The following is a 55,346-nucleotide window of genomic DNA, read 5'->3' on the forward strand; positions in this document are numbered from 1 at the left end:
CGGCTGCGCGAGGGCCAGCCGGCGTTCGCGGACCTGCGCCTGGTCAAGTCCGACACCGACGGGTACGACGTGGCGCTGGTCCCGGTCATCGCCGAGGCGTGGGCGGACTCGCGACCGGTCCTGTTCTTCGAGTACGACCCCTACCTGATCCGCATCGCCGGCTACGACCCGCTGGAGGTGTGGGACCGGCTCGCCGGCCTCGGTTACCGCCGGGCGGCCGTGTGGGACAACGGGGGCGCGCCCGTGGGCCGGATGACCGGCGACCAGGCCGCGGCGCGCAGCGTCGAGCTCGACGACTTCGATCCGCGTCGGCCCGGACGCCGCGCCTACTGGGACGTCGCGCTCGCCCACGACGACGACGCGGCCGGGCAGCAGGCACTCGACCGCGTCCTGCCCCGCTAGGGTGCGACGCGTGCGTGCCGGTGCCGTGTTCGTGCTGTACAGCCCGAACGAGGCGTACCTGGCGAACCTCGCGACGGCGGCCGCCGGGTGCCCCGACCTGGTCGCGGTGGACAACACGCCGGAGCCCGATCCGGCGCTGCACGCGCGGTTGCGGGAATCCGGCGTACGCGTCGTGGCGCAGCGCAACCAGGGCGGCCTCGCGGGGGCGCTCAACGTCGGAGCAGAGCTGCTCTTCGCCGACGGCGCCGACGTCGTCTTCTTCCTGGACCAGGACTCCGCGGTCGACGAGGACTTCTTCACCGCCATGCTCGACGTGTGCGCCACGATCCCCGGCGACTCGTTCCTGCTCGGTCCGCGGATCTACGAGACCACGATGGACGTGTACATGTCCGTCGCGCCTCCCGACGGCGGCGCGCCGGTGTCGGTCGCGGAGGTCACGGACGGGCTCCTCCCCGCCAGCATGGTCATCTCGTCCGGGTCGCTGATCACGGCGGCCGCGTGGCACACGTTGGGGCCGCTGCGCGAGGACTACTTCATCGAGTTCCTCGACGCCGAGTACGGCATGCGCGCCCACGCCCTCGGCGTGCCGGTCTACGTCACGCCGGCGGTCACGTTGCGGCAGACCTGGGCGAACACCAAGCGGCACGGCGGCGTGCACACCTCGCACGCCGACCCGCGCCGGCGCTACTACATGGTCCGCAACGGGCTCGACGCGAGCGCCCGGTACGACCTGCCGCGGCGCAGCTACCTGCGGCTCGCCGTGCGCGAGGCGCTCGCCGTCCTCGCGCTCGAGCGGGGCAAGGCCGGCAAGCTGGCCGCCATCGCCGCCGGTGTCGCCGACGGCTACCGTGGCCGCCTCGGTAGGTTCGAGGACCGTCAACCCCACCTGGCACGTCGATTGGGAAAGCATGACTGAGCCCGGCGCCACCACGTTCGCCCGCCTCCTGAGGGACCACATCGCCAACGGCGTGATCCGCCCCGACGACTCGGTGCTCGTCCAGTTCGCGGGCACGTTCGACGAGATGGTGTGCAAGGAGGTCGGTCTCACCAACGTCACGTTGGTCAACATCGCGCCCGACAGCCCTAGCAGCGCGATCGGCGGTACGGCGTTCGACGCCCACCGCATGCCGCAGGAGTCCGGCTCCTACGACCACGTGATGGGCCACTCCGGCCTGCACCACTGCTCGCGCCCGCACGAGGCCCTCCACGAGATGTACCGGATCGCCCGCAAGACGGTGCTGTTCGTGGAGAACCAGGACTCCGCCTTCATGCGCGCCGCGACCAAGGCCGGGGTCGTCGGCTGGTACGAGCTGGCCGCCGTCATCGCAGACGGCTACGACACCGGCGGCGTGGACGGCACCGGCGTACCCAACTTCGTGTACCGGTGGACCCGCCGCGACCTCTACAAGGCCGTGGCGGCGTTCGACCCGGCGTACGACATCCCCGTCGAGGTGCACACCGAGTGGAACCTCGGCACCGGCAGGGTCGCCTCCGAGGTGCTCAAGCGCAAGCTCAAGCTGAGTGACGCGAGTGCGGAGAAGGCGTTCACCAACGGCCAGAAGGTGCTCAACCGGCTGGCATCCCGCCAGGGCAACATCTTCGCCGCGACGATCCGCAAGGATCTCGCCACCCTGCACCCCTGGATGGCGTCGCCCGAGCGGATGCGTCGCGACGGGTGACCCGGCGGGACCGCGTGCCGCGCCGGCGGCTCGGCCGCCACTCGGCGCCGAGGCGGAGGCTGATTTCCGACCCGATGTTCGTCGTCGGCGGCGGGATGGCGAACCAGGCGCTGACCTTCATCTCGGGTCCGCTGATCGCCCGCATCCTCGGACCGACAGGTCGAGGTGAGGTCGTCAGTGTCCTCGCGGTGTCGCTCATCGCCTCCCAGGTCGTGCTGGCCAGCCTGCCCGGCGCGATCTCGCGCGCCGTGGCGGCATCGCACGCGCCGGCGCTCGACGCCGTCGGCTCCTACCTGCGCGGCTGGATCGCCTGGGCGGGGCTGTGCGCGTTCCTGGCGGCCATCGGCACCGCGGTCGTGCTGCGCGACTCCGGACACGTCCTGGCGCTCTCCGGGATGGCGTTCCTGCTGACCCTGGCAGGTGGTGTCACGTCGCTCCTGCGGGCGATGGCGTACGGCGAGCACGGCCTCCGACGGGCCATCTGGGCCGACCTCGCGTTCACGGCGGCGTACGTCGCGGTGGTGGCGGCCCTGTTCGTCTTCTCCGGCCCCACCTCGCCGCTGGTCACTCTCGTCGGGTACTGCGGTGCGCAGGTCTTCGGGTTGGTCATGATGCGACGAGCGCTGCAGCCGCTCGGCCACCGCCCGGAGGCGCGCGCGTCGCGCCAGGAGATCCACCGCTTCGCCCGTGCGTCCTACTTCAGCTCGCTCGGTGCGCTGGACCGGCTCGGGTTCGACTCGGTGATCGTCGGTCAGCTGCTCGGCGCCGCTGCCCTCGGTCTCTACTCGGTTGCCTCGTCGATCGGCACCCTGCCGGCCGTGATGGTCGGCCTGCTGGCGGCGCCGCTGCTGCCCAAGATGGTCGCGATCACGCCGCAGGCCGGCGCCGCCCTGATGCGCCGGTGGCTGCTGTACGTCCTCGGCATGTGCGCGCTCGTGGTGCCCGTGCTGTGGGTGCTCATCCCGCCGGCGCTGAGGATCTTCTTCGGCTCGGACTTCGTCGGTGCGGGCACCTGCGCCCGGCTGCTGCTCCTGGCGAACGCCGCGTTCGGTCTGCGGCTGGTCCTCGGTGCGGCGGCGCTGGCGCAGGACCGGGAGAAGGCGGTGTCGATGATCTCGCTGCTCGCGATGCCGACGATGCTCGGTGCGCTCGCCCTGGGCGCCCACTACGACGGCCTGACGGGCGCGGCTCTCGGGATGATTGCGGTGTCGGTGGCGACGTGCGCAGCGATCGGGCTGCTCGTCTCGTGGAACGGTGCGGGCGTCGTACGGCGTACCGACGTAGCTGCCGACGCTGCCGCACCGTCGGCATCATGAGGTCCGCGCCCCGGCGTCCCTGAGGCACTCTTATACGCTCCTGCTCGTGCGCAACTTGCTGACGACGATCGCGTTCCTCCTCCCGTTCCGGAACCTGAAGATCCGACTGCTCAACCGGCTCGGGCACGACATCCACCCCGGGGCGCACATCGGCGTCAACCTGGTGCGCAACGTGGAGCGCTTCGAGCTGGCCGAGGGCGCGATCATCGGCTCGTTCAACATCTTCGGTCGCATCAAGCGCGTCTCGCTGGAGCGCGACGCGTCCATCGCGTACTTCAACCTGGTCATGGTGGGGGTCAGCGGTGACGACGTCGAGCCCACCGACGACGCGGCGCTCGAGGAGCTGCGCGGATCACTGATCATGGGGGAGCGGGCGCGCATCATCAGCTTCCACATGCTCGACTGCAGCGGCGGCCTGATCATCCGGAAGAACGGCTGGCTCACCGGCTTCCGGAGCACCCTGCTCTCCCACGCCTTCGACCCGACGGGCGACGGTCTGATCATCGAGCCGATCGAGATCGAGGAGGGCGCCATCGTCGGTACGTCGTGCACCCTGCTCCCGGGCTCCGTCGTCGGCACGGGCGACGTGCTCGCGGCCGGCTCGACCCTGTGGACCCGCCAGAAGCTGGCGTCGGAGTGCCTGCACGGCGGAGTCCCGGCGCGCCGCCTCGGCCCGATCAAGATCTCCGACTGGGTGTACGAGGCGTAGGAGCTGCCCGATCCGGGTCCACGGTGCTCGTGGTCGACGACGGACATCGTGGCGACGATCGCGTCCGGATCCTCGTCGACGCGATGACGGACGCCGCCAACATCCGGCTCCCGTCAGGGTTCGTCGACGCGCTGCTCGCTGGGCTGGTCGCAAGCCAGGCGGCCGGACACCCGACGTGGGTCGCGTGCACTGAACTGATGGGCGGTGTCGCGGTTCCGTTGATCCACGAGCACTCGGGTGTGCCGTGCTCGGTCCTCCCGGTGCAGTCCGGCCTGTTGTTCGACGTGTCCGGTCAGGAACACCCTGTGGATCGTGAGGGAGTATGGCTCCGACGAACCGGAGGCGATCGCCCTCATCCGTCGCATCCTCAGGACCGGCGTGATCGTCGCGGCCGAACCGGGCCCCTTTGACAGGTAGTGGCCTTGCGTCCGGTCAGCGCTTCTTCTTGAACAGGTAGAACTCGTCGTGGAGGCCGACCATGTCGCACATCTCCTGGCTGGAGTAGATCTGCCGGTGGTCGGCCAGCTCGTAGCCCGCGCCCAGCACCGTCGGCATGAAGTCCTGCCGGCTCCCGTCGGCCTCGGTCGACAGCAGCACGCCCTGCGTGTTCGGAACGATGAGGACCCACTCGATGTCGCGCTTGCCGATCTGGTCGAACCACCACTTGATCGAGGCGTGCGTCTGCTCGGAGAACGAGTGCACGTTGACCGCGACGGTGTAGGAGTCGCGCAGCGTGTCGATCTCCGACAGCGGCACGACGCGCACGGCGTCGGAGAGGCCGCGGAACCTCGTGTAGTACTCGCACAGGAACGTCGAGATCGGTACGCCGTCGGTGCAGTCGTACGCCGCGATGTTGTCCAGGCCCTCGTCCATGCGGTGGGCGAGCCGCCCGTAGCCGGCGCCGATGTCGAGCACGGTGGCGTTCTCGATCGAGCCCAGCCCCATGTGCTCGTCGAGGTAGTTGATCTCGTTGATGCTGTCGAGCAGGTCGCGGCTCACGACGCGCTCCCCGAAGGAGAACGTGAAGGCCCCGAACAGCCCGTCCTCCTTGAGCTTCTTGAACAGCCCGAGCTTGTCGCGCGACTCGATGTCGGTCATCGCGATGTAGTTGCGGGTCTTGGCTTCACCGGTGAACAGCCGCAGCTGCCACACGTAGGCGTTGTCGCCGCGGAACCAGGCCAGCGACAGGTTCTTGGCGAGGAAGTCGTCGCTCCACTGGCTGGGGACCGCGGACGGGTAGTCGAGCGCGGCGTACGCCGCCCGCAGCTCGGTCAGGCGCGGGTTGTCGGCACGCAGCTCGGCCTCGGCGCCCGCGGGGAGCGGGACGTCGGAGTCGTGCCCCACCTCGAAGTGGCGGCGTCCCTCCGCGTCGATGCGGGTGATGAGGATGCCGCGGCGGGCGAGGCCCATGCGGACGCGACGCTGCACGGCGTCCATCACGAGAGCAGCGTTGGCGCGCTTGGCCTTGGCGATGAGGTTCTTCGACGTAGTGGGGGCCACGTGCGCAGACTGTACAAGGGCCGGTGTTCGGTGTGACCGGTGTCTGCGACGTGTCCGTACGTCGATCTGGTGGAATGTGCCTGCCCGCCCGGCCCGTCGCACCCCCAGCGTCCTAGGAGGACCGTGCCGCTCCCTCCCGCCCTTCGTCGTTGGTGGCCGCTCTTCAAGCGGCTGCACCGCGCCCTCACGCGCGTGAGCGGCACCGTCTACCGGTTGCTCGCGCTGGTCCTCCCGGCCGGTGTGCCGCGGCGCGCCACGGAGCGGTCGGCCGCGACCGCGCAGCAGGAGCCGTCCGCGGTGGTCCTGCACCCCGCGGCCGCCGCGGTGGAGCTCGCCCGGGCACCGGTCGGCGGGACACCCGCGTACCACTGGGTCTTCGCCCAGGAGCGGTCGGCTGCGATCCCGGACACCTTCGTGCTCGAGGTGGCCGACGGCCGCCTGGTCGGTGACTTCGGTGCCACCGTCACGCCCCGCGGCACCCTGGACCACGAGACCAGCCGCTACTTCGGCGTCAGCGACTGGCGCGAGCACCCGGTGTTCCTCCGCCCGACGCTCGGCCAGGTGCAGCACGTCCCCGGGACCGTCCTCAGCCTCACGACCCGTGGCACGGCCGGGAACTACTACCACTTCCTCTACGACGCGATCGCGCGGTACGGCGTCCTCGAGGCAGCCCTGCCGGGGGAGCGGGTCGACGCCGTCGTCGTACCGCACGCCACGGGCTACCAGCGCCAGCTGCTCGAGCTGGCCAGGATCCCCGGCCCGTACCTGCAGCCGCGCCGCGGGCTCACCTACCGGGCCGACCGGCTGCTCGTGCCCAGCAACCCGAACTGGGCGCTGCAGGCACCGCCCTCGATGGTGTCTTGGCTGCGGGCCCGGCTGCGACCGGTCGACCCGCCCGCCGGCCGGGCGCGGCTCTACCTCACCCGCGGCCAGGCGCCGCAGACCCGCCGCTACGTCCAGGAGGACGAGCTGATGGCGGCGCTCGGGCCGCGCGGCTTCACCCGGCTCGACCCCGGCTCGTTGACGGTGCAGCAGCAGATCGACGTGTTCAGCACGGCCGAGATCATCGTGGCCCCGCACGGCGCGGGGCTCACCAACGTGACGTTCAGCCCGGCCGACGTGCAGGTCCTGGAGCTGTTCCCGTCGACGTACGTCCACCGCGGCCTGTGGGCGATCTGCCAGGCGCTGGGCGCGGAGTACCGCTACCTCGTGGCGGACGGCCCCGGCGGCCCGGAGGGCCCGAACGCGGGGATCGCCGACGACGTCTCGATCCGGGCCGAGCGCGTGGTCGCCGCGGTGGAGGAGATGCTCGCCCGGTAGTCAGTCGCCGATCGTCCGGCCCACGCCCGGAGCCGCGGTGGAGGAGTCGCCCATGGCGACGTACTGCTGCCCCTCGAGCGCCGCTCCGTGCCCCTTGCCGACGTGCTCGGCGCCGTTCCCGCAGGCCGTGAGCGTCACGGCCAGCAGCAGGATGCCGGTGAGGCGGTGGAGCACTACTTCTTGGAGCGGCCGGCCGAGCGCTTGCCGCCGGCGGGGCCCGTCTCCTCGTAGTAGTAGTAGTAATATGAGCCGACCGCGCGCTTGGCCACCATGTTCACGACGACGCCGTACATCCGGCCACCCACCTGGGCGACGCGGTTGACGGCCTCGGTCACCTGGTCGCGCGTGGTCTTGGCGTGGCGGATCACGAGGATCACGCCGTCGGCGAGCGTGGCCAGGACCGACGCGTCGGCGACCGGGAGCAGCGGGGGAGCGTCGATGATGACGGTGTCGTACGACGCGCGCAGCCGACGGATCAGGTCGTGGGTGACCCGCGACTGCAGGATCTCCGTGGGGTTCGGCGGCTTGGCACCGCTCGCGAGCACGTGCAGCCCGCTGGGGCCGTGCACCTGGATCGCGTCGGCGATCTCGGTCTTGCCGACCAGGGCGGTGGTGAGACCCACCGCGGGGTCGAGGCCGAGCGTGCTGGCCACCCGGGGGCGACGCAGGTCGGCGTCGATGATGAGCGTGCGCCGGCCCGTCTGGGCGAGGGCGACGGCGAGGTTGGTCGAGGTCATCGTCTTGCCCTCGCCGGGGACGGCGGAGGTGATGACCAGGCAGCGCGGCTGGTTGTCCAGGTCGATGAACTGCAGGTTGGTGCGCAGCAGGCGGAACGCCTCGGTGCGGGCCGCGAAGCCGCCGAGGTCGGTGAGCAGCGGCGCGCGCCGGATGTCGCCGTCGAAGCCGATGCTGGCGAGCACCGGCGACTCGGTGATGTCGGCGACGTGATCGGCGGTGCGGATGGTGCGGTCCAGCAGCTCGCGCGCCACGGCCAGGGCCACACCGAGCAGCAGGCCGACCAGCCCGGCGACCACGAGGTTCAGGGCGATCTTCGGGCTGACCGGCGAGGGGTCGTACGTCGCCTTGTTCGTCACGCGGGCGGTGATCTGCGAGCCGCCGCTGGAGCCGGTGGGCGTCTCGAGCTCGGCGATGTACTTGGTGAACAGGTCGGTGGTGGTGTCGGCGATCTTCTGCGCGTCACGGGCGTTCGTGTCCGTGATCGTGAGCGTGATCAGCGAGGTGGACTCCACGACCTTCGCGCTGATGTCGCCCGCCAGCTCCTCGGGCGTCATGTCCAGGTTGAGCTGGTTGATGACGCGCTGGGCGAGCTCGGTGCTCTGGGCGAGGTCCGCATAGGCGCTCGCCCGGTTCTGGGCGAACAGCGAGGCGGCGTACGCGTCGGTGATGTTGCTGACGTCGACCTGGAGGAAGACCTCCGACGTCGACTGGTACTTCGGCGTGATCAGGGCGGACACGCCACCGGCGGCGAGGAGCGCCACGACCAGGACGACGACGACGCTGACCCACCGACGGCGCATGACACCGAGAAACTGCTTGAAGTCCACGAAACTCGCCCTAGGTCGATGGAGTCGGTACGGCGGCCAGCGACCGCCTTGGGCATCTTAGGGGGTCGGTCGTCACGCCTGGATAGGCTGCCTCCGTGTCGCCCGAGGTCCGTCGCCGCCGCAGTCGACGCTCCCGGGCCGTTCGGCGGCTCAAGGCGTGGGTGCGGGATCGCCCCCGTCAGGCCGCCGCCCTGGGTGCCCTCGGCGTCGTGCTCCTCGTCGTCGTCTGGGGCGCGTGGCGCGCGTGGACGATCGCCCACGACCTCGACCAGGCGGCCCGGAACGCCGAGATCCTTGAGGCCGCGCTGGAGCGTGGCGACGTACCGGGCGCGCGGCTGGCGCTGCACCACTTCCAGTCCGCGGCGTACGACGCCGAGTCGAAGTCGTCGGGACCCACCTGGGGCCTGGCCGAGCACCTGCCCTTCTTCGGGGATGACGCATCGGGTGTCGCCACGATGTCCTCGGTGCTGGCCGACATCGGTCGGCACGGCGTGCCGCCGGTGGTCGGTGCCGCCGACCAGGTCACCGGCGACGCGTTCCAGCCGAAGGGGCACCGGTTCCCGCTGGACCGCCTCGTCGCGATGCAGCGGCCCGCCAAGGAGAGCGAGCAGGCCTTCGCCGCCGCCGACGAGCGGCTCGGCACGGTGGACAGCAGCGGCTTCGTCGGATCCCTGCGCGTGCGCTTCGACTCGCTGCGGTCGATCGTGTCGGCCGCGCACTCGATGCTCGGATCGACGTACCGGGCGGCCCGGATGATGCCGGACCTGCTCGGTGCCGACGGTCCCCGCAACTACGTGCTGGTGATGGAGAACAACGCCGAGCTCCGCTCGCTCGGCGGCCTGGCCGGCTCGCTGTCCCTCGTCCATGCCGACCACGGCGTGGTCCACATCGTGAGCCAGGACGACATGGCGAACCTGGCGCGCAACCCCCGCATCCGGCTGAGCCCCGAGGAGAAGCAGCTCTTCGGGGACCTGCTCCGCATCACCGGTGTCAACGCGACGATGACCCCGGACGTGCCGCGCGCCGCCGACCTGGTGCGCACGCGCTGGGTCGCCGACCACGGCGGTCGGGTGGACGGGGTGTTCTTCGTCGACCCGGTGGCCGTGTCCTACCTGCTGCAGGGCCTCGGCACGGTGCCCGTCGCCGGCTACCCGTCGGTGACGTGGACGAACGTGGTGCAGCAGGTCGAGAACCAGATCTACCTCGAGACCTCCGACCGGCACCGGCAGAGCGACTACCAGAACGCCGTCGCGCGGGCGGTCTTCAACACCTTCGCCGACGGTCGTGGCGACCCGCTCACGGCGATCCGCGGGCTCGTCCGTGCCGTGGCCGAGGGCCGGGTGCGGATGCACTCCTTCGTGCCGAGGGACCAGGCACAGATCGACGGTACGGCGATGGCGGGCGAGTTCCCGACGCGACCGACCGTCCAGCCCCAGGCCGGCGTCTACCTCAACGACTCGACCGAGTCGAAGATGTCCTACTACCTGCAGTACCAGGCGAACCTCGTCGCCCGCTCGTGCGGCGCCGGCATCCAGGACGCCGTCGGCACGCTCTCCCTCACCAACGCCGCGCCGCCCGACATCGCGCGCTACCCGGCCAGCGTCACCGGCCTGCCGGACCCGGTGCGCCAGATCGGCAAGGGCCAGCAGTTCGTCGTCGTCTACCTGACCTCGCCGATCGACGGTGCGATCGCCAGCCTGACGATCGACGGACGCGAGGTCAGCGACCCGGCCCTGGTCCCCTTCGACCGCCGGCAGGTCGCCGGCGTGGGCATCCACCTCGCGCCCGGATCCACCCACACGCTGTCCTGGGTGATGCGCTCCGGCGTCCGGCAGAGCGGCGGCTGGCAGTTGTCCGTGACGCCCGGATCCGCGCCGGGCACCCAGTCCGCGACCGAGCCCTCCGCCTGCTGATCTCAGAATATGGTCTGTCGTCTCACGATGCGGAACCATGGCTGGGGCCGACGTCCATCTCGCCCTAGGGTTGCCGTCATGCCCGCCACCTTGCTGACCAAGCGCCGCGCAGTGGACAACTGCCGCGTCAGCTCGGCGCTGTGTCGAATGCACTGAGCGGGGTCTCTCTGCGGCTCGTCCGCACCGACTGACCGGGGCGCTCCTTCTGATCCACCTCGCGTGGATTGTTGCGCCCGGCGACCTCCCCGCGTTGTTCACGACGGTCAGTCACGACGGTATTGCACTAAGTCAACCAACTAAGGATACTTTCACCATGAGCCGCGAGAACTCGCTCGTCTCCGCCCAGTGGGTGGCCGACAACCTCGACAACGACAAGGTCGTGCTGATCGAGGTCGACGAGGACACCACCGCCTACAACAAGGGCCACATCAAGGGCGCCATCAAGCTCGACTGGACCACCGACCTGCAGGACCAGGTCCGCCGGGACTTCGTGAACAAGGAGCAGTTCGAGGCGCTGCTGTCCGAGCGTGGCGTCGCCAACGACGACACCGTCGTCCTCTACGGCGGCAACAACAACTGGTTCGCCGCCTACGCGTACTGGTACTTCAAGCTCTACGGCCACCAGGACGTCAAGCTGCTCGACGGCGGTCGCAAGAAGTGGGAGCTCGACAGCCGTGAGCTGACCGACGAGCTGCCCGACCGCGCGAAGACCAGCTACACCGCGCAGGAGCAGGACCACACCATCCGCGCCTTCCGCGACGAGGTCGTCGAGGCCATCGGCGTGAAGAACCTGGTCGACGTCCGCAGCCCCGACGAGTTCGCCGGTCGCCTGCTGGCCCCGGCCCACCTGCCGCAGGAGCAGTCGCAGCGCGCGGGTCACATCCCGACCGCGGTGAACGTCCCGTGGAGCAAGGCGGCCAACGACGACGGCACCTTCCGGTCCGACGACGAGCTGCGCGAGATCTACGGCGAGGCCGGCTTCGACACCTCCAAGGACACGATCGCCTACTGCCGGATCGGTGAGCGCTCCTCGCACACCTGGTTCGTGCTCAAGGAGATCCTCGGCCACGAGAACGTCAAGAACTACGACGGCTCCTGGACCGAGTACGGCAGCCTGGTCGGCGTCCCGGTGGCGCTCGGCGACGAGCCGGGGACCCTCTGATGTGCGGCGCGAAGGCGGGCGGCGTCTCGCTCGGTGACGTGGTCGCGGCGAAGGAGGCCGTGATCCAGGGCCAGGTCCTCAAGGGCGAGGAGCCGGTGGGCAACGCCTACGTGCGCCTGCTCGACAGCACCGGCGAGTTCACCGCCGAGGTCCCGACCTCGGCGACCGGCCACTTCCGGTTCTTCGCCGGCAACGGCCAGTGGACCCTGCGCACCCTCGCTCCGGGCGCCGAGACGGTGGACCGCACCGTCCAGGCCCAGGTCGGCGAGGTCGCCGAGGTCACCATCAACATCTGATCCACCCGGATCGACCCAGCACCAGGAGCAGCCATGACCGGTATCGCGATCCTCGCGGTGGCGGTCTTGGCTGCCCTGGTGGTCGGCTTCTACCGCAAGCACGCCGACGGCCGCTTCGCCCACCGCGAGTTCGGGCTCGTGGTCGACCGAAACCCTGGATTGGGTCGACCACAAGCCCGAACTCGCGAAGGGTGGGGGGCGATCTCGGCGGCCCTCCCGGAGGCGGAGCTGGGGGAGCGGGCGACCTTCGTCCAGTTCTCGTCGGCGTTCTGCGCGCCGTGCCGCACGACCCGCACCCTGCTCATCGACATCGCCGCGCACGAGCGCGGGGTGGCCCACCTGGAGGTCGACGCCGAGCAGCACCTGGACCTGGTCCGCGCTCTCGACGTACGCCGCACCCCGACCACCCTCGTGCTCGACGGCGACGGTGTCGAGCTGGCCCGTGCCGCGGGCGCGCCTCGGCGCGACCAGGTGCTGGCCGTCCTCCCCGCGGTGGCGCGATGAGCGCGCCGGCCGGCATCGACCCGCGCGGGCCCCGGTTCACGGCGACCGTGACGCTCGTCCTGCTCGCCGCCGCGCTCGTGCTGCCGAACCACACCGCGTCGGCGGTCCTCGTCGGCATCCAGGCCGTCTTCTTCGCGATCGGCGTGCTGTTCGGGGTGCAGCGCACCCCCACCGGCACCGTCTTCCGCACCCTGATCCGTCCGCGGCTCACGCCGCCCACTGAGCTCGAGGACCCCGCCCCGCCCCGGTTCGCCCAGGGGGTGGGCCTGGTGTTCGCCGTGGTGGGGGTCCTCGGCTACGCGACCGGCGCGACCCTGCTCGGCCAGGTCGCCGTGGGCTTCGCCGTCGTGGCGGCCCTGCTCAACGCCGCCTTCGGCTTCTGCCTCGGCTGCGAGATGTACCTGCTCGGCCTCCGGCTGACCCGTCGCCCTGCGTGACGCCGGACACCTCCTACTCTGGACGGATGCCGTGACCGCGCCGCGCGAACGGCGTTGATCCGCCGAGAGCCTGTGCAGGAGAGACGAATGAGCGACGACACCGAGGCGATCGAGGCGGAGGCCCCGACCGACGGCGTGACCCGGACCCGGGTCCGCCGCTCGCGACCCTCGGGCTCGTCGCGATCGGGCAGCCACGGCGGCCACGGTGACTCCAGCCGCCGACGCAGCAGCGGCAGCAGGCCGCTGTTCCTCCTCGGCGTCGGGCTGATCCTCGCCGGGCTCGCCATCCTGACCTGGGTGGCCTGGGAGTTCTGGGGCACGAACTGGGTCTCGCACCAGCGTCAGGAGCAGGTCACCTCGCAGCTGGACAAGGGCTGGCAGACGGGTGAGGACACGGTCCGCACCAAGTTCGGCGACGCGATCGGGATCCTGCACGTGCCGCGGTTCGGGTCGACGTACGGCGTCCCGATCCTCGAGGGCGACTCCGAGAGCGTCCTGGCGGCCGGCATCGGGCACGTCCCGAACACCGCGGAGCCCGGGCAGGTCGGCAACGTCGTCCTCGCCGGGCACCGGGTGACGCACGGCGAGCCGTTCGCCAAGTTCCCGTCGCTGCGCAAGGGCGACGAGGTGTACGTCGAGACGCGCACCACCACCTACATCTACAAGCTCGACAACAGCGGCACCGATCTCATCGTGCCGTTCACCGACACCTGGGTCACGGCGCCATCGCCGGTGAACCCGTCCGTCGGCGGCGTGCAGCCGGTGCCGGGGAGCAACCACCTGATCACCCTGTTCTCGTGCTCGGAGATCTTCCACACCGACAACCGCAGCGTCGTGTTCGGCCACCTCGTCGCCGCGAAGCCGCGCACGAGCAAGGACGCGCCCGTCGCCGTACCCAGCCAGCCGGCGCCCGTGGACGGCGGCACCTCGCCCTGGTGGTACGTCGCCGGGGGCCTCGTCCTCGCCGCCATCGCGTGGTTCTTCTACCGCCGGAGGGCCTTGCAATGACCTCCTCCGCCGCGTCCGTTGTGGTCCCCGCCACGTCCCGATCGGGCCAAAAGTCCCGCGTCCGGGTGACCGCCCGGCGGGGGCAGCCCTACACTGAGCCGATGCCACGCCCACGGGGGTCGGGTGCGCCTATGTCTGGAGGAAGTTCGTGATCAGGAAAATCGCCGCACTGATGGTGGTCGCTCTCGCGACCCTCATGGTGCCGTTCACGTCTCCGGCCCACGCCTACGGCAACAAGCTGCCGACCGCGGTCCACATCAAGGTGGTCGTGGCGAAGAAGGGTGAGCCGCTCAAGGTGAAGTTCACAGTCACCGCCTCGGACGGGTCCACCCCGGCCGGCGACCTGGCGTACACCATCACCCGCGCCTCCGGTGCGACCCGCTCGGCTCGCGTCGTGCTGCGTGCCGCCAACGGCAGTGTCCCGATCAACGGCTCGACCACCGTGTCCGGCCAGGTCGCGCAGGCCGGCAGCTACGTGATCACCGGTCGGTTCAGCCCGAGCAACACCGCGCAGTACCTGCCGTCCAGCAACGCCACCCGCGCCGCGGTCAGCGGCCAGAAGGGCGAGCACCACGACAACGGTGGTGGTGGCGGTCTGCCGAACACGGGTGGTCCCGACCTCGGCTGGCTGATCGCCGGCCTGGTGCTCGCGGGCGCCGGCGTCGGCACGGTCGCCTACGCCCGTCGCCGTACCCCCACGGCTGCCTGAGCCGACCGACTCAGTAGACCAGCGCCTGGACCCCGTCCAGGAGCGCCTCCTCGACGAAGCCGGCGGCGCCCGCGATGCGGGCGCCGCCGGCGATGTCGTTCTCGGAGATGTTGCGGCGCGCGGCGCACTGGCCGCACACCGTGACACGGCCGAGCTCGAGGATGGCCGCCATCAGCTCGGGGACGGGCGTGGCGAGCGGCAGGTCGAGCGTGGTCGCCCCGTCACGGAGCGCGAACCCGGTCGCGTCGCCCGCGAGCCACAGCGACACCGGTACGCCGGAGGCGGCGGCCGTCGCAGCGACGGTGAGCCCCTGGTTCGCCCGCTCGGCGGCCTCGGTGGCGCAGGTGATCTTGACCAGGAGGGAGCGAGCCATGGCGGCACCCTACGCTGGGCCCGTGGGCGGCAGACGGGGCGTGTGGGCACACCGCGCCCGGGTCGTCGAGGCGCTCCTTCTGCTCGGCTTCGCGCACGTCGTCCGGCTGCGCGTGCCGATGCGCCGCTGGGCCCGGCTGCTCGGCCCGAACGGCTCGACCACCGTCGCGATCCAGACCGGCCCGTTGGCCGGCCGCGAGGCCGAGGTCGCGGGCGCGATCGGCGCGGCGGTCCGGCGTACCGGTGCCAACTGCCTGGAGCAGGCGGTGGCCGCGAGCCTGATGCTGCGCCGGCGCCGGCTTCCCGGCCTGGTCGTGATCGGCCTGGACGTCGCCGACCCCTCACAGGTGCCGCACGCCTGGTTCGTGGGCGCGTCGGGGCTGGTCGTCGTCGGTGGGGAGCAGGGCGGGCACCGGCCGGTGAACCAGTTCGGCCACTAGGATCGGCGCATGCAGATCAGCCGGACCGCCGGCGTCGTGGAGGCGCAGTTCGACGACGTACGCGTGCTGCTCAACGACGACCTGGAGTACCTCGGCCTCGACGAGGTGGGCCAGCGGATCTGGGCGCTGCTCGAGCAGCCGCAGTCGCTGGACGCCCTGGTCGGCACCCTCACCGAGGAGTACGACGTGTCGGCGGCCGACTGCACCCGCGACGTGCGGGCCTTCGTCGAGGCGCTCGAGCGGCACCACCTGGTCGCGCTCAGCTGACTCGATGACCATCCAGCTGGGGACGCCGGAGCTCACCCGCGTCGTGCTCGACGTCCCTGTCGAGGAGGGACCGGTCCCGGAGCCCTGGGACGCCGCGGTCGTGGTCGAGCCGTGGTGGTGCGCGGACGCGGACCGGATCCGGTTCGCCGCCCACGGCGCGGTCGTGTACGTCGAGCCCGGGCGCGTGCTGCTCTCCGCCCCGGACCCGGCCACCCGCGCGAGCGCCGACTGGCTGCTCTACGCCACGGCGACCCGCGCCCTGCTCACCTTCCGCGGGGACTTCAACCTGCACGCCAGCCTCGTGGTCAGCCCGACCGGTGCCGCCGTCGCGCTGGTCGGGGACTCGGGCGCCGGCAAGTCCACGACGACGCTCCAGCTGCTGCAGCGCGGCTGGAGCCTGGCCGGCGACGACATCGTCGCGGTGCGGCCGGGCCCCGATGGGGCGATCGCCCATCCGGTCGACCGGCCGATCCACCTCAGCGACGCGGCGGCCCGCGCGATCGGTGCGGATCCCGCGGTGGGCCGGCTGCTCCCGTCGACCGGCAAGCGCGCCTACCGCCTCGACGCCGACCTCGGCCCGCGCCCGTTGGCGGCCGTCGTGGTCCTGAGCCGGCAGGCTCAGGACGGGCAGGTCGCGCTGCGCCGGGTCGACGGCCTCGCCGCCGTGCCGACGATCGCCCTCTCGGCGGACCGCTACCGGATCTGCCGGCTGCCCGAGCACCGCGCCGCGTTCCTGGACTGGACGGTGTCGGTGTGCCGCCAGGTCTCGATCTGGGACCTGCGGCGGCCGCCGGTGGGCGACACCGTGGCGGCCGTGGTGGACGCGGTCGAGAAGCTCAGCTCGGAGGTCGGCTGAGGACCTCGTCCTCGTACCAGCAGATGAACTGGCCGAAGGAGAACGCCCGGCCGAAGACGCCCTGCCAGTGGAGGACCGCCTCGGGGTCGGCGAACTCCGGCCCCAGCGACGCCTCGAGCCGGGCGGTGTCGATCACCGCGGACGCGGTCGGCGAGGCCTGGATGCGCTCGAGCAGCTCCCGGTACGGCGCGGTGCGGCCGCCGACGATCCGGCCGGTGTCGGCGCCCTGCGCCCCCAGGGTGCGACGCAGCCGCACCACGTCGGGCAGGAGCCCGGCGGTGGCGGTGCGGGCCAGGCCGCGGTCGAGGCCGCCCACGAGCCACGCCTCCTCGGGCAGCCGCAGCGCCAGGCTGATCACCGCCGGGTCGGAGAGCGGGTCGCTCCACCAGACCGCGTCGGACAGGTTCTGGACGAACCCCACACGGGCGTTGTCCAGCAGCGCGGACTCGACGAAGTCGCGGCGGCCCGGGCGGTAGGTGCGCGACATCGCGGCGAGCTCGGCGCGGGCGCCGTCGCTGATCAGCTCGGGCCGGAACGGCAGGTCCCGTACGCCGGGCAGCGATCCGTCCACGTCGATGCCGCGCAGCCGTCGGTAGCGGCGGAGCAGCGGGTCGGGAGCCACCTCGCGCAGCAGCTCGCGCGTCGCCGGCCGCCAGCCCAGGCCCCCCGCGTGGCGTGCCCGTACGTCGGCGACCACGGCCCGCCAGCGACCGGCGTACGCGAGGTCGCGCACGATCCCGGCACGGCCGCGCGAGAACGTGAAGTTCCCGGACGCGCCGGTCAGCAGGATCGGGCTGCCGATCGCCTCGGCGCGGTGCACGGCGTCGTTGCACCAGCCCTGGTTGCTCGGGTTGAACGCCGGCTGCCAGGTCGCGCGGATGGCTGCCTCGGAGGCGACCAGCGGGGTCGTCGTACCGTCGTTGACGAGCGGGGTGACGCGGATGCCGCCGACGTGGGCCGCCGTCGCCGCGGCGTACGGGCCGTCGTCGGCCTCCCAGCCCGGCGACGGGTCGCTGGTGCCGCGGATCGGGACGTGGGTGTAGGCCTCGATCGTGCGTCCGGACCCGCGCACCAGGCGGGCGGCGGTGGCGACCACGGTCGAGGAGTCCAGGCCGCCGGAGAGCGTGGCGGCGATCGGGCCGGACTCGGGCAGCGAGGCCGCCACCGCCTCCTCGATCGCCCGGAGCACGAGGCGCGGGGCCTCAGCCACGCTGATTCCCCGGTCCGGCTCGGTCTCCGGCCGGAACCACTGCTCGACGGTGGTGGGGCGCCCGGGGGTGATCCGGAGCAGGTGGCCGAGCGGCAGCCGGCGGATGCCCTCGAAGACGGTGCTGACCGGGTCGTCGTGCAGGGCGAGGAGGTCGGCGAGCTTGGTCCGGTCCAGCGCCGGCGGTGCCGGCAGTGCCGCGATCACGTCGCGGGGGTGGGTGCCGACGATCGTGCCCTGGGGGGAGTCCGCGTGGAGCAGCGAGAGCTCCCAGCGGTTGGTGACCGCGACGAGGGCGGAGCCGTCAGGGCGCAGCAGCGCGGCCGCGAATCCCTGCCGGACGGGCGGCAGGCCGCGGCATCCGTCGGTGAGCCAGGAGCGGAGGAGGTCGGTGGGGATCCTCGCCGGGCCACTGACCACGGCGAGATCGGGAGCGGGCCGGTCCCAGTGACCGGCCAGCCGCAACGTCAGGAGGCGTTCTGCTTGCCGGTCGCGCCGTCGCTGGTGGTGCCGGTCAGCAGCTGAGCGTCCTTGGCCGCGGCGAGCGGCGTCACCGTCGGCTTCACCCAGGTCTTCTTCGTCATTCTCGGCCTCCCCACAGGCGCGCTGCGAGCGCTTGGTTCACATGGTCTCGGCCGTCGTCGCGTCGGCGTGCGACGGGCCATCACACGATGTTAACGGGCCACTCGCGGAGGCGTCACGGCAGCAGGTCGATCCTTTGCTGTGCGCTCTCGATCACACCCGGCCGGTGGGTCGCCATCACGATCGTGCAACCCCGTGCACGCAACCGCTCCAGCACAGCGTTCTCGGTCGCGATGTCGAGGGCGCCGGTGGCCTCGTCGAGGACCAGCACCTGCGGCGCGCGCACCAGGGCGCGCGCGATGCACAGCCGCTGCTGCTCGCCGCCGGAGAGCTGGGTGAAGTCCTGCAGCTCGGTGTCGAGGCCCTGGGGGAGCGCGCGTACGGCGCCCGCGACGCCGGCGTCCTCGAGCGCATCCCACAGCTGGTCGTCGGTCGTCGGCGCGTGGGTGGACCAGGTCAGGTTCTGCCGGACCGTGGCCGGGACCAGCACGGTCTGCTGCGGCACGTAGCCGATCCGGGCGCGCCAGGCGGTCACGTCGGTGACCGGCTCGCCGTCGACGAGGAAGGCTCCGGCGGACGGAGCGAGCAGGCACAGCAGCACGTCGAGCAGCGTCGACTTCCCGGCGCCGCTCGGGCCGCTGACCACGACGAACGAGCCGGGCGGGATCGTGAGGGAGAGGTCGCGGACGACCGGGTCGGCGGCGTACCCGGCGGACAGCGAGCGGAGCTCGATGGTGGGCGGTGGGCCGGCCCGCGGAGGAGTGGGTACGCCGGATGCCGGGTCGACGTGCGCGGCGGCCTCGCGGCTGATCCGCTGGACGCCGTCGAGCGCGGGCGCCAGCTGGGCGAACGCCTGCACGCTCTGCAGCAGCGACCGCGCGGTCGACAGCAGGCGTGAGGTGACGACGGCCAGCGCCAGCAGCGGGGCGACCCCGAGGCCGAGCCCGTGGCCGACGAGCACGAGCGCCACCGCGGCGACCACACCGGCGACGCCCAGCGCCGCCTGGAGACCGGCCCCGATCTCGACGTACCTCTTCTCGATGAGGCGGCCGGCGTCGGACGCCTCGCGCAGCATCCGGGCCCACTCGTCGGCCGCGTCGTGCGCGCGGATCAGCCGCAGCGACGACAGGGAGTCGGTGACGGTCGCGCCGAAGATCGCGTTGCGCCGGTTCCACTCCAGGCCCAGGTGGAGGGTACGACGGACGCTGCGCCGGGTCACCGCCGTCACGGCGAGGAGCGTGGCGACGGCGACTCCGCCGAGGATCGGGGAGATGGCCAGCCCGACGAGCGCGGTCGCCCCCGCCATCAGGCTCTGCACGCCGAGGCGCAGCAGGAGGCCGAGCGCGGCGTCGGTCCGCTCGATCTCGGTCGTCGTCGCCTGCACGATGTCGCTGCGGCGCTGTTGGACCAGGTGCTGCCAGTCGGCGCGCAGGACGTTGCGCAGGGCCTCCAGGCGCAGGTGGTTGGTGGTGGCGAGCTTGATCGCGCTCGCGGCGACGGTGGAGTACCACTGGGTCAGCGCCCGGACGGCGACCGCGACGAGCAGCGCGCCCGTCGAGACGGGGGCGGTCAGCTCCCAGCCGAGCCCGGGGACGTGCGACGTACCGGCACCGGCGAGCACCCGCACGAGCGGGATCAGCAGCGCGAGCACGACCGCCTCGGACACCGCACCCACCAGGTCCGCCAGCTGCAGGCGCACCAGCCGCCACCGGCCGCAGGCCTCGACAGTGACGTGCAGGTAGGCGCGGATCGCGGCGATCACGCGCGCTCCCGCAGGTTGTGCCAGGCGTGCGTGACCCGGCGGGTCAGGGCCGATCGCAGGGCCGGGAGCGCGTCGGCCTCCTCGATGTCGGCGGTGAGCACCGGCGGCAGCGCCAGCGCGGACGCGGTGGCGAGCACGTTGCGCGGGCCCCGGCCCGAGGCGAGCAGGTAGCGCGTGAAGCGCTGGGCCTTGTCGCCCGGGAAGCGGATCGGGTCGTCGGTGTGCACCTGCGTGTAGAGCGCGGTGGGGATGGCCCGGGCGGTGGTGCCGAACCTCGGCGCGGAGGAGGGCAGGCCCACGGTCGCGTCGACGACGGAGAGCGTCGCGCGCTCCATCCGGTCGAGACGGGCCGGCCAGCTCGCGGGGTCGCGCGCCAACCGCGAGATGTCGACCAGGCTCCGCAGGCTCGACCAGCGGTCCTTCGCGGCATGGCGCAGCGCGTGCCGGAACGCGTCGGGCCGGGCGAGGGTGGCCAGCCGGACCGGCCCGACGTCGACCCGGGCGTGCCGGCCCCACAGCTCGTCGAAGTCGGGCAGGCCACCGATCGTCGGGTCGAGGCGCCAGTGCAGGTCGAGGGTCCCGAGCGGGCCCACCAGCCCCAGCTCGTACGTCGCCCGCGACTGGTGCTGCCAGGCCCAGCTCGCCTGGTTGACGGTGTAGCCGTCGCGTGCCGACCAGCCGTGGCCGAGCAGCAGGTCGACGGCGCGCCCGAGGTCCGCGGGCCGCACCATCACGTCGATGTCGCCCGCGCCACGGGCCGTCGGGTCACCCGCGCTCTGGACGGCGAGCGCGGGACCCTTCAGGAACAGGTGGTCGAGGCCGGCGAGCTGCGCGTCGACCGCGGCCGTCGCGCGGACCAGAGCCATCGCCGCCAGCCGGTCGCGGTCGCGCATCGCCCGCAACGCGGTCGTGACCTCCGCGGGCAGGTGCAGCGCGTCGGCGGCCCCGGCGAGGACCGGTCCGAGGCGGTGCTCGGTGACCGCGTCCAGGAATTCCTCGGGCGACACGCCCTCCCGCCACCGCCACGCATCGACACCGCTGGCCTCGCGCGCCAGCGCAGCGCGGACCGCGCGACGGGCCGTGGACACGGCGACGGGGGTCGGCACGGCGCACAGTCTGCCCGCAATCGGTCAGACCCGCGCGGGACCGGCCGATTCGGAACCAGACGAGCCGCGGACCGGGAGGAAGGGACCTATGCTGAGGGCCGTTATGCGAGTGGGCGCTGTGCTGTTGTCGTTGCTGGTCGCCTTCACGGCCCTCACCGCCAGTGGCGACGCCGCTCCGATCGCGGCCGCACCGCCCTGCGGTGGCGAGCACCCGAAGGGCCCGGTCGGCGGCACGTACGTGTGCTCCTTCGAGGACGACTTCGACGGGACGACCTACGACCCCTCGAAGTGGATCGGGCAGGACTCCACGATCAGCGGGATGACCACGCTCAACCAGGACTGCTTCGTCAGCTCGCCGGACACGATCTCGGTCTCGGACGGGCAGGCGCACCTGGTCGCACGGCGTACGGCGGCCCCCTTCACCTGCCACAGCCCGTACGGCGACTTCACCTCGCAGAGCGAGGTCGGCACCCTGACGACGTACAACCGGTGGGCGCAGACCTACGGCTGGTTCGAGTTCCGCGCCCGGTTCCCCGCGACCCGGGCCACCGGCGTCCACTCGGCCCTGTGGCTCACCCCCAACCAGCTGACGTACGGCGCCTGGCCGCGGTCCGGGGAGATCGACGTGGCGGAGTGGTTCAGCAACCACCCCACGATCGCGTACCCGTCGGTCCACTACGACGGCGAGACCTTCGGCTACAGCTCGGGCGCCACCTGCACCACCGCGACGCCCGAGGACTTCCACCGCTACGCGGTCGCGTGGACGACGACGCGGATGTACTTCTACCTCGACGGCACGATGTGCTGGCAGTACTCCTGGATCCCGACCTCCAAGCTCGTCGGGTCGGAGCCGTTCGACCAGCCGTTCAACATCGTGCTGTCGCAGGCGTTCGACGGCGCTCCCAACGCGACGACGCCGGAGACCCCCGACGTCAACACGATGGACGTCGACTGGGTCCGCGCCTGGTCGTGGACGCCGCCGGCCGGGGGAGTGTCGAGCCAGCCCAAGCCGGCCGTCGGCACCGCCATCGTCCGCCACCACCCGCACCGGCGGGCGAGGTCCTGAGCACCGAGGCCGCGCAACCGGAGCCACTAGACTGCGGGCGTGGTCTTCGAGCTTCCGGACAACCTGCACCCCGACTGCGCGCCGATCGCCTGGATGCTGGGCACCTGGCGCGGCAACGGGCACGGTGACTACCCGACGATCGACGCGTTCGAGTACGGCGAGGAGCTCATCTTCACCCACGACGGGCGCCCGTTCTTCCACTACTTCGCCCGCGCCTGGCTGACCGACGAGAACGGCGAGAAGATCCGCGACTCCCACCTGGAGACCGGGTTCCTGCGGGCCCGTCCCGAGGGCAACCTCGAGCTGGTGCTGACCCACAACACCGGCATCACCGAGATCTGGTACGGCAAGGCCGAGAACGGCAAGGTCGAGCTGCACACCGCGGGCGTCGGCTACACCGAGAGCGCCAAGCCGGTCGAGGCCGGTCACCGGATGTACGGCAACGTCGAGGGCGACCTGCTCTACGCCTACGACATGCAGGCGATGGGACAGGAGCTGCAGCCCCACCTCTGGGCGAGGCTCAAGCGTGCCTAGTTCCGGCGACTGGCGGGCGACCCTTCGCGAGAAGGGCTACCGCCTCACGCCGCAGCGCGAGCTGATCCTCGCCGCTGTCGACGAGCTCGGCCACGCGACCCCCGACGAGGTGCTCGCGCACGTGCAGTCCACGGCGTCGGCGGTCAACGCCTCGACGGTCTACCGGACGCTGGAGGTCCTCGAGGAGCTCGGCCTGGTCCGGCATGCGCACCTGAGTGACCGGGCTCCGACGTACCACTCGACGCGGGGGCACACCCACTTCCACCTGGTCTGCCGGGGCTGCCACAAGGTCATCTCGGTCGACGCCGAGGATGCGGCGCCGTTCGTGGAAACACTTCGCAGCCGCCATGCGTTCACACCTGACATGGGACACCTCACCGTCTTCGGCCTGTGCGACGACTGCGGAGCCGCGTCATGAGCTCGCCGCTGCTCTCGCTGCCCGGCGCGGTGGCCGGTGACGGCATCGACGCCGGCGTCGCGGCCCACTACGGCAGCCTGTACGGCGAGCAGCGCGCGCTCGCCGCGGGCGAGGGGTTCGTCGACCTGTCCCACCGCGACGTCCTCACGGTCTCCGGTCCCGACCGCCTCACCTGGCTGCACTCGCTGACCACCCAGGTGTTCGAGGGGCTGGAGCCAGGGGTGGGGGTGAACGCGCTGGTGCTCAGCCCGCAGGGGCACATCGAGCACGCCTTCACCGGGGTCGACGACGGTGAGGCGTTCGTGGCGCACACCGAGCCCGGCAGGGGCGCGGCGCTCATCGAGTTCCTGGACCGGATGCGGTTCATGATGCGCGTCGAGGTCGCCGACGTGACGGCCGAGAAGGCGGTCTGCTGGCGACCTTCCGGTGGTCGAGCAGCCGCCGAGGAACGAGGCGGCGTATCGAGACCCGGTCGCTACGACCTGGTGCCGCGCGACCAGCTCCCGGCGTACGCCGAGGCGGCGGGGCCGGCCGCCGGGCTGTGGGCCTTCGAGGCGCTGCGGATCGAGCGGGGCGAGCCGCGCTTCGGCATCGACACCGACGAGCGCACGATCCCGAACGAGATCGGCCTGCTGCCCGGCCAGCCCTGGTCCGCGGTGCACCTGGACAAGGGGTGCTACCGCGGCCAGGAGACCGTCGCCCGGGTCAACAACCTCGGCCGGCCGCCGCGGCGGTTGACGCTGCTGCACCTGGACGGCTCGGAGAACCGGCTGCCCACGGTCGGCGCCGACATCAGCGCCGACGGACCGAGGCCGATCGGTCGGGTCGGGTCGAGCGCCCGCCACCACGAGCTGGGGCCGATCGCGCTCGGCCTGCTCAAGCGGAACACGCCTGTCGACGTCCAGCTCGAGGTGGACGGGCTCCCGGCCGCCCAGGAGGTTCTCGTCGACCCCGAGGTCGGGCTGCACTTCCGGCGCTGAGATCCACGTCACGCGAACCGGACGGCTTTTTGCCGGATTCCCCAGCGCGGCTCCGACGCGCCGTGAAACCCTGGCACCCGCTGGGAGCAGAAGGGGCTGCTGGCTCGGACACGTGCTGTGAGGGGATCTGATGAAGAAGCTGGCGCTGGCTGTTGTCGCCGCGGTCGTGGCGATGACGGGGCTCGGGACCGTCCAGTCCGCTCAGGCGGCGCCCTACCCGGGTGCGGTCCCGACCAAGGTCGTCATCCTGTCCGCCCGGACCGACATCCCGAAGGGTTCGCGCCCTGACATGTGGGTGCGGGTCGAGCCCGTCTCCGGCAACGCCACCGTCAAGGCCGGCAACCTGCGGATGACGTGCACCCGCCCGCTGGCCAAGGGTGGTGTGCGCACGCTCAACGGTCCGCAGCGCGGCTACCGCGGCGGCCGGGTCCTGGTCTCCGGTCCGGTCCTGAGCTTCCGCGCCACCTGGACCTGCACGGTCCGCTACACCGGCGGCTCGAGCGTGTTCACCGCGTCGAGCGCGACGCGCAAGGTCGTCGTTCGCTGACCCGTCGACGTGCCCTCCGCCTCGCCGGCGGAGGTATCGGGGCACTGGTCGTCCTCTTCGGGGTCTGGGCGGGATGGCAGGCGTGGCAGGTCGAGCGTGAGCTGAACGCCGCGGTCCACCAGGCCAAGGCCGTCCGCAGCGACGTCGAGGCCCGGGACACGGCGGCGCTGGAGCGCGACCTCGCGGCACTGCGGGGCACCGCGAGCCAGGCCTCGTCGCGTACGTCCGGGACCACCTGGTCGATCCTCACCGCGCTGCCCTTCTTCGGCGACGACGCCGACGGGGTGCGGGTCACCAGCCGGGTCCTGGACGACCTCGCCGGCCAGGGCATCGAGCCGCTGGTCGCGGTCTCGCACCGGGTGGACGGCCTGCTGCCGAAGAACGGTGCGATCGACCTCGAGGCCTTCCGGGCGCTGCGGCGTCCCGTCGCACAGGCCCAGGCCTCCTTCGCACGGGCGGACCAGGAGTTGTCCGCCCAGGACAGCAGCGGGTACGTCGGTCCGCTCGCCGCCAGGTTCACCGAGTTCCGCGACGACGTGCACAGCGCGGCGACCGCGCTCGCCTCGGCGGACCGGGCGACCACGCTGCTGCCGACCCTGCTCGGTGACCGGCGGCCGCGTACGTACCTGCTCGCGCTGGAGAACAACGCGGAGGTGCGCGGGACGGGCGGTCTGCCCGGTGTCGTCGTCTACCTCCGTGCGCGCGACGGCCACCTCAGCATCGTCCGCGAGGCTTCCGGCGCCTCGTTCGGCCAGACCGCGAAGCCGGCGCTGCCGCTGACCAAGCCGGAGAGGACGCTCTACTCGAGCCTGCTCGGCACCGACTTCCGGGACATGACGATGACCCCGGACGTCCCGCGTGCGGCGGCGCTGATGCGGGCGCGCTCCGAGCAGCGCTTCCCCGCCACCAGGCTCGACGGCGTCGTGATGGTCGACACCGTCACGATGGCCTACCTGCTGGACGCGACAGGCCCGATCGATGTGGCGGGCGTCCACCTGACCGGAGCCGACGTGGTCGACGAGCTCCTGCACCGGACCTACCTGCGGCTGCCCGACCCGGCCCAGCAGGACCTCTTCTTCGCGGGCGTGGCGGCGACGGCCTTCCAGCGGTTCACCGACGGCGCCGGGTCGCCGAAGGCGCTGATGTCGGCGCTGTCCCGCGCCACCTCCGAGCGCCGCCTGGCGGTGCACCTGTTCGACGACGCCCAGCAGCAGGACCTGTCCGGCACGGCGATCGCCGGCGAGCTCGACCCGCCGACCGACGACGACCGGCCCCGCGTCGCCGTCACCCTGAACGACACCACCGGCGCCAAGATGTCGTACTACCTGCGCTCCGCCGTCCAGGTCAGCCCGACCTCGTGCACCGGCGGCACCCAGCAGCTCACCGGCCAGGCCACCCTGAGCTCGACCGCCCCGAAGGACGCGGCCCGGCTGCCGGCGTACATCACCGGTGGTGGGGTGTACGGCATCCAGCCCGGCTCCCAGCTGGTCGCCCTGCGCATCTTCGCCCCGACAGGCGGCAGCCTGTCCGGCTTCACGATCGACGGCCGCAAGTCGCACCTGGAGACCGTCGACCAGGACGGCCGCCAGGTCGGCATGACCTTCCTCCAGCTCGACCCCGGCCAGCAGGTCCACGTGGGATGGACGATGAGTGCGGGCGCGGGCCAGCGCGGCGGCGCCGTCGTCACGACCACGCCGTCGATCGAGGAGCAGCCGAGCGTCACGACGCTCGCCTCCGCCTGCTGACCCGAGCCGGCCTACGTCCGCCGGTGGAACCGCCAGTCGCCGGACGGCAGCCTGGCCATCCGGTACCTGCTGTCGTGCGCGCGCCGGTGGTGGTGGCCGCAGAACAACACGCCGTCGTCGACGGTGGTCGGCCCGCCCTCGGACCAGGGCTTGAGGTGGTGGGCCTCCGTCCACGCGACCGGCACCGAGCACCCTTCGGCGCGGCATCCTTTGTCGCGCAGCCGCATCGCCCTGCGCTGTGCGGGGGAGTGGAGGCGCCGGGCGCGGCCCAGGTCGAGCACCTCGCCCTTCCCGCCGAGCACAGCCGGCAGCACGCGGGCGTTGCACGCCAGCCGCCGCGCCTCGGATGCGGAGATCAGGGTGCCGTCGTCGAGGGTGGCGGAGCCCAGGGCGCTGGTCAGCGTCTCGAACGGGATAGTCACCACGACGGCCGTGGCGTCCCCGCCGTGGTCGGGGAGACCGGCGGGATCGAGCTGCTCAAGGAGCATCAGGAACGCCTCACCGCGGGCTCGGCGCACCCCCAGGTAGCTGCTCGAGCCCCCGTAGCTGGTCGAGCCCCCGTAGCTGGTCGAGCCTGTCGAGCCCCCGTAGTTGGTCGAGCCCTTGTAGTTGGTCGAGCCTGTCGAGACCCGCGGATTGGTGTGCGCGTCCAGGTACGTCGTCAGCCGGGAGGCGATCGCGTCCGGGATCAGGGCGGTGATCCGAGCGACGCCGTTGCCGAGCCGGCGGACCTTGACCGAGCACCCGTCGACGGCGGCCTGCTCCTCGCGCTCCAGCAGCCGACCCAGCTCTTCCTCTGCCTGGCAAGGAGCCGCGACCTCGAGGATCTTCCTGCCCATGATCTCGAGCTGGTGCGGATCCAGGGTGCTCGCCATCGCGACCAGGTCGCGCTCGCACCGGACCCGCGTGGGTCCGTCGACCTCGTCGGACAGGACGTCGATCGCCCGGATGATCACCTGCGCCTGCCGCTCGTTCACCCGGCCCTCGCGCATCGCGTCGGCGGTCAGCGGGTGCTGCTCCAGCGCCTGGGCCAGCCGGAGCTCCGCGCGGGCGGTGTAGTGGTTGATGTTCGTGGCGTGCGCCAGCCAGGCGCCCGCATCGCGTGCGCCGTGCTCGGCAGCCACGTCCGTCGCGCTCGCGAGGATCCGCAGCTCGAGCTCGAGCGCCTCCGCCTTGACCCGGGCGAGGGTGCGGAGAGCGTCCTCCTTCTCAGCCACCCCGAGCAGGTGGACAGGTACGCCGGCCACGGCGTGCAGCCTGTACTCCAACTCGTGCGCGCAGGCCACGACCGGGTGCGAAGACACCGAGATCGTGGTCATGACGAGCCCTCCGAGACAGGTCGATCAACTGCCTCCAGTGTACACCTGTTCGAACAGAATCACCACCGAAATTTCGGACATTTCCCCAGGTCAGACCCACAATTGCAGGGACCGCAGGTCGGTGGTGGCGCCTGTGTGGGTGGCTGAGCCCCGGGTAGGTGGTCGAGCCCGGGTAGGTGGTCGAGCCCGGGTAGGTGGTCGAGCCTGTCGAGACCCCGGCGTGACACGCGTGCCCGGGTCGAGCGGCCGCGTAGCGGCGGCGCGGGCGAAGCCCGTGCCGACTCCGCGCCGTTCTGCCCGCCGTCAGGGACCCGACCGCAAGGACGCCGCAGGCGCCGCGCAGCGGGGCGAGCGCAGCGAGCATCCTTGCGGTCGGGGGACGGCGGGCTAAGGTGCGGCCGCCGTCGAGCACCCCGAGAGCCTGTGACTCCCCGAAGGCACCTACCCGTCAGCACCCGGGTCAGAGCCGGAGTCGGACGCGGAGCCCGAGTCCCCCACCTCGACCAACAGTCCCCGCCCCACGAGATCCTCCAGCAGCGCGACGACATCAGCCGAGATCGTCGAGACCGGCAGCTCGTAGGCGTCGGCGAGGTCGTCGCAGATCGCGTCGACCGACGACACCCCGTCGATCGCCCGCCACACCGAGGCCGCCGATCCCTCCAGCACCAGCGGAGGCAGCTCGAGCCGGTCCAGGTCGAGCAGGGTCACCCGGTCGCCGGTCATCGAGACCGCGACGGCGGCCTTGACGGCGAGGACCCGGGAGCCCACGGGCTCAGGCGCGGGACTTCGCGCGTCGGCCGCCCAGGCGACGGGCGGGCTTCCTCGCGGGACCGCCCTGCCCGTCGGAGTCGTCCTTGATGTACCCGTCGTACAGGTAGCCGTAGCCGTAGCCGCCGATGCCACCGCGTCGGTTGACGCGGTTCAGGACCAGGCCGAGGACCTTGCTGTGGACGGCCTCGATGGAGCTGACGGCGTGGTCGATCTCGGTGTCGAGCGTCTTGCCGGAGGAGACCACCAGCAGCGCGCCGTCGACGGCGACGCTCAGCACGGCCGCGTCGGTCACGGGCAACAGCGGCGGGGCGTCGATGACGACGTACCCCTCGCCGCGCAGCTTCTCGATGAGCGTGCGCATCGCCTTCGACCCGAGCAGCTCGCTCGGGATCGGCGCCGGAGGCCCGGCGGAGAGGACCCGGAGGTTGCGGAACCCCTCGGGCCGCTGCAGTGCGTCCTCGAGCGGCACCAGGCCCGCGAGCACCGAGGTGAGTCCAGGGCCGGTCGCGTCGACGCCGAAGGCGGCCGCTGCCGAGGGACGGCGGAGGTCGCCGTCGATCAGCACCACGGGAGCGCCGGTCGAGTCGAGTGCGGCAGCGAGGTTCGCCGCCACGGTGGACTTGCCGTCGCCGGCACGCGCGCTCGAGACGACGATCGAGCGGATCGGGTCGTCGACCCGCATGTAGGTCAGGTTGGTCCGCAGCTTGCGGAACGCCTCGGCGGCCGGGGTGTTCGGGCCTCGGCCGCTGCGCACGGCGATGCCGCCCTCGCCGCCACGCTCGTGGGCGAGGCTGGGCGCCGCCGGGATGCTGGCGACGACGGAGTGGCCGGTCCGCTTCTCGATCTCCTCGGGAGACCGCATTCGCCGGTCGAGCTGCTGGCGCACCACGGCGTAGGCGAGACCGAGCAGCAGGCCCACGACGAGGGCCAGGGCCCCGTTGCGCTTCGGGTTGGGCGACACCGGGCTGCTGGGAAGCGCCGCCGAGTCCACGGGAACGATCCGAGGAGTGCCGTCCGCGGGCTTCTTGTTGGGCGACTCGATCGAGGCGACCTGATCGGCGAGGGCCCGCACCCACGCGTCGGCGAGCTGCTGCGCCTCGAGCGGGGTGCCCGCCTTGGTGGTGATCTTGAGGAGCACGGTGTCGGTCGGCTGCTGGACCGTGACGCGGCCGACGAGCTCCGACGGCGAGTCGCTGAGGTGGAGGTTGTCGATGACCTCCTGCGCGGTGGCGCGGCTGGTCGCGATGTCGACGTACGACGTCGCCCGCGACTTCGCCAGGTCGTCGTAGACCTGGCCCAGTGCCGGGTTGCTGGCCTGACCCGTCCCGACGAAGCCGGTGGCGTTCGCGGCGTACACCTTGGGCTGGGTGACCGTGTAGCCGGCGGCGGCCAGCAGGACGAAGCCGAGAATGATCACCGCGCCCACCCAGTGGGTTCGCAGCGCGCGCAGGTAGTCCTGCAGTTCCATCGAGAAGTCCCGTTCGATCGTGTCGTTGGTTGAGTAGCCCGAGCCGCTAGGCGAGGGCGTATCGAAACCAACGTGGGTTACGAGGCCAACCAAGCTGGACCAATGCAGCAATCATTACAGTGAGCGCGTGGCGGCGGAGGCGAATCCGGAGGATGTGGCCGGCCCCACCGTCCGAGTGGCCTCGCTCGGCAGTGTCGTGGAGGTCCGGTTCCCCTCGGACTCGTCGTCGCCGGAGTCGTTCCGCCGGCTGTGGTCGCGCGCGGTGGTGGGGGGCGGAGACGCCGACACGACGGTGGTGGCGCCCGGTGGCCCGGACGCCGAGGTCCAGCACAGCCTGTCCATGGCGGTCACCCTGGCAGCGATCGAGGCGCGGGTCGGCGATCTCTGGATGCTCCACGCCGCGGGGCTGGCGGACCCGGTCACGGGTGCTGCTGTCGCGCTCGTCGCGCCGTCCGGCACCGGCAAGTCGACGGCCGCCGCCGAGCTGGGTCGACGCTGGGCCTACCTCTCGGACGAGACCGTCGGCGTCGACCGCTCGGGGAACGTCCTCGCGCACCCCAAGCCGCTCTCCCGGGTGGTGCCCGGCACGGGCACGAAACGTCAGGTGGGTCCCGACGAAGCGGGGCTGCTGACCCCCGGCGTACCTCCCCGGCTGACCGCGGTCGTCCTGCTGGACCGCGATGGCACCGCCGAGCCGGTGGTCGAACGGGTCCGTCCGGCCGAGGCGATCGTCCGGCTGGCTGCCCAGACCTCGTTCCTCGCCCGCCTGCCCGAGCCGCTGCACTACCTGACCGACGTCCTCGCGACCACGTCCGGGGTGTGGAGCATCCGGTACGCCGAGGTCGCCACCCTCGAGCCCGTCATCGCCTCGCTGCTCGAGCGGCCTCAGGTGGTCGAGCGGCCTCAGGTGGTCGAGCGGCCTCAGGTGGTCGAGCCGACTCAGGTGGTCGAGCCCTTTCCGGTGGTCGAGCTTGTCGAGACCCCGTGGGTTCGCGCCCTCCCGGTCGTCGACGTGCTCGATCTCGACGACGAGCGTCTCGTGCTGGTCGGTGAGCGGGTGGTGTTGCTCAGCCCTGTGGCCTCCGTGGTGCACCGGATGGTTCCGGCAGGTCAACCGATCGGACTGCGCGAGCTGCTCGACCGCGTCGCCACCGAGGTGCCGCTCCCGCCGGAGCCGGGGCGGGCGCTCATGACGCTCCTGGAGCAGCTGTCAGCGGAATCGCTGGTGGCACTCACCCCTTGAAGTGACCTACGTTACGTACGTCTCTGGGTGTTTTTGCCGTGGATTCCGGCATTCCTGAGATTTGGTCTCTCACGCGCCCCTAGGGTTGGGCTCACGCGTTCCCGGGAGCACCGCCGTTCCTGTCCCAGAGTCCGGGGACGTTCGTCCTTGTGGGAGGGCTCCAACACATGACTGACAACACCGCTACGCCGACCAAGAGCACCCGTCGCGCGGTCATCCGCGCCGGTGCGACCGCCGCCTGGGCGGTCCCGGCCGTGCAGGTCGCCAGCATGGTGCCGGCCTTTGCTGCGAGCGGTGACCCGAGCCTGTCCGAGACCCACTCCACGTTGACCATCACGGCGGCGACCGGCTCGCAGACGTCGTCGACCGTTGCCGGCTCCATCGTGTTCAGCAACAGCGGAGCCCGCACCAGTGGTGCGCTGACCGTCGCGCTGAGCCAGTTCAAGATCAAGAAGAACAAGGGCGCGCAGCTCGTGTCCCCGTCTTCCACGACGTGGACTGCCGCCGGGTGGGTTCTGTCGGGGTCGTCCGCCTCGGGGGTCACGGCGACCTATGCTGCGGGCATCCCGGCTCACTCCTCGGTGACTCTGAGCTTCAGCGCCGCGGTGCCTGCCAACGAGCTCGGCGGCGGGGGATCCGCGCAGATGAGCTTCGCCGGCACGATCTCCGGCCCGGCCAACACCGCCACGGTGAGTGGGCTCCTCTCTTCCTGAGCGGAGTCGGACCGGCACGGCCAGAATGACGCTCGTGCACATCGATCCACGGGACGGCGTCGCGCTCGGACAGGCGATGGTCGACCGCCTGGCTCGTGATCTGGGTGCACGGGTGCTGGCCATCAAGGGGCCCGTCCCCGCGGCTCACGGGTTGCTTCCTGCGCACGCGTCCGCCGATGTGGACGTGCTCGTTGCGCCCGATGACGTCGCGATCGTGTGCGACGGTCTGCGCGAGCTCGGGTGGTCGGTGGTCCCGGTCAACGACGACGCACGCTTCCTGGCCCATCACTCGTCGACCATGACCCACCCCGCGTGGCCTGTCACGATCGACGTCCACCGGGTGTTCCCGGGCTTCCTGGCGAGTCCGACCGAGGTCTTCGACGCACTGTGGTCCGAACGCATCGACCTGCCGATCGCCGGCCAGACGGTGACCGCGACGGGGCTGTGCGGCTCGACGCTCGTCGCCGCCTTGCACGCGTTGCGCGACCCGCACCTGCGGGAGAGTGAACGCGACCTGAGCCGGCTGGTCGAGGCCTGGGCCGGCATGGCCGAGCGACGAGCGACGTTGCGACAGCTCGCGGAGTCAACGGGTGCTGCCCAGTCGGCCGCGCCCCTGCTGAGCCGCCTCGGCCTGGTGGCGCGGCCGCCGACCGGACCGCTGGACGCGGGTCTCGAGGAATGGCGGTCCAACGCTCAGATCGGCCACGTCCGCGGCATCGGTTGGGTACGCGAGTTCCGTGAGGCTCCGCTGCGGCGGTGGCCGGCGCTCCTGGTGCGATTGCTCGTAACGGACGACGAGCGGACGCTCAACGACTACGGTATGGCTGCTGACGGCGCAGGACGTCTGCGCGCTCACCTACGACGGATCAGCCAGTTGGTTCGGGACTCTCCTCGTGCGTTGCGAACGGCATTCCATCACCGGCAGGTCCTGCGCCGATTGACGAGGAAGGGCGGAGCGCGGCGGTGAACATGACCGATCTGGGCCGCGTCGCGATCGCGCACGAGTGGGTCGCCGCCCGCGCCGGTAGTGAGAAGGTGTTCGAGGAGCTGGCACTCACCTACCCGGACGCGGACCTGTACGCCATGACGGTCACCCCGGGTGTCGATCTCGACGTCTCCGGACGAGCCATCCGCACGACCCCGCTCGACCGGCTCGGCGGCCTGCGGGACCGACGAGGCCTGCTGCTTCCGGTCATGCCCGGGGCGTGGCGCGTCACCGGCCGCCGCGAGCGGTACGACACCGTGATCACGTCGAGCCACGCCTGCGTGAAGGGTTTCCGCCCGGGCCGGGAGGCCCGACACCTCTGCTACGTCCACGCTCCGATGCGGTACGCGTGGAATCCCGAGATCGATGACCGTGGCGCGGGCCGGCTGGCCGGCCCCGCGCGGGCGGTCCTGCGCAGGTGGGACCTGCGCTCGACCCGCTGGGTCGACAGCTTCGCCGCCAACTCGAGCGCGGTTGCTGAGCGCATCGAGCGCTTCTACGGCAGGGGGGCTCAGGTGATCCACCCGCCGGTGGACACCGACTTCTTCGCGGGGGCGAGCGAACAGACCAGGGAAGGGCTGGTCACGCTCGGGCGCTTCATCCCCTACAAGGGCCACGACATCGCCATCCGGGTGGCGGCTGAGCTCGACGTACCGATCAAGGTCGTCGGCAGGGGACCGGAGGAGGACAGGCTCCGCGCCGTGGCAGCCAGCGTGGGCGCGCGTGCCGAGTTCGTCGTCGGCGCGCCTGACGACGTCGTTCGCGATGCCGTAGCGTCGGCGCGCGCTCTCGTCTTCGCGGCCCACGAGGACTTCGGGATCGTCCCCGTCGAGGCACAGGCGGCAGGGACGCCCGTCGTCGGGCCGGCCCTCGGCGGACTGGTCGACACCGTGGCCCACGGCGTCACCGGCATGCTTGCCCCGACGCTGTCTGGCCCCGCCATCGCGTCAGCGACCCAGGACCTCTTGGCGTCGTCGGTCGATCCCCACGCCTGCCGCGACAACGCCGCACGCTTCGGTCGGGAGCGGTTCCGTCGAGAGATCCGGCAGTGGGTCGAGCGCTGATGACGATGCCCCACGTCTGCTTCGTGCTTCCCGGACCTGCGCTCCGTCCGGGCGGCGGCCACAAGGTCGTCTACCAGTACGCGAACGCCTTGGCCGAAGCCGGCTGCGAGGTGACCGTCCTCCACCTGCGGCCCGAACGCGCCGAGTCGTCGTCTCTTCGTTCAGCTGCGCGCGCGGTGGCCTATCGCGCCGGCCGCCGGTGGCGGCCCCGCTGGTTCGACCTCCACCCCTCGGTGCGGGTCGAGAATTTCTCCTCCCAGGCGGCTCGACACGTTCCTGCGGACGTGGACGTGCTGATCGCGACATCGGTCATGACGGCCCACTTCGTCGCTTCCGTCGCCGCGACGCGAACGATCCGCGGTCTCTACCTCATCCAACACTTCGAGGACTGGTCGGCACCGGCTCAGTTCGTCGTGGAGACCTGGCGCCTTCCGCTCGAGCTCGTCGTCGTCTCGGGGTGGCTCCTGAGGAGAGCCGACGACCTCGGTCTCAGCGCGCGGCTGATCCGCAACGGCATCGACACCGGGGAGTTCCCGGCCGGTGGAGATGTGACCGGGCGTGCACCTTCAGTCCTCGCCCTGGTCGCGGGGCAGCCGTGGAAGCGGACCGATGTGGTGGTCGACGTCTTCGGTCGCGTCGCCAGTGAACGACCGGACGTCGCGCTGGCCGCGTTCGGGACCTGCCGGCGTCCCGATGGGCTGCCTGAGCGTGTCCGCTACGTCCGGGACCCGAGTCGAGAGGTGCTCTCGCAGCTCTATCGCGAGAGCCAGGTGTACCTCTGCGCGAGCGACTACGAAGGCTTCGGTCTTCCCGTGGCCGAGGCGATGGCGTCGGGGGCGGCGGTGGTCTCCACCGACAACGGCGGGGTTCCTGACTTCGCGGGCGCTGCTGCGGTTTACGCGCCGCCCGGGGACGCTCCTGGGCTTGCGTCGGCGGTGCTCCGGCTCCTGGACGACACCGATGCGTTGCGCCAGCTGGCCGCTCGGGGTCGCGAGGTCATCGACGGGATGACGCTGGCGGCCTCGGCTGCTGAGTTCGTGCGGGTGTGCGTGGGTGATGTGCGTGAGCGCTGAATCCCGGGAACCCCGACTCCTCGGGCGCTTGGCCTCGTTCGGGGCACTTCCGCTGCTATCGATGGCGGCACCGTTCATCCTCCTTCCCATCATTTCCAGGGTCGGTGGAGCGACCGGCTGGGTGGCCGTGCTGACGGGGCAGGCGATCGGTTCGTTCGCAGGCGTTGTCGTCATGGCGGGTTGGGCGGTCCACGGGCAGGCATCCGTCGCTGTCGCGACTGACCCGGACGCCAGGTCCGCGATCTACCGCGAGTCGTTGTGGACACGAACGCGGTTGGCCCTCGTCGGGCTGCCCCTCGCGATGCTGGTGAGCGCCGTGGTCGTTGACGGCTCCCGGGTCGACGCGGCGGTGATGGCGCTGGCCAACGGTCTCGCCGGGTTGTCGATGAGCTGGTACGCCACGGGTGCTGGACGAGCCTCGTGGATCGCCCGCTACGACGCAGGGCCGCGCTGTCTCGCGGTCGTCCTGGCGGCGCCCACGGTCGTGATGACGAGGCAGCTCTGGACCTACCCCGCCCTCGTGGTGGTCGGTGCGGTCGGCGGGCTGATCACCTTCAACCTGGCGCACACAGGAGCGCCGTGGCCGATGTCGAGGCGCGGAACAGCATCGCGTCGCGATGACTTGCGGGGCGGCTTCGTGAGCGTGATCGGCAACCTGTACGCCTCAGCGCCCGTGCCGATCGGTGCGGTCCGACTTCCTTCGGTTGGAGCCGCCGCCCTCGGCTCCGCGGACAAGCTGTACCGCTACGGGACGCTGGTCGTCGTGGCTCTGGCGAACGGGTTCCAGGCGTGGGCACTGGAGCCCACCTCGCCGCAGCGCCGGTCGAGGCTTCGCACGGCGCTCCTCTGGCATGCGGTGTTCGGTCTTCTCGCCTTCCTCGCCATGCTGGTGGGCGGCAGCTGGGGTACACGCGTCCTCTTCGGTGCCGACGTGGCCGCGCCGCGCTCGGTGTGCGCGCTGTACGGCGTCGCCCTCGCAGCAGTGAGCATCTCCACCAACCTGATCCGCAACTACGCAGTGCCTCGCGGCAGGCTCGACCTGGTGGTGTGGGCGACGGCCGTATCCGCGCTGACCGGCCTCATCTGCATGCTGGTCCTCCACGGTGCCGTGGGGATCGCGGCGGGCCTGGCCGGCAGCGAGGCGCTGTGCTGCGTCGTGCTGGCCGCGGGGCTGGTGCGTCAGCACACCGAGCGTGAGGGCGCAGAGCTGACCAGCGGAGCAGCGGCACGATGACCGAGGCGCGTTCCGGCCGGACGCCGGCCCCGACGGTGAGCGTCGTCATGGCCACCTACAACGGTGGACGCCACGTCGGCGATCAGCTCTCCGGGATCGTGCGGCAGACCGTCCCTGTCGCTGAGGTGGTCATCGCCGACGACGGCTCATCCGACGGGACGGTGGACATCTGTCGTGCCGTGATCGAGCAGCAGGCGCCCGAGATCCGCCTAGTGGTGCTCGACCCGGAGGCATCCCCGTTGGGGCCCGCCGCAAACTTCGAGCGCGGTCTGCGAGCGGCACAGGGAGACCTCGTCCTGCTCGCGGATCAGGACGACCTCTGGCACACGACTCGCGTCGAGGCTGCCGTGAAGCACTTCGAGACACACCCGGAGGCGGGCCTGGTCGCCCACGACGCGCAGCTGATCGATGCAGCCGGCGGCTCCCTCGGGCGATCGACCTTCGAGTCCATGGGCGTCACTGCCGACGAGCTCGCCGAGCTCAACGGCCCGGATGCAGTGCGAGTGCTCAACCGTCGCAGCTTCCTCGCCGGCATGACGTTCGCGCTCCGCCGGCGGGTGATCACGGAAGCGCTCCCCATCCCGGCGGGATGGCCCCACGACTACTGGCTGGCGTACTGGGCGGCATGCACCGGCCAGCTGCGTGTCGTCGCGGATGCGAGCCACCTCGCCTACCGCCAGCACGAGTCGAACGTCGTCGGAGCGGGCTCCCGCGACTTCAGCGCGCGAGCCCGGCGCCTCCTGTCGCGACCGAGCGACGCCGTCGAGCTCTCTCGGATGTTCGCGGCAGCCGAATCCCGCATGCGCGAGGAGGGTGCGCCCGAGGCCGTGCTCGAGGAGATCCGGCACAAGGCAGCGTTCGAAGCCCGGCGTACGAGACTTCCTGACCAGCGGTGGCGCCGGATCGTCGCCTGCATCCGCGAGGCACGACGTGGTGAGTACGCGCGGCTCGCGTCGAACGGCAACTGGAACGTCCTGCGCGACGTCCTCCATCGGCCCGCGCCGGAGGTGCGACGATGACCCACCGAGCGCGTCTTCTCTTCGTCGATCCCAAGCATGGTCGCGGTGGCGGGCAGGTGGTCCTCGAGGGGCTCCTGCGGAGGTGCAGCGGTCAGGGCGATGTGGCCCTGGCGATGCCGGACGACGGCCGCGAGGCGATCTCCGTTCCCGACGACGTGGAGACGTTCCCGACGATCGACGAGGCCACGCGTGGCCTCGTCCGCGGCGACGCCCTCCGCATGGTCGCCAACGCGAACTCTGCGTTCCCTCGTGTCGTGCTGAGCGCGCGACGCCTGCGTGCCCGTGGCATCCATGTCGAGACCGTGGCGATCGTGCACAACTATCCGACGGACATCGCCAAGCGGGTCGCGACGACACGCTCGCTTGCGCTCTTCGACAAGGCCGTCGTGGTCGAACCGGGCCTTCTCGAGCTGCGGCGAGACGCCATCGTGCCCCCGTGGCTGTCGCTGACCAGCGAGTTCGAGTTCTTCTCGGGAACTGTCACCGGCCTCAGCGGGAGCATCAAGTCCTACGGCCGTCCGGACCCCAGCAAGGGGCTGCACCTCCTTCCACCGCTGTTCGCGGCTGCCGAGAGGCTCGGCCTCCGACCCGAGGTCGCGCTCGGCCAGGCACTCGACGGAAAGGAGCGGTACCGACGGCGGTTGCAGCGAGAGCTGGCGCCGTGGTTGGTCGACGGCCGCCGCACGAGCAACTGGATCCAGCCGGGTGACATCTTCGTGATCCCGTCGGTCGGTGGTGAGGCAGCCTGCCTTACTGCTCAGGAGGCGCTCGCGCGCGGCGCGTTCGTCGTGGCGTCACGTGTTGGGCTGATGCCGTATCTGCTCGCCGGAGAAGGCGCGATGTGGACATTCGTGCCCGGCGCTGCGGACGATGGCATTCGAGCTGTAGAGGAGATCGTCCACTTGACTTCGGACAGCGTGACGGCCGCAGTGAGAGCGGGTAGCGCCCAGATCCGAGCACGCACCGATCTTTGGTATCGCCACGTCACTCGACTGTTGGTTGACTTCCCACGTCTGGACACTCTGTCGTGATCGAACACACGAACCGCCGCCCTGATCGCGTTCTGCTGATCCTCGTCGCACTGATCGTCGCGCGAGCGGTGATTCCCGGCGTCCTGACCTACCGGACGCAGATCCACAGGGCACTCTTCACGTCTGACATCAACGTCAGACCGCACGAGGCGAACAGTGCGGCCGCGGCATTGAGTGCCATCCTTGCCTTCTGGGTTCTCGTTGCACTGGTGACGAAGGTGCCACGTCGCGAAGACATCCGGGGCCTCGTTGTCGTGGGTGTGCTTCTTGCGCTACCGGCTGTGCACTTCCGTTCACTTCCCAGGCATCAGTGGCTCGACATCGTGCTGTCGGGTGCCATCGCTCTGGCGCTGTGGCGGAGGAGAGCGGGAACGCCCGAACTGGCGGCACTGGGACTCTTCGCAGCGATCGCATGTGCGTGGGCGGTGGTTCAGGGTCTTCTCGATCCCGCGCACGCCATGTTCGCCGACCACTATGGGAACTTCGGTCGATCCACGAAGTCCCTGATCGGAACTGACCAGCTCGCCGGCCCCTTCGGCCACTCGAACACCTTGGGCGTCTTCGCGGCGCTGGCTGTTCCGCTGGTGGCCTTGCAGCCGAGACGCGCCGTGCGCTGGGGCGCCTACTCAGTGCTCGTCGGGGCGGCGGCGTGGTCGTCGTGCCGAGGAGCGCTGATTGCTCTCGTCCTCTACTTCCTCGTGAAGGCAGCTCGCCTCGTCGCACCCAAGAAGCTGGCGAAGGTCGGGAAATGGTGGGTTGTGGGTGCGCTCGCTGCCGTCGCGGCTATTCCGCTGACGACCACCGACCCGATTGCGTTCACGCGTCGAGGCGAGATCTGGATCGTCAGCCTGCAAGCGTGGCGCACCTCGTGGGCGTTCGGGTTCGGGGACGACTGGTACTCGCAGGCTGGCCATTTCGTCAACAACCTCGGTGATGAGGCGTCGTCCGGGCACAACCTGCTCGTTGGCGCCCTGGCTACGTCTGGCGCGTTTGGAACTGCGCTGATCCTCTGGTCGTTGCTGCGCGGATCACGTCTTCTTGCCAAGGGTGAGGACCAGTGGCCCGACCGCACTCTGTACTTCGGTGTCTTCCTGACCGTCAGCGTGCTCGAGTACTTGTGGGGCTTCGCCATGGGAGCTGAGCTGTCGCCGGTTGTTGCGGTGCCGATCATCGTGGCGCTTGTTTGTCCTGATGCCCTCGAACAGGCCGACGTCAAGGAGTCGGGATCTTCATCTCTCGGTCGGTTGGGTGGAGAGCCGAGCGTCCAAGCGTTGGCGGTGCCTAAGAGTCAGTCAGCCACTGGTCCGTCAGAGACGGGAGCGCCAACCCGGTGATTGCCCTCGCACGGTGGACTTGTTCTGAGAACCGCTCTTCGAGGTCACGGCGGACCGGGTCCTGCATCACGGGACGTTGATCGCGAGCAAGCAGCATGCGGTCGCGGACCGTATGCCTGGTTCGCCTCGGCACGATACGCTGCGCCGTTCGCCGCGCAAAGGTATTGGAGATGATGGCTGCGGCGGTGCGCGATTTTGGCCGAGCGAACTGATTGCGCTCGCTCTCGTCCAACTCTTGCAGAAACGGTGCCGCAGGGAGACCCAGGAACGTGCCCAATGCGTCCGCGACCGACTCTCTGTCCGTGGCGAACTGCCGTGATTCGAGAACCAGGATCTGGTTCTTGTCGAAGACGTCGAGGTAGCGGGCGATCTGGTCTGCGTAGTGGCCTAGGTCCTCGTACAGGTGACACGCGGTGCCCCATCGCCGGTCCCGAAAGGTACGGTCGAACGCCAAGGCGTCTTCGAACGACCTAGGCTGGCGCCCCTCGCGCACATCCATAAGATAGTGCGAGAACGCTCGCTCAATGGGATCGCGCAGCATTACCACGATCTTTGCTGCGGGGTTAGCCGCGCTGATCCGCTGGGCACTGGTCGCGTCGAAGAGGTACGAAGGGCTCGCTTCTCCGACGAACGTCGCAGTAGGACGGCTGAATAGTTTGAGATAGTCGTCGAGCGAAGTGGTCCGGCGTACGAGATGTCTCATGTTGGGATCGGGGCGGACATCCGCAAAGTAGTGAGGCTCCTTGACGGCAGACATGCAGACATCCGGATGCTTGGTCAACAGCGAATGAAGCGCTGTGGTCCCAGCCTTCGCCGCGCCCACGATGAAGAGGTTAGGCATCCGCGTGCGGTCCAACAGGTCCTCATTCACTGTGTTGACGTTGCCACCGCGCTACTGTCATGCGGCCGAGACAGGCATGCCTCCGACCTTGCTCGTGGCGCCCAGCGACTAAGAGTACTTCATGTTATGTGGGACTGTTGATGGAACGGCCGCTTCGGCCCGAGCGCAACTGGGGCACGCGGTGGCGTTTGGGTTGACAGGCCGCGGGGCGTAGGCCGGATGCGCCGACTAGTGTCGCGCGCCCCACTTCTCTGGATGGGCCATGGAGTAGCTGTTCGTGCCCGATCCCGCCGTCCAGAGGTAGTGAACGAGCAACTTGCGACTCTTAGAGAATTTGATGGTGCCGCATGTACCGCTCGAGAGAGGAGGACACCATCCCGGCATACTCGTCCGTCACGTGATGGTCGTTGAATATCACGCCGACTCGGTCGACCACGTCTGGGCAATAGCCGTCGACACACCACAGCGGCAGGGTGTCGATGTAGGTGGCTTTCGTCTTCGCGACCACGGCCTGATCTAGAATTTGGATTTCATACCAGGCATCCTCCGGCGCTTGGGCGCAGCTGAGTGGCGTAGATCCCGCGACGCGACATGTATCCCAGTCTTTGTGATTAGGCGTGGCTGAAAGGACTGCCGCTCGGGCGCCTACGGATTGGGCCATACGGATGATGTTCTTTAGGCCCGTCGAATACCCCGCCACCTGTTGAGCATGTGGTAGCAAATGTCCGTGACCGTCGCTCACCTTGCTAATCGCATCAGACATGTCGTCGATCAAGACCAAAGAAGGCTTCACTTCGTTAAGGGCCTGCTTGTAGAAGCGATGCTGGCCGTCACATTTTGAATTCTCTGTTAGTGCACCGCCATTGCCTTGCAAGGTGTCGGCATACGGTGCGATGGCGGCGAAGCAATCGCCTTGGGCGACGCTGACCAACTCCCACCCGTTGTCAACAAAGACGCGCTTGAGCATTGCCAGCCAAGAGATCATGACTGAGTCGCCAACTGCGAGCACAATCTTCTTTTGGTTAACGGGGCCTGCGGGGTAATAGGCGCAAGCGGTGACTGACAGCGGCACATCGCACCAACTAGCGTTGGTGCGTGAATCGATGGAACTTTGATTTGTCAGCTTCGGCCAGGATTCCAGCCGCAGTGAATCTTGTAGAGCAGTCGCTAGTGCTGGCAGTGGCTCGACCAAGGTCGGATCATCAACAACGCTCCGTCCCGGTTTGGCGGACGGAATCGATGGTGCACGGCTAGCCGAGCTCGACAGCGTCATGGGTGGCTGCGTTGGCCGCAATGCTGCTAACTGCAAGCACACTGCAGATAGGGCGATGACAGCCGCCAACTTTTTGGCATGTCCGCTAGTCGATCTGAAATGGCCCGATCTTGCCGGCTCTTCAACAAAGTACAGAGAGGCGATTGACAGGGCGAGTGTGCCCGTGATGACTACACCGTAGAGGTACACCGGTGAGCCGGGGATGAGCGCATCGGCGATCACCCAAACGGGGAAATGAAAGAGGTAAATGGAGTACGAAAGGTCGCCGATCCACACCGCGACGGGGTTTGTCAGGAATGCATTCGACGGCGAGCCGAGGTGCCCGGCAGCGACGACCATTGCAGAGCCAAGTACCGCGGGTGCAGCCCATGGCACGGGAAAGCCCGACGTCGTGGGTGTGGCGACGACTGCAATGCCGATGAAAGCAAGGCCCATCAGGGAGGTGACCGTTGCCATGCGATTGCTTCTGGCCTTCAGCAGGGGAAGCACTGCCGCCAGAAGAGCGCCGACGCCAAGCTCCCATGCACGGTCAGCGGTTGAGAAATATGCTGCGTGAGGATTCGAGTGGGTCTCAATCCAGCCGTAGCCGAACGAGAGTGCGATGACTCCGGTCGAGGCGAGTCCGGCGTAGATGCTCAGCGATCTTGCGCTGCCGCGAGCAGCGAGCGCCCCCACAATGAGGATAACAATGGGCCAGGCGACATAGAACTGCTCTTCGACGGCGAGTGACCAGAAGTGTTCGAGGGGAGAGGTTGCGACACCTTGATGGAAGTAGTCCGTCCCAACATTCGCAAAATGCCAGTTCGCGAGAAAGCCGACCGACCACAGCGCGTCGACCTTGGCCTCGTGAGCGCGCGTGGACGTGAACGCCATGTTTGCGGCGACGACGGTCAAGAACAGGACGACGAGCGCTGCGGGCAGGATTCGCCTCGCTCGCAACAGGTAGAACGAGCCGAAATAGGATCCGACGGTCTTGGCGCCGACCGTTCTTAAGAGCCGTCCCGTGATCAGGTATCCCGAGATGACGAAGAACACGTCCACGCCGACGAACCCGCCGGGAAGAAATTTCGAGATGTGGTTGATGACCACTGCAAGCACCGCGACCATCCGGAGTCCCTGGATGTCCAAGCGTTTCCCCGCGACGGGCACCTGTCGGCTTGATCGTGCTCTGACGCTCCACTGGAGAGCATCTACCGACCACATGCGCATCAACTCCCGATGAACCTTCGAGCCGGCCGGGAGCATGACGCCAGCCGAACATTGCGTGGAGCATAACGGCCGTCCGCCCAGGCTCGTGGGCGATTCCGTGAGTCCTACCTGAAGGGAGAGCCGTTGTGGCGGCTGGCCACTGAGTTGGCACGAACTCGACGGAACTGCCCGCGGCGGTACTCGCGGCGGCCATCTTGAAAACGTGGGACCTCATCCCTGCCTTGTAGGTCGGCGCGAACAGTGAGCAGGCTAGGAGGCCGCTCGATCAGTCCCGGTAGATCCGCCACGCGCACCACATGCCGAGCAGCCAGGCAGCGAGAGCGACGAGGTCGTCGCGATGGACGCCGTGCGTGGCGGAGAGTCCGAAGAGGACCGGGCCCGATATGGCCGAGTGTCCCGCGACGGCGAACACGCCGAGGACGCAGAGGGAGCCCGCCAGGACGAGGGCGGTGGTGCGGCGGGACATCGCGGGAGAGCCTATCGGCGCGGTGGAAAGGCCTTGGTCGACCCCGGGGTCGGCCCGCACCTGCGGACCGGAGGGTTCAGGCGCGGGGCTCGAGCAGGAGCACGTGCATTGCGTCGGCGAGCCAGGCCTCGAACCGCTCCTCCGACCATCCCGCACGGGTGACGTAGGTGTGGTGGAGCTGGGGGTCGTTGAGCATGGTCAGGATGTCCGCGGCGTCCTCGATCTCGCGGTCGCGGCGCAGCCCCGACCGTAGCGGCGGGTGGTCGAGCAACCGCCGCGCGCCGCCCCGGCGTACCGAGTTCCAGTTGTCCCAGAGTGCTTCGAGCTCCGGGGTCGAGTCGGCTGCCCGGTGCAGCGCCTCGACCACCCCGCTGCTGCGGGCGCCGATGATGCGGCACACCGTGGCGTACGCCGTGAGGGTGTCCTCGGCCGTCTCGGCCTGCCAGACCGGCTGGTACCAGGGGCGGTCGCGGACCAGGCCCTCCTCGCCGTCACCGGCGAGCGCCTCGTCGAGCACCCGGGAGAGCAGCGCCCCCTTGGTGCCGAAGGTGCTGACCACGGTCGGCCGGGCGACGCCGGCGGCGCTCGCGACCGCGTCGAAGGAGGTGCCGGCGAAGCCCTGCTCGACGAAGAGCCGGGTCGCGGCCTCCACGATCGCGGCTCGCGTACGGCGGGCCGACTCCTCGCGAACGGGGGACTGGTAGGACCTCTTGCGTGTGGTGCTCATCGGGTTCAGACTAGCAACTGTTCAATAGCACGCGGTGATAGTGAATAGCACGTGCGCATATCCACCGATGAGGAGCCCGTCATGAACCAGCCGTCCACCACCGTCCAGCCCTACGTCCTCGGTCCCGACCAGGGCGACACCTATGCGTTCCTCGGCAGCCTCTTCACGGTGAAGGCCACCGGGGCCCAGACCGGCGGAGCGGTCTCCGTCGCCGAGTTCGTGAACCCGCCGGGCTTCGCCCCGCCGCTGCACCGGCACCTGGTGGAGGACGAGATGTTCCACGTCCTGTCCGGTAGCGCGCGCTTCCTGTGCGAGGGACTCGAGCTGTCGGCCGCCGCCGGGTCCTTCGTCCTGCTGCCGCGCGGGCTGGCGCACTCGTTCGTGGTGGGCCCCGACGAGCCGCTGCACTACGTGCAGATCACGTCCCCGGCCGGCTTCGAGGAGTTCGTCGCGGCGGCGGGCGAGGCCACGACCGAACGGCGGCTGCCCGACCCGGGGCCGATCGACCCCGCCGCGCTGGGCCATGCCGCCGCCACGCATCGCATCGAGATCCTCGGGCCGCCGCCGGCTTGACCGGAGGCAGGACGGCGTCGCGGCTGTGGGGGGCGGTGCCGTCCGGGTCGGCGTACCGCCCGCTTGGCTGTCGACCCCCAATTTTAGGGGTCGTGGATGGTGCCCGCAGCGGCGTACACCGGAGGCGAACGTCTGTCGAGGTGAGCCCGCCGCCGTGGCGGCCCGCTGTCGGCAGGAGGAGGTTGTTCCCATGCGTCGAACGAGAGTCGTCGCGAGCCTCGTCACCGCGGTCCTTGCCGCGACGGCGGGTTCCGCATCGGCGGCCAAACCCGTCCTCGAGCCGATGTACGCCAACGGCACGACGGTCTACATGTCCGCTCCTGCGAAGGCGGTCGCGTCCGGCAACGTCTCGCAGGACTTCTACCTGATCGCCTACCCGGCGAGCGTTCCTGCGGGAGTGCACCCGCTGTGCAACTTCAACTGCCCCGGACCGCCGGACATCCCGCCGGTGCGCGACGTGGTCCTGGCGGGTGCGCCCGGCTTCGGCACCATGGGTACGGCGGGCAAGTTCAACCCGATCTGGCACGTGATCGCCCTCGCGTACAGCCCGGCCTGGGTCGCCGACCCGCACTTCATGCCCGCCACGAGCGAGGCCCAGGTGGATGCCGGCGAGGCCGCCGGTCACTTCATCCCGATCAACCCCGGCGGCGACAACCCGTTCGAGGTGGACACGGGCATCCAGTTCCTCTGCGTCCTGGTCTCGAAGAACGCCTGAACCTCCACGCACGCCGAGGACGGTCTCAGGAAGAAGGACAGGCGGCGCGCTCCTGGGGGGAGCACGCCGCCTGTCTCGCGTTCGGTCAGCCGTTGTGGTCTCGATACACCGCGGCACTCGACCTCACGGGTGACGCCGCTCGCGAGCAAGCTCGCGACCTGCTACCCGTTGATCATGCCGGCGCCGACGGTGACGCCGGTCGCCTCGTCGATCAGGATGAACGAGCCGGTGGTGCGGTTCTTGGAGTACGGGTCGCACAGCAGCGGCACGGTGGTGCGCAGCTGGACGCGGCCGATCTCGTTGAGCTCGAGCTTCCCGGCCTCCTGGTCGCGGTGCAGGGTGTTGACGTCGAGGCGGTACTGGATGTCCTTGACCAGCGCGCGGCCCGTGCGGGTCGTGTGCTTGATCGCCAGCTTCTGCCGCGGCTGCAGCGGGGTGTTGGTCATCCAGCAGACCATCGCGTCGATGTCCTGGCTCGGCGTGGGCGCGTTCTTGACGCGGGCGATCATGTCGCCGCGGCTCACGTCCACGTCGTCCTCGAGGCGCACGGTGACCGACATCGGCGGGAACGCCTCGTCGATCTCCTTGTCGAACAGGTCGATGCCCGCGATCTTCGAGGTCATGCCGGAGGGCAGCACGATGACCTCGTCGCCCTTCTTGAGCACGCCGCCGGCGATCTGCCCGGCGTACCCCCGGTAGTCGTGGTGCTCGTCGGACTTGGGCCGTACGACGTACTGCACGGGGAACCGGGTGTCGACCAGGTCGCGGTCCGAGGCGACGTGCACGTGCTCGAGGTGGTGCATCAGCGTGGGACCGGAGTACCACGGCATGTTCTCGCTGCGCGTGACCACGTTGTCGCCCTGGAGCGCCGAGATCGGGATGACCTCGAGGTCCGGGATGTTCAGCTTGGTCGCGAACTGGGTGAACTCGGAGTGGATCTTCTCGTAGGTCTCCTGCGAGAAGTCGACGAGGTCCATCTTGTTGATGCACAGCACCAGGTGCGGCACCCGCAGCAGCGAGAGCAGCACCGCGTGACGGCGCGACTGCTCGGTGAGGCCGTGCCGCGCGTCGACCAGGACCAGACCGAGGTCGGCGGTCGACGCGCCGGTCACCATGTTCCGCGTGTACTGCACGTGGCCCGGGGTGTCGGCGATGATGAACTTGCGGTTCGGCGTCGCGAAGTAGCGGTACGCCACGTCGATGGTGATGCCCTGCTCACGCTCGGAGCGCAGGCCGTCGGTCAGCAGCGACAGGTCGACGTAGTCGTGGCCCTTGGCCTCCGAGGTCGACTCGATCGCCTCGAGCTGGTCGGCGAAGATCGACTTGCTGTCGAACAGCAGCCGGCCGATGAGGGTGGACTTGCCGTCGTCGACCGAACCTGCGGTCGCGAAGCGGAGGAGGTCCATGGTCTTCTCGTCGGTGCCCATCAGAAGTAGCCCTCCTTCTTGCGGTCCTCCATGGCAGCCTCGGAGAACCGGTCGTCACCGCGGGTGGCGCCACGCTCGGTGACCCGGGCGGCGGCGACCTCCTCGATGATCTCCTCGATCGTGGACGCGGTGCTCTCGACGCAACCCGTCAGGGTGATGTCACCGCAGGTGCGGAACCGGACGGTCCGCTCGGTGACGACCTCGCCCTCGCGGGTGGGGTTGAGCGGCGTCTCGCTCATCAGCATGCCGTCGCGCTCGAACACCCGGCGCTGGTGGGCGAAGTAGATCTGCGGGATCTCGATGCCCTCGCGGCCGATGTAGTCCCAGATGTCCAGCTCGGTCCAGTTGGAGATCGGGAAGATCCGCATGTGCTCGCCCTCGTGCAGGCGGCCGTTGTAGAGGCTCCACAGCTCGGGGCGCTGCATCTTCGGGTCCCACTGGCCGAACTCGTCGCGGTGGGAGTAGACGCGCTCCTTGGCGCGGGCCTTCTCCTCGTCGCGGCGGCCGCCACCGAAGGCGGCGGTGTAGCCGCCCTCCTCGAGGGCGTTGAGCAGGGTGCCGATCTGGAGCCGGTTGCGGCTGGTCTTGCCGTCGTCGACCACGACGCCGTTGGCGATCGCGTCGTCGATGCTCGCCACGTGCAGCTTCACGCCCAGGCGGTTGACCCAGTTGTCACGGGTCGAGAGCACCTCGGGGAAGTCGAGGCCGGTGTCGACCTGCAGGACCGGGAACGGGATCTTCGCGGGGAAGAAGGCCTTCTCGGCCAGGCGCAGCATCACGATGCTGTCCTTGCCGCCGGAGAACATCAGGACCGGCTTCTCGAACTCGGCGGCGACCTCACGGAAGATGTGGATCGACTCCGCCTCCAGCTGGTCCAGCTGGCTCAGCCGATAGTCGCTATGGGTCTGTGTCATGCGGGGTGGTGCCTTCCTTCCAACCGGTGGTTGAGGTCGCCCCATCGTGCCATGCACGTCAACGCACCCGGGCATCGCCGTCAGCGGGGTAGACAAATCGACGAGTTAGGGTGGCGCGGTGTCCGACTTCCTCGCCCTGCTCGGGTCGCGCGCCACGGTGCCGGGAGAGGTGCGGTCGGAGTGGGGCATCGCTGAGTACGTCGCGGGTCTCGACAAGCTCGACCAGCTACCGGGGCTCGACCAGCTACCCGAGACCCCCGACCTCGGCCGGCTCGACCCGGCCCGGCTGGACGCGCTGCTGCGGGCGTTCGCGCGGCCGCCGTCGGCCGAGCTGAACCGGGCGCGGCTGGCGTCGCTGACCGGGATCCCGCCGACCACGCTGCCGCCGTACGTCGCCGCACTGGCGCAGCGCGGCGTGGTCCGGATGGTCCCGGGCACCCGCTCGGTGGTCGCGAAGCGGGCGGTCGCCCGGCCCCGGGTGGTGTTCGCCGACGCCGGTCTCGCACGCGAGCTGGGTGGGGCGAGCCCTGCCGAGCTGGCCCAGATGAGCGGCCGGTGGCGGCTCGGGCCGCTGCTCTACGGGCTGGTCGCGGTCGCGCTCCAGGACCAGGGGCTGCGGGTCACCCACCTGCGCGAGCGGAACGGGCTCAAGGTCGACCTGCTCGTCGAGCTCCCCGACGAGACGGTCTACGGCCTCGAGGTGCGGACCGCCGCCGGCGTACGACCGCACCAGTTCGCGGCCCTGGAGGCGCTCGCGAACCGCGCCGGCCAACGGTTCCGGGGCGGGGTCGTGCTCAACACCGCCCCGGTCGGGCACGAGCACGCGCACCGGCTCTGGTCGCTGCCGATCTCCTCGGTCTGGGAGGCCGAGGGGTAGGTCTCAGACGAGGTCGGTGAGGATGCCGACGGCCTCGTCGATGGGACGGTAGGCCTGGGCGACCTCGCCGGTGCCGAACAGGTGCAGGTCCCGGTCCGCCTCGCCGGCGTACGCCACGTCGCCGCGCTGCAGGAGGAGCTTCTCGCCGCTGCTGCTGATCAGCGTGACCTCGCCCCCCGTGCAGACGATCAGCCGGTCGCCGCGGGCCGGCAGCAGCACGCCGTCGGGGTCGTCGGCGGGGGAGCACTGGGTCACGGACAGGGCGAAGTCTCCCTGCCCGGGGGAGAAGACGTCGGTCGACAGGCCGAACAGCCGCGGCATCACCCGGGCGACCCTCGACATGCCCTTGTCGAGGCAGCGCACCAGCTCGTCGGGCTGCACGTGCTTGCTGGTGAGCCCCGCGCGCAGCACGTTGTCGGAGGAGACCATGACCTCCAGGCACATGCCCGACAGGTGCGCGTGGATGATCCCCGCCTCGAGGTACGCCGCCTCGCCGGGCTGCAGGGTGAGCCGGTTGAGCAGCAGCGAGATCACCACACCCACGTCACCAGGGAAGTGCTCGGCGATCTCGATGGCCGTCGTGTACGCCCGCTTGACGTCGATGCCGAGCTCGAGCGCGCGGCGGCACTCGTCGACGACCGCGCCCACCTCCTCGGCGGTCGGCGGCTGGTCGAGCAGCCGCTGCACCATCCGGACGATGCCGCGGAAGCCGGGGTTGCGACGCAGGTAGCCCGCGTGCGACTGGATCACCGGTGACGACATCGGCGACAGCACCCGCAGGATCTCCGCGGTCGGCCGGAAGCCGACGAGGGTGTCGAAGGTCGACAGCGCGTAGACCATCTCCGGCTTGGGCCGCGGGTCCTTGAAGACCCGCTCCGGCGCGTCCAGCGGTACGCCGGCGGCCTCCTCCTCGGCGTACCCCTGCTCGGCGCGCGAGGCCTGCGGGTGCACCTGGATCGACAGCGGGCGGGCGGCCGACAGGATCTTCATCATGAACGGCAGGTCGCCGGTGATCTCGGAGAGCGGCCGCGGGCCGTGCGCGGTGAGGGCCTGCGCCGGACCCAGCGGATGGGTGCCCATCCACACCTCCGCCAGTGGTTCGTCGCCGGCTGCGGCCCGGCGGAAGAAGCGGATGCCGTCCGTCGTACCCCAGTCGTAACCCTGGGTGGCGCAGTCGAGGGCGAACATGGAGCCCGACGCTACCGGACGGGTCTGGTGTTCCTCGGACCGTCTGCCGCTGTACACCTGCGTTTGGCAGTCCTGTGCGGGTTCCTCGTCACCGTCGAACCATGAAGATCGCAGTCGTGGGACTCGGTTACGTCGGTCTCTCCAACGCCGTCATCCTCGCCCAGCACAACCACGTCTGGGCGGTGGACGTCGACGCCCGCCGCGTCGAGATGGTGGCCCGCGGTGAGTCGCCGATCGTCGATGCCGAGCTGGAGGACTACCTCCGCTCCCGCCCGCTGGACCTCACGGCGACGCAGGACGCCGCGGCGGCGTACGACGAGGCGACGTACGTCGTGGTGGCCACGCCCACCAACTACGACCCGGCCACCAACTACTTCGACACCACCTCGGTGGAGGCGGTGACGGCCGAGGCGCTGGCCGTGAACCCGCACGCGACCATCGTCATCAAGTCGACGGTGCCCGTCGGCTACACGAACAAGCTGCGGGACCTGCACCCCGGTGCGTCGATCATCTTCAGCCCGGAGTTCCTGCGCGAGGGCCGCGCCCTCCACGACAACCTCTACCCCTCGCGGATCGTGGTCGGGTCCGACACCGAGCCCGGCCGCCTCTTGGCGAAGCTGCTCCTGCAGGGCACCGTCGACGGGACCGCCCCGGTGCTGTTCACCGGTGCGACCGAGGCCGAGGCGATCAAGCTCTTCTCCAACACCTACCTGGCGCTGCGGGTGGCGTACTTCAACGAGCTCGACACGTACGCCGTCAAGCACGGCCTCTCGACCGCGCAGATCATCGAGGGCGTCGGCCTGGACCCCCGGATCGGGTCGCACTACAACAACCCGTCCTTCGGGTACGGCGGCTACTGCCTGCCCAAGGACACCCTGCAGCTGCAGGCCAACTACCGCGACGTACCGCAGAACCTGATCAGCGCGATCGTCGAGGCCAACACGACCCGCAAGGACTTCATCGCGGCCGACATCCTGCGCCGCAAGCCCGAGGTGGTCGGCATCTACCGGCTGACCATGAAGGCCGGGTCGGACAACTTCCGCGAGTCGGCGGTCCAGGGGGTGATGAAGCGGATCAAGGCCAAGGGCGTGAAGGTGATCGTGCACGAGCCCGAGCTCACCCAGCCGCGGTTCTTCAACTCCAAGGTCGTCAACGACCTGGAGAAGTTCAAGAAGAAGGCCGACGTGATCATCGCGAACCGGCACACCGAGGCGCTCGCCGACGTGGCGGACAAGGTCTACACCCGCGACATCTACGGCCGGGACTGATTCCTGGGCCCAAAGGCCCGGGTGCGCTGACCGAAGGCACCTTGGTTCGCGCGCTCGACCGGCGTTCACTGGTCGGGTGATGATCGCGATCGGCGTGGTGGTGTTCGGGCTGTCGCTCGTGCTGCTCTACGCCCTCGGCCGCGCCTCGTCCGAGCCGATGCACTGGGACGCCGAGCGCACCCTGCGGATCGTGCCATGACCATCCTGCTGGCGGTGCTCGCCGGCTGGGTCGCCCTCAGCGTCGTCCTGGGCGTCGTGGTCGGCCGTGCCTTCGCCGCCGGTCAGCTCGGCGGCGGGGTCAGTCCCGTGCCGCGGGCTGTCGGTCTCCCGGCAGCTTCTCCAGCTCTGCGACGGTAGGCGCCCCCATCATCGGCAGGCCCTCGCTGCGCCGGATGACACCCCAGATCAGCGGCACCAGGATCAGCATCCCGATGCCGACCAGCCCGATCAGGACCGGGTGCGTGGTGTGCGCGCCCAGCGGCTTCCAGCCGGACTTGTCGAGCAGCGCGACGCCGGACATGGTCAGCACGACGACGATGCCGCGGCGCAGGTAGGACTGCGGGACCTTCGGCGCGATCCGGCTGCCGAGCATGGTGCCCGGCACCGAGCCGACGATCAGCGGCAGCGTGATCGACCAGTCCAGGCCGTTGATGGCGATGTTGGAGATCGCGGCCGACAGCACGAGCGGCACGGCCTGCACCAGGTCGGTGCCGACCAGCTTCACCGCGGACAGGCCCGGGTAGAGCATCAGCAGGGCGATCATGATGACCGAGCCTGAGCCGACGCTGGTGATGCCGACGAGCAGGCCGCCGAGCGCGCCGACCAGGAAGGTCGGCAGCGGACGGATCTTCGGGTCGGGGTCGCCGCCGTGGCCGCCCCGGCGTACCCGACGCAGGTTCAGGTACAAGCGCAGCGCGTACGTCGACGCGGCCAGCAGCAGCGCGAAGCCGATCGACAGCTTGAGGGTGAAGTCGAGCTGGTCCTCGTTGTTCGTGAGGCGGTGCACCAGCCACGGCCCGAGGAAGGCCATCGGCACGGAGCCCGCGATCAGCCAGCCGGCCAGCCGGAAGTTCGGCGCGCCGACCTTGGCGTGCACGAGCGCGCCGCCGGACTTGTAGATCGCGGCGGCAGTGAGGTCGGCCGTGACGATCGTGGCCGCCTCGCCACCCCCGATGCCCAGGAAGATCAGGGCCGGCGTCATGAGCGCGCCACCGCCCATGCCGGTGAGCCCCACGACGATGCCGACGAAGAAGCCGGCGGCGACGATCGAGAGGGCGGTCCAGGTGAGGAGGTCGTGCATCAGAGGGCCTTTCCGGTGAGCCTGCTGAGGGCGATGCGCAGCAGATCGTCGATCTGGTCGGCGCAGGCGGAGGCGGCCTCGAGTCCGCGTCGATAGGGGTCCGAGATGTCGTGGCTGGCGCTGGTCATCGCCCGGCTGTGACCGACGGCCGCCACCAGGTCGTGACCGGTCAGGTCCGCGTCCACGCGGCCCAGCGACTCGGTGAACTGGCCGAGCGTGAACACCTTGCGGAACGCCGCGGGCTCCTCCTCGAGGAGGAACTCGCGGTGGCTCGACTCCGCGGTCAGCACCAGGTCGGCCTCGGCGAGGATGTCGCTGGTGACGCGCCGGCTGCGGAACGCCTCGATCTCACCCGGCGCGATCCCGCGCATGCGCATCGCGGTGGCCATCGTCCGGTCGGCGTGGGCGCTGTCGAAGCCGTGGGTGCCCGCGCTCGTGAACCGGATGCTCGCGTCGTCGCCGACCAGCGCCCGCGCCTTGAGCAGCATGTACGGCGACCGGCAGATGTTCGCCGTGCACACGAACAGCACGTTCACCGGCCGCTGCGGGTTCGGTGCGAGCACCTCGACCGGGGAGGCGTCCTCGGTGATCGCGAGGCCGAGGTCGAGGTAGCCGGCGCGGTGCAGGGCCTCGATGACGTCGTCGAGCGCGTCCTCGATGGTCCGCCCGGTCGTGTCGACGCGGACGTTGGCATCCAGGGGCTCCTCGTACGGCGAGGAGATGCCGGTGAACTCCGGGATCTCGCCCGCCCGTGCCTTGGCGTACAGCCCCTTGCGGTCGCGCCGCTCGCACTCCTCGAGCGGGGTCGCGACGTGCACCAGGAAGAAGGCGCCGCCCGCGTCCTCGACGTACGTGCGCACCTGCTGGCGCGTCTCGTCGAACGGCGCGATCGGGCTGCACACCGCGATGCCGCGGTGCCGGGCGATCTCCGCCGCGACCCAGCCGATCCGACGGATGTTGGTCTCGCGGTCGGCCTTCGAGAAGCTCAGGCCGGCCGACAGGTTGCGGCGTACGACGTCGCCGTCGAGGCTGGTGATGGTGCGGCCACCGCGCTCCAGGATCCGGTCCATGAGCGCACGCGCCAGCGTGGACTTGCCGCTGCCGGACAGGCCGGTGAAGAAGAGGACGAGGCCCTGCTCGCTGCGGTCGGGGTGCTCCTCGTCGATGATGTCGGCGAGCTGGGGGAGCGGCAGACCGCCCGGCGCCAGGTCGAGGACCGGGTCCTCGTCGGCGTAGTTCTCGACGACCAGCGTGCGCAGCTGCGGGTCGGAGCGCCCGTGCGAAGCGAGGGGTACGGCGACCACGACCGCGTCGAGCCCCTCGACCGCGCGCAGCGTGGCGCGCAGCAGGCCGACGGCCGACATCGCAGGGGTGCCCGCGCCGACGAGGGCCAGCACGACCACCGGGCCGGCCTCCCGGACCTGGGCCAGCTGCCGGTCGGTGAGCACGTCGGCGACCGGGACGAACGTGCGCCCGGCGTACCGGTCGCGGACCTGGGCGGGGTTCAGGTAGAGCCGACGGAACGGGCCGTACTGCGCGTGGCTCAGGGCGGTGACCGTGAGGCTGTGGTCGGCGGCGCGGGTGACCCGCGCCAGCGGGAGGCCCTCGGGATCGACCAGCTCCACGCTGCGGCCCGCGTCGAGGTCGGCGTCGGCGGCGGGCGGGAGGGTCAGCGTGATCGGGCTGCCGAACTCGTCGAACCCCTCGATCGGGGAGAACGCGCCACCCGTGAGCAGCTCGAGGTCGTCGAGCTCGCGCGGGGTGGGGCAGTGCTGCAGGTCGGCCACGGGAGCATCCTGCCAAACAAACCTGAGTTACCCGGGTTTGTGGTCCATGTGGTCGGGTTCACTGCGCCTCTGCTTGCTATTGCTAGCACGAGTTAGCAACAATGGGGTCATGGCAAAGGGAAAGGTCGGGAAGACCGTCGAGTCACTGGGTGACTACCTCAAGGAGCAGCGCACCGGTGCGCGTCTGTCCTTGCGGCAGCTCGCCGACCTCGCGGGCGTCTCCAACCCCTACCTCAGCCAGATCGAGCGAGGGCTGCGCAAGCCGTCCGCCGAGGTGCTCAACCAGATCGCCAAGGCGCTGCGGATCTCTGCGGAGCAGCTCTACGTCCGGGCCGGGATCCTCAATCCGGCAGACGGGGCAGGCGGCTCAGTCGAGCTCGCCATCCTCGGCGACACCGGTCTCACCGAGCGACAGAAGCAGTCGCTGCTCGATGTCTACGCGTCGTTCCTGGCGCTCAACGCCGCCGACGAGTCGGACGGCGCGGACTCGCCCGAGTCCGTGCTGACCGAGGACGTGGCGACCGAAAGCGGGCAGGAGCACGCCGGTGCCCCGTCCGAGATCAACCCCAACACCATCGAAGGATGACAACAACCATGCCGAAGCTCGAGCTCCCCAAGATCGACATCAAGTCCTTCGACCTGCCGAAGGTCGACCTCAAGGCCCTCGACGTCCCGCCGGTCGTCGAGAAGCAGTTCTACGCCAGCGTCGGTGCCGCCGACCTCGCCTACGAGACCGCCAAGGGCTACGTGACCGAGGTCCAGGGCCAGGCCAAGACCCGGTACGCCGCCGCTGAGAAGGCCGTCAAGGGCTTCGAGGTGCCGCAGCCGAAGTCGCTGCAGTCGAAGGCCCAGGCCCGTCTCGCCGAGCTCCAGGCCGACGCCAAGTCGCGTTTCGCCGAGCTGCAGGCCGACGCCAAGGCCCTCCCGGCCAAGGTCCAGACCACCGTCAAGACCGCCGTGGACGAGAACCGCGCCCAGGTCACCTCGACCTACGCCGACCTGGCCAAGCGTGGCGAGGCCGTCGTCGTGAAGTTCCGCTCGGGCGACGCCCCGGCCGTCAAGAAGGCCGCCCCGGCCAAGACCACCGCCAAGAAGGCTCCGGCGAAGAAGGCTCCGGCCAAGACC

The 55,346-nt window shown here is 70.3% G+C and carries 58 protein-coding genes (2 of these 58 only partly in view); 39 read left to right on the top strand and 19 right to left on the bottom strand.

Annotated elements, in window-relative coordinates:
- From ACYVAQ_RS05745 to ACYVAQ_RS05765, 5 genes are all read left to right on the top strand, one after another.
- A protein-coding gene (locus ACYVAQ_RS05745) for an FkbM family methyltransferase (RefSeq protein WP_460787526.1) crosses the window boundary here: on the top strand, window positions 1-402 show its 3' portion. Its footprint begins 495 nt before the window's first position; the window shows 402 of its 897 coding nt (coding positions 496-897); its start codon lies off the left edge, out of view; its stop codon occupies window positions 400-402.
- Window positions 403-412: 10 nt separating this feature from the next.
- On the top strand, window positions 413-1,318 hold the full coding sequence (locus tag ACYVAQ_RS05750; RefSeq protein WP_460787527.1) for a glycosyltransferase: 906 nt from the start codon (window positions 413-415) through the stop codon (window positions 1,316-1,318).
- Complete coding sequence (locus tag ACYVAQ_RS05755) at window positions 1,311-2,081, top strand: class I SAM-dependent methyltransferase (protein WP_460787529.1); 771 nt, start codon at window positions 1,311-1,313, stop codon at window positions 2,079-2,081. The genes ACYVAQ_RS05750 and ACYVAQ_RS05755 overlap by 8 nt, the downstream gene beginning before the upstream one ends.
- A gap of 74 nt (window positions 2,082-2,155) precedes the next feature.
- Complete coding sequence (locus ACYVAQ_RS05760) at window positions 2,156-3,397, top strand: lipopolysaccharide biosynthesis protein (RefSeq protein ID WP_460787530.1); 1,242 nt, start codon at window positions 2,156-2,158, stop codon at window positions 3,395-3,397.
- A gap of 46 nt (window positions 3,398-3,443) precedes the next feature.
- Complete coding sequence (locus tag ACYVAQ_RS05765) at window positions 3,444-4,106, top strand: hypothetical protein (RefSeq protein WP_460787531.1); 663 nt, start codon at window positions 3,444-3,446, stop codon at window positions 4,104-4,106.
- 432 nt (window positions 4,107-4,538) lie between these two features.
- Here ACYVAQ_RS05765 and ACYVAQ_RS05770 read toward each other — a convergent pair whose 3' ends face one another.
- Complete coding sequence (locus tag ACYVAQ_RS05770; protein WP_460787532.1) at window positions 4,539-5,606, bottom strand: putative sugar O-methyltransferase; 1,068 nt, start codon at window positions 5,604-5,606, stop codon at window positions 4,539-4,541.
- 123 nt (window positions 5,607-5,729) lie between these two features.
- Here ACYVAQ_RS05770 and ACYVAQ_RS05775 point away from each other — a divergent pair, with 123 nt between their 5' ends.
- Window positions 5,730-6,926 (top strand): glycosyltransferase family 61 protein, encoded by a 1,197-nt coding sequence (locus ACYVAQ_RS05775; protein WP_460787533.1) that lies wholly within the window; start codon window positions 5,730-5,732, stop codon window positions 6,924-6,926.
- Here the strand turns inward: ACYVAQ_RS05775 and ACYVAQ_RS05780 are convergent, their stop codons facing one another.
- Together ACYVAQ_RS05780 and ACYVAQ_RS05785 are read right to left on the bottom strand one after the other, a co-directional pair.
- Window positions 6,927-7,100 (bottom strand): hypothetical protein, encoded by a 174-nt coding sequence (locus ACYVAQ_RS05780; protein ID WP_460787534.1) that lies wholly within the window; start codon window positions 7,098-7,100, stop codon window positions 6,927-6,929.
- Complete coding sequence (locus tag ACYVAQ_RS05785) at window positions 7,100-8,491, bottom strand: tyrosine-protein kinase domain-containing protein (RefSeq protein ID WP_460787535.1); 1,392 nt, start codon at window positions 8,489-8,491, stop codon at window positions 7,100-7,102. Before ACYVAQ_RS05785 ends, ACYVAQ_RS05780 begins: the two co-directional genes overlap by 1 nt.
- A 95-nt stretch (window positions 8,492-8,586) precedes the next feature.
- On the opposite strand from ACYVAQ_RS05785, the gene ACYVAQ_RS05790 reads away from it, so the two are divergent.
- The 8 genes from ACYVAQ_RS05790 (at window position 8,587) to ACYVAQ_RS05825 (ending at window position 14,520) form a co-directional block, all read left to right on the top strand.
- Window positions 8,587-10,404 carry a DUF4012 domain-containing protein gene (locus ACYVAQ_RS05790; RefSeq protein WP_460787536.1) on the top strand — a complete coding sequence of 606 codons (1,818 nt, stop codon included), beginning with the start codon at window positions 8,587-8,589 and terminating at the stop codon, window positions 10,402-10,404.
- Window positions 10,405-10,482: 78 nt separating this feature from the next.
- Window positions 10,483-10,560, top strand: a complete 78-nt coding sequence (locus ACYVAQ_RS05795; RefSeq protein WP_460787723.1) for a putative leader peptide — start codon at window positions 10,483-10,485, stop codon at window positions 10,558-10,560.
- 157 nt (window positions 10,561-10,717) lie between these two features.
- Window positions 10,718-11,566: a sulfurtransferase gene (locus tag ACYVAQ_RS05800; protein ID WP_460787537.1), complete on the top strand. Its 849-nt coding sequence runs from the start codon at window positions 10,718-10,720 to the stop codon at window positions 11,564-11,566.
- The gene (locus ACYVAQ_RS05805) at window positions 11,566-11,862 is read left to right on the top strand and encodes a DUF1416 domain-containing protein (protein WP_460787538.1); all 297 of its coding nucleotides are present in this window, start codon (window positions 11,566-11,568) and stop codon (window positions 11,860-11,862) included. Before ACYVAQ_RS05800 ends, ACYVAQ_RS05805 begins: the two co-directional genes overlap by 1 nt.
- A 33-nt stretch (window positions 11,863-11,895) precedes the next feature.
- Window positions 11,896-12,366 carry a TlpA family protein disulfide reductase gene (locus tag ACYVAQ_RS05810; protein ID WP_460787539.1) on the top strand — a complete coding sequence of 157 codons (471 nt, stop codon included), beginning with the start codon at window positions 11,896-11,898 and terminating at the stop codon, window positions 12,364-12,366.
- Window positions 12,363-12,803 carry a DUF4395 domain-containing protein gene (locus ACYVAQ_RS05815; RefSeq protein WP_460787540.1) on the top strand — a complete coding sequence of 147 codons (441 nt, stop codon included), beginning with the start codon at window positions 12,363-12,365 and terminating at the stop codon, window positions 12,801-12,803. Before ACYVAQ_RS05810 ends, ACYVAQ_RS05815 begins: the two co-directional genes overlap by 4 nt.
- 87 nt (window positions 12,804-12,890) lie before the next feature.
- Entirely contained in the window at window positions 12,891-13,811 is a 921-nt protein-coding gene (locus tag ACYVAQ_RS05820) for a class E sortase (protein WP_460787541.1), read from the top strand.
- A gap of 148 nt (window positions 13,812-13,959) precedes the next feature.
- Window positions 13,960-14,520, top strand: coding sequence for a hypothetical protein (locus ACYVAQ_RS05825; RefSeq protein WP_460787542.1), 561 nt, complete (start codon window positions 13,960-13,962; stop codon window positions 14,518-14,520).
- A 10-nt stretch (window positions 14,521-14,530) separates the two neighbouring features.
- On the opposite strand, the gene ACYVAQ_RS05830 is transcribed toward ACYVAQ_RS05825, so the two are convergent.
- Complete coding sequence (locus tag ACYVAQ_RS05830) at window positions 14,531-14,893, bottom strand: DsrE family protein (protein WP_460787543.1); 363 nt, start codon at window positions 14,891-14,893, stop codon at window positions 14,531-14,533.
- 22 nt (window positions 14,894-14,915) lie between these two features.
- Here ACYVAQ_RS05830 and ACYVAQ_RS05835 point away from each other — a divergent pair, with 22 nt between their 5' ends.
- From ACYVAQ_RS05835 to ACYVAQ_RS05845, 3 genes are read left to right on the top strand one after another with little or no spacing between them, the layout of a single operon-like run.
- Window positions 14,916-15,332, top strand: a complete 417-nt coding sequence (locus ACYVAQ_RS05835) for a lasso peptide biosynthesis B2 protein (RefSeq protein WP_460787544.1) — start codon at window positions 14,916-14,918, stop codon at window positions 15,330-15,332.
- Window positions 15,333-15,341: 9 nt separating this feature from the next.
- Window positions 15,342-15,599, top strand: coding sequence for a PqqD family peptide modification chaperone (locus ACYVAQ_RS05840; RefSeq protein WP_460787545.1), 258 nt, complete (start codon window positions 15,342-15,344; stop codon window positions 15,597-15,599).
- A 4-nt stretch (window positions 15,600-15,603) separates the two neighbouring features.
- On the top strand, window positions 15,604-16,455 hold the full coding sequence (locus ACYVAQ_RS05845) for a hypothetical protein (RefSeq protein WP_460787546.1): 852 nt from the start codon (window positions 15,604-15,606) through the stop codon (window positions 16,453-16,455).
- Here the strand turns inward: ACYVAQ_RS05845 and ACYVAQ_RS05850 are convergent.
- The 3 genes from ACYVAQ_RS05850 to ACYVAQ_RS05860 form a co-directional block, all read right to left on the bottom strand.
- The gene (locus tag ACYVAQ_RS05850) at window positions 16,436-18,082 is read right to left on the bottom strand and encodes an asparagine synthase-related protein (RefSeq protein ID WP_460787547.1); all 1,647 of its coding nucleotides are present in this window, start codon (window positions 18,080-18,082) and stop codon (window positions 16,436-16,438) included. The two genes, ACYVAQ_RS05845 and ACYVAQ_RS05850, sit on opposite strands and share 20 nt — an antisense overlap.
- Window positions 18,083-18,359: 277 nt before the next feature.
- Window positions 18,360-20,006, bottom strand: coding sequence for an ATP-binding cassette domain-containing protein (locus tag ACYVAQ_RS05855; RefSeq protein WP_460787548.1), 1,647 nt, complete (start codon window positions 20,004-20,006; stop codon window positions 18,360-18,362).
- Window positions 20,003-21,112 (bottom strand): nucleotidyltransferase family protein, encoded by a 1,110-nt coding sequence (locus ACYVAQ_RS05860; RefSeq protein ID WP_460787549.1) that lies wholly within the window; start codon window positions 21,110-21,112, stop codon window positions 20,003-20,005. Before ACYVAQ_RS05860 ends, ACYVAQ_RS05855 begins: the two co-directional genes overlap by 4 nt.
- Before the next feature lie 88 nt (window positions 21,113-21,200).
- On the opposite strand from ACYVAQ_RS05860, the gene ACYVAQ_RS05865 reads away from it, so the two are divergent.
- From ACYVAQ_RS05865 to ACYVAQ_RS05890, 6 genes are all read left to right on the top strand, one after another.
- On the top strand, window positions 21,201-22,178 hold the full coding sequence (locus tag ACYVAQ_RS05865) for a glycoside hydrolase family 16 protein (protein WP_460787550.1): 978 nt from the start codon (window positions 21,201-21,203) through the stop codon (window positions 22,176-22,178).
- Between the two features lie 39 nt (window positions 22,179-22,217).
- Window positions 22,218-22,712, top strand: a complete 495-nt coding sequence (locus tag ACYVAQ_RS05870) for a heme-binding beta-barrel domain-containing protein (RefSeq protein WP_460787551.1) — start codon at window positions 22,218-22,220, stop codon at window positions 22,710-22,712.
- Window positions 22,705-23,130 carry a Fur family transcriptional regulator gene (locus ACYVAQ_RS05875; RefSeq protein ID WP_460787552.1) on the top strand — a complete coding sequence of 142 codons (426 nt, stop codon included), beginning with the start codon at window positions 22,705-22,707 and terminating at the stop codon, window positions 23,128-23,130. The genes ACYVAQ_RS05870 and ACYVAQ_RS05875 overlap by 8 nt, the downstream gene beginning before the upstream one ends.
- Complete coding sequence (gene ygfZ / locus ACYVAQ_RS05880; RefSeq protein WP_460787553.1) at window positions 23,127-24,110, top strand: CAF17-like 4Fe-4S cluster assembly/insertion protein YgfZ; 984 nt, start codon at window positions 23,127-23,129, stop codon at window positions 24,108-24,110. The genes ACYVAQ_RS05875 and ygfZ overlap by 4 nt, the downstream gene beginning before the upstream one ends.
- A 130-nt stretch (window positions 24,111-24,240) precedes the next feature.
- Window positions 24,241-24,657, top strand: a complete 417-nt coding sequence (locus tag ACYVAQ_RS05885; RefSeq protein ID WP_460787554.1) for a hypothetical protein — start codon at window positions 24,241-24,243, stop codon at window positions 24,655-24,657.
- Window positions 24,658-24,941: 284 nt separating this feature from the next.
- Window positions 24,942-26,402: a DUF4012 domain-containing protein gene (locus ACYVAQ_RS05890; RefSeq protein ID WP_460787555.1), complete on the top strand. Its 1,461-nt coding sequence runs from the start codon at window positions 24,942-24,944 to the stop codon at window positions 26,400-26,402.
- 11 nt (window positions 26,403-26,413) lie between these two features.
- Here the strand turns inward: ACYVAQ_RS05890 and ACYVAQ_RS05895 are convergent, their stop codons facing one another.
- The 3 genes from ACYVAQ_RS05895 to ACYVAQ_RS05905 all read right to left on the bottom strand — a co-directional run bounded on the left by ACYVAQ_RS05895 (window position 26,414) and on the right by ACYVAQ_RS05905 (window position 29,960).
- Window positions 26,414-27,721 (bottom strand): HNH endonuclease signature motif containing protein, encoded by a 1,308-nt coding sequence (locus ACYVAQ_RS05895; RefSeq protein ID WP_460787556.1) that lies wholly within the window; start codon window positions 27,719-27,721, stop codon window positions 26,414-26,416.
- A gap of 441 nt (window positions 27,722-28,162) precedes the next feature.
- Complete coding sequence (locus ACYVAQ_RS05900; RefSeq protein ID WP_460787557.1) at window positions 28,163-28,489, bottom strand: PqqD family protein; 327 nt, start codon at window positions 28,487-28,489, stop codon at window positions 28,163-28,165.
- A 4-nt stretch (window positions 28,490-28,493) separates the two neighbouring features.
- Window positions 28,494-29,960 (bottom strand): tyrosine-protein kinase domain-containing protein, encoded by a 1,467-nt coding sequence (locus ACYVAQ_RS05905; protein WP_460787558.1) that lies wholly within the window; start codon window positions 29,958-29,960, stop codon window positions 28,494-28,496.
- Between the two features lie 127 nt (window positions 29,961-30,087).
- Here ACYVAQ_RS05905 and ACYVAQ_RS05910 point away from each other — a divergent pair, with 127 nt between their 5' ends.
- From ACYVAQ_RS05910 to ACYVAQ_RS05950, 9 genes are all read left to right on the top strand, one after another.
- Entirely contained in the window at window positions 30,088-31,203 is a 1,116-nt protein-coding gene (locus ACYVAQ_RS05910) for a hypothetical protein (RefSeq protein ID WP_460787559.1), read from the top strand.
- A gap of 167 nt (window positions 31,204-31,370) precedes the next feature.
- On the top strand, window positions 31,371-31,916 hold the full coding sequence (locus ACYVAQ_RS05915; protein WP_460787560.1) for a hypothetical protein: 546 nt from the start codon (window positions 31,371-31,373) through the stop codon (window positions 31,914-31,916).
- A gap of 34 nt (window positions 31,917-31,950) precedes the next feature.
- Window positions 31,951-32,883 (top strand): nucleotidyltransferase family protein, encoded by a 933-nt coding sequence (locus ACYVAQ_RS05920; RefSeq protein ID WP_460787561.1) that lies wholly within the window; start codon window positions 31,951-31,953, stop codon window positions 32,881-32,883.
- A gap of 2 nt (window positions 32,884-32,885) precedes the next feature.
- The gene (locus tag ACYVAQ_RS05925; protein ID WP_460787562.1) at window positions 32,886-33,965 is read left to right on the top strand and encodes a glycosyltransferase; all 1,080 of its coding nucleotides are present in this window, start codon (window positions 32,886-32,888) and stop codon (window positions 33,963-33,965) included.
- Complete coding sequence (locus ACYVAQ_RS05930; RefSeq protein WP_460787563.1) at window positions 33,965-35,038, top strand: glycosyltransferase family 4 protein; 1,074 nt, start codon at window positions 33,965-33,967, stop codon at window positions 35,036-35,038. Before ACYVAQ_RS05925 ends, ACYVAQ_RS05930 begins: the two co-directional genes overlap by 1 nt.
- A gap of 172 nt (window positions 35,039-35,210) precedes the next feature.
- Window positions 35,211-36,272 carry a hypothetical protein gene (locus ACYVAQ_RS05935; protein WP_460787564.1) on the top strand — a complete coding sequence of 354 codons (1,062 nt, stop codon included), beginning with the start codon at window positions 35,211-35,213 and terminating at the stop codon, window positions 36,270-36,272.
- Window positions 36,269-37,291, top strand: a complete 1,023-nt coding sequence (locus tag ACYVAQ_RS05940; RefSeq protein WP_460787565.1) for a glycosyltransferase — start codon at window positions 36,269-36,271, stop codon at window positions 37,289-37,291. Before ACYVAQ_RS05935 ends, ACYVAQ_RS05940 begins: the two co-directional genes overlap by 4 nt.
- A complete protein-coding gene (locus tag ACYVAQ_RS05945; protein WP_460787566.1) occupies window positions 37,288-38,322 on the top strand; it encodes a glycosyltransferase family protein in 1,035 nt (344 codons plus the stop codon). Before ACYVAQ_RS05940 ends, ACYVAQ_RS05945 begins: the two co-directional genes overlap by 4 nt.
- Window positions 38,319-39,656, top strand: coding sequence for an O-antigen ligase family protein (locus ACYVAQ_RS05950; RefSeq protein ID WP_460787567.1), 1,338 nt, complete (start codon window positions 38,319-38,321; stop codon window positions 39,654-39,656). The genes ACYVAQ_RS05945 and ACYVAQ_RS05950 overlap by 4 nt, the downstream gene beginning before the upstream one ends.
- On the opposite strand, the gene ACYVAQ_RS05955 is transcribed toward ACYVAQ_RS05950, so the two are convergent.
- The 4 genes from ACYVAQ_RS05955 to ACYVAQ_RS05970 form a co-directional block, all read right to left on the bottom strand.
- A complete protein-coding gene (locus ACYVAQ_RS05955; RefSeq protein WP_460787568.1) occupies window positions 39,604-40,527 on the bottom strand; it encodes a sulfotransferase family protein in 924 nt (307 codons plus the stop codon). The two genes, ACYVAQ_RS05950 and ACYVAQ_RS05955, sit on opposite strands and share 53 nt — an antisense overlap.
- Before the next feature lie 295 nt (window positions 40,528-40,822).
- The gene (locus tag ACYVAQ_RS05960; RefSeq protein WP_460787569.1) at window positions 40,823-43,015 is read right to left on the bottom strand and encodes an acyltransferase family protein; all 2,193 of its coding nucleotides are present in this window, start codon (window positions 43,013-43,015) and stop codon (window positions 40,823-40,825) included.
- A gap of 229 nt (window positions 43,016-43,244) precedes the next feature.
- Window positions 43,245-43,445 (bottom strand): hypothetical protein, encoded by a 201-nt coding sequence (locus ACYVAQ_RS05965; RefSeq protein WP_460787570.1) that lies wholly within the window; start codon window positions 43,443-43,445, stop codon window positions 43,245-43,247.
- Between the two features lie 76 nt (window positions 43,446-43,521).
- Complete coding sequence (locus ACYVAQ_RS05970; protein ID WP_460787571.1) at window positions 43,522-44,172, bottom strand: TetR/AcrR family transcriptional regulator; 651 nt, start codon at window positions 44,170-44,172, stop codon at window positions 43,522-43,524.
- Between the two features lie 81 nt (window positions 44,173-44,253).
- Between ACYVAQ_RS05970 and ACYVAQ_RS05975 the strand changes: the two genes are divergently transcribed.
- Entirely contained in the window at window positions 44,254-44,745 is a 492-nt protein-coding gene (locus tag ACYVAQ_RS05975) for a cupin domain-containing protein (RefSeq protein ID WP_460787572.1), read from the top strand.
- A 190-nt stretch (window positions 44,746-44,935) separates the two neighbouring features.
- Window positions 44,936-45,460, top strand: coding sequence for a hypothetical protein (locus ACYVAQ_RS05980; RefSeq protein ID WP_460787573.1), 525 nt, complete (start codon window positions 44,936-44,938; stop codon window positions 45,458-45,460).
- A 161-nt stretch (window positions 45,461-45,621) separates the two neighbouring features.
- Here ACYVAQ_RS05980 and ACYVAQ_RS05985 read toward each other — a convergent pair whose 3' ends face one another.
- Window positions 45,622-46,887, bottom strand: a complete 1,266-nt coding sequence (locus ACYVAQ_RS05985; RefSeq protein WP_460787574.1) for a sulfate adenylyltransferase subunit 1 — start codon at window positions 46,885-46,887, stop codon at window positions 45,622-45,624.
- Entirely contained in the window at window positions 46,887-47,801 is a 915-nt protein-coding gene (gene cysD / locus ACYVAQ_RS05990) for a sulfate adenylyltransferase subunit CysD (RefSeq protein ID WP_460787575.1), read from the bottom strand. The genes ACYVAQ_RS05985 and cysD overlap by 1 nt, the downstream gene beginning before the upstream one ends.
- Window positions 47,802-47,919: 118 nt before the next feature.
- Here cysD and ACYVAQ_RS05995 point away from each other — a divergent pair, with 118 nt between their 5' ends.
- Window positions 47,920-48,678 (top strand): DUF4143 domain-containing protein, encoded by a 759-nt coding sequence (locus ACYVAQ_RS05995; protein WP_460787576.1) that lies wholly within the window; start codon window positions 47,920-47,922, stop codon window positions 48,676-48,678.
- Between the two features lie 3 nt (window positions 48,679-48,681).
- On the opposite strand, the gene manA is transcribed toward ACYVAQ_RS05995, so the two are convergent.
- Entirely contained in the window at window positions 48,682-49,866 is a 1,185-nt protein-coding gene (gene manA / locus ACYVAQ_RS06000) for a mannose-6-phosphate isomerase, class I (protein ID WP_460787577.1), read from the bottom strand.
- Window positions 49,867-49,967: 101 nt separating this feature from the next.
- Between manA and ACYVAQ_RS06005 the strand changes: the two genes are divergently transcribed.
- Both ACYVAQ_RS06005 and ACYVAQ_RS06010 read left to right on the top strand, forming a co-directional pair.
- On the top strand, window positions 49,968-51,134 hold the full coding sequence (locus tag ACYVAQ_RS06005; RefSeq protein WP_460787578.1) for a nucleotide sugar dehydrogenase: 1,167 nt from the start codon (window positions 49,968-49,970) through the stop codon (window positions 51,132-51,134).
- Between the two features lie 76 nt (window positions 51,135-51,210).
- A complete protein-coding gene (locus ACYVAQ_RS06010; protein ID WP_460787579.1) occupies window positions 51,211-51,333 on the top strand; it encodes a hypothetical protein in 123 nt (40 codons plus the stop codon).
- A 99-nt stretch (window positions 51,334-51,432) separates the two neighbouring features.
- On the opposite strand, the gene ACYVAQ_RS06015 is transcribed toward ACYVAQ_RS06010, so the two are convergent.
- Window positions 51,433-52,434, bottom strand: coding sequence for a sulfite exporter TauE/SafE family protein (locus ACYVAQ_RS06015; RefSeq protein WP_460787580.1), 1,002 nt, complete (start codon window positions 52,432-52,434; stop codon window positions 51,433-51,435).
- Window positions 52,434-54,221 (bottom strand): adenylyl-sulfate kinase, encoded by a 1,788-nt coding sequence (cysC, locus tag ACYVAQ_RS06020; protein WP_460787581.1) that lies wholly within the window; start codon window positions 54,219-54,221, stop codon window positions 52,434-52,436. Before cysC ends, ACYVAQ_RS06015 begins: the two co-directional genes overlap by 1 nt.
- Before the next feature lie 109 nt (window positions 54,222-54,330).
- Here cysC and ACYVAQ_RS06025 point away from each other — a divergent pair, with 109 nt between their 5' ends.
- Window positions 54,331-54,807 (top strand): helix-turn-helix domain-containing protein, encoded by a 477-nt coding sequence (locus ACYVAQ_RS06025; protein WP_460787582.1) that lies wholly within the window; start codon window positions 54,331-54,333, stop codon window positions 54,805-54,807.
- 8 nt (window positions 54,808-54,815) lie between these two features.
- A protein-coding gene (locus tag ACYVAQ_RS06030; protein ID WP_460787583.1) for a hypothetical protein crosses the window boundary here: on the top strand, window positions 54,816-55,346 show its 5' portion. 51 nt of this gene lie beyond the right edge of the window; only the first 531 of its 582 coding nucleotides appear in the window; its start codon is at window positions 54,816-54,818; the stop codon falls past the right edge of the window.

Source organism: Nocardioides maradonensis, from assembly GCF_054777115.1.

What these genes read in the sequence shown, in the direction of transcription:
- ACYVAQ_RS05930 (WP_460787563.1), top strand. Translation starts at nt 33,965, where the DNA reads ATGACGATGCCCCACGTCTGCTTCGTGCTTCCCGGACCTGCGCTCCGT.
- ACYVAQ_RS05795 (WP_460787723.1), top strand. Translation starts at nt 10,483, where the DNA reads ATGCCCGCCACCTTGCTGACCAAGCGCCGCGCAGTGGACAACTGCCGC.
- ACYVAQ_RS05975 (WP_460787572.1), top strand. Translation starts at nt 44,254, where the DNA reads ATGAACCAGCCGTCCACCACCGTCCAGCCCTACGTCCTCGGTCCCGAC.
- ygfZ (WP_460787553.1), top strand. Translation starts at nt 23,127, where the DNA reads ATGAGCTCGCCGCTGCTCTCGCTGCCCGGCGCGGTGGCCGGTGACGGC.
- ACYVAQ_RS05755 (WP_460787529.1), top strand. Translation starts at nt 1,311, where the DNA reads ATGACTGAGCCCGGCGCCACCACGTTCGCCCGCCTCCTGAGGGACCAC.
- ACYVAQ_RS05945 (WP_460787566.1), top strand. Translation starts at nt 37,288, where the DNA reads ATGACCCACCGAGCGCGTCTTCTCTTCGTCGATCCCAAGCATGGTCGC.
- ACYVAQ_RS06005 (WP_460787578.1), top strand. Translation starts at nt 49,968, where the DNA reads ATGAAGATCGCAGTCGTGGGACTCGGTTACGTCGGTCTCTCCAACGCC.
- ACYVAQ_RS05970 (WP_460787571.1), bottom strand. Translation starts at nt 44,172, where the DNA reads ATGAGCACCACACGCAAGAGGTCCTACCAGTCCCCCGTTCGCGAGGAG.
- ACYVAQ_RS05935 (WP_460787564.1), top strand. Translation starts at nt 35,211, where the DNA reads ATGGCGGGTTGGGCGGTCCACGGGCAGGCATCCGTCGCTGTCGCGACT.
- ACYVAQ_RS06025 (WP_460787582.1), top strand. Translation starts at nt 54,331, where the DNA reads ATGGCAAAGGGAAAGGTCGGGAAGACCGTCGAGTCACTGGGTGACTAC.
- ACYVAQ_RS05905 (WP_460787558.1), bottom strand. Translation starts at nt 29,960, where the DNA reads ATGGAACTGCAGGACTACCTGCGCGCGCTGCGAACCCACTGGGTGGGC.
- ACYVAQ_RS05815 (WP_460787540.1), top strand. Translation starts at nt 12,363, where the DNA reads ATGAGCGCGCCGGCCGGCATCGACCCGCGCGGGCCCCGGTTCACGGCG.
- ACYVAQ_RS05805 (WP_460787538.1), top strand. Translation starts at nt 11,566, where the DNA reads ATGTGCGGCGCGAAGGCGGGCGGCGTCTCGCTCGGTGACGTGGTCGCG.
- ACYVAQ_RS05830 (WP_460787543.1), bottom strand. Translation starts at nt 14,893, where the DNA reads ATGGCTCGCTCCCTCCTGGTCAAGATCACCTGCGCCACCGAGGCCGCC.
- ACYVAQ_RS05985 (WP_460787574.1), bottom strand. Translation starts at nt 46,887, where the DNA reads ATGGGCACCGACGAGAAGACCATGGACCTCCTCCGCTTCGCGACCGCA.
- ACYVAQ_RS05810 (WP_460787539.1), top strand. Translation starts at nt 11,896, where the DNA reads ATGACCGGTATCGCGATCCTCGCGGTGGCGGTCTTGGCTGCCCTGGTG.
- ACYVAQ_RS05965 (WP_460787570.1), bottom strand. Translation starts at nt 43,445, where the DNA reads ATGTCCCGCCGCACCACCGCCCTCGTCCTGGCGGGCTCCCTCTGCGTC.
- ACYVAQ_RS05845 (WP_460787546.1), top strand. Translation starts at nt 15,604, where the DNA reads ATGACCATCCAGCTGGGGACGCCGGAGCTCACCCGCGTCGTGCTCGAC.
- ACYVAQ_RS06015 (WP_460787580.1), bottom strand. Translation starts at nt 52,434, where the DNA reads ATGCACGACCTCCTCACCTGGACCGCCCTCTCGATCGTCGCCGCCGGC.
- ACYVAQ_RS05895 (WP_460787556.1), bottom strand. Translation starts at nt 27,721, where the DNA reads ATGACCACGATCTCGGTGTCTTCGCACCCGGTCGTGGCCTGCGCGCAC.
- manA (WP_460787577.1), bottom strand. Translation starts at nt 49,866, where the DNA reads ATGTTCGCCCTCGACTGCGCCACCCAGGGTTACGACTGGGGTACGACG.
- ACYVAQ_RS05865 (WP_460787550.1), top strand. Translation starts at nt 21,201, where the DNA reads ATGCTGAGGGCCGTTATGCGAGTGGGCGCTGTGCTGTTGTCGTTGCTG.
- ACYVAQ_RS05760 (WP_460787530.1), top strand. Translation starts at nt 2,156, where the DNA reads ATGTTCGTCGTCGGCGGCGGGATGGCGAACCAGGCGCTGACCTTCATC.
- ACYVAQ_RS05800 (WP_460787537.1), top strand. Translation starts at nt 10,718, where the DNA reads ATGAGCCGCGAGAACTCGCTCGTCTCCGCCCAGTGGGTGGCCGACAAC.
- ACYVAQ_RS05960 (WP_460787569.1), bottom strand. Translation starts at nt 43,015, where the DNA reads ATGCTCCCGGCCGGCTCGAAGGTTCATCGGGAGTTGATGCGCATGTGG.
- ACYVAQ_RS05885 (WP_460787554.1), top strand. Translation starts at nt 24,241, where the DNA reads ATGAAGAAGCTGGCGCTGGCTGTTGTCGCCGCGGTCGTGGCGATGACG.
- ACYVAQ_RS05840 (WP_460787545.1), top strand. Translation starts at nt 15,342, where the DNA reads ATGCAGATCAGCCGGACCGCCGGCGTCGTGGAGGCGCAGTTCGACGAC.
- ACYVAQ_RS05820 (WP_460787541.1), top strand. Translation starts at nt 12,891, where the DNA reads ATGAGCGACGACACCGAGGCGATCGAGGCGGAGGCCCCGACCGACGGC.
- ACYVAQ_RS05940 (WP_460787565.1), top strand. Translation starts at nt 36,269, where the DNA reads ATGACCGAGGCGCGTTCCGGCCGGACGCCGGCCCCGACGGTGAGCGTC.
- ACYVAQ_RS05915 (WP_460787560.1), top strand. Translation starts at nt 31,371, where the DNA reads ATGACTGACAACACCGCTACGCCGACCAAGAGCACCCGTCGCGCGGTC.
- ACYVAQ_RS05925 (WP_460787562.1), top strand. Translation starts at nt 32,886, where the DNA reads ATGACCGATCTGGGCCGCGTCGCGATCGCGCACGAGTGGGTCGCCGCC.
- cysD (WP_460787575.1), bottom strand. Translation starts at nt 47,801, where the DNA reads ATGACACAGACCCATAGCGACTATCGGCTGAGCCAGCTGGACCAGCTG.
- ACYVAQ_RS05980 (WP_460787573.1), top strand. Translation starts at nt 44,936, where the DNA reads ATGCGTCGAACGAGAGTCGTCGCGAGCCTCGTCACCGCGGTCCTTGCC.